The organism is Streptomyces sp. NPDC048506, assembly GCF_040651315.1.
Lineage (GTDB): Bacteria > Actinomycetota > Actinomycetes > Streptomycetales > Streptomycetaceae > Streptomyces.
The window spans coordinates 1-57,671 of record NZ_JBEZIX010000033.1; the positions used below are offsets into that span (position 1 = coordinate 1).

Consider the following 57,671-nt stretch of genomic DNA (forward strand, 5'->3'; position numbering starts at 1 on the left):
AGGCCGGGCCCTAGGGGTAGGGCGAACACTTCCCGTAGGGGGTGGATGGGCCCCCTCGGGGCCACAACCGGGCGCGGGCGGGAGGTATTCCCGCCCAGGGCTGCCGTTTTCCTGGGTCTGGCAGTACCAGGAACGGACCGGTCCCGGGACGCAGGGTTGTCCCGTGATCCCTGGCGGGACAACCCTTAGGATCGCCGGCATGGACATACCCCTCGGCCGGGAACTCGGCGACTTCCTGCGCTCGCGGCGCGCCCGCATCCAGCCCGAAGAGCTCGGGCTGCCGGATCACGGCAGGCGACGGGTGCCGGGCCTGCGCCGCGAGGAGGTCGCCCACCTCGCGGGCGTCAGCGTCGACTACTACATCCGCCTCGAACAGGGCCGCGGCTCCTCGGTCTCGGATGCCGTACTCGATGCCATCGGACGCGTCCTACGCCTCGACGACACCGAGCAGGAGTACCTGCGGACAGTGGCCAGGCCCGCCTCCCGCCGCACCTCCGCCTCCCGCCGCACGTCCACCGCCGGTCCCGCGTCCCAGAAGGTCCGCCCCGGCCTGCAACTCCTCCTGGACACGATCGACAAGGTCCCGGCGTTCATACTCGGCCGCCGTATGGACGTGCTCGCCTGGAACGACCTGGGCGACGCCGTCGTCGGCTTCTCGCAGATGGCGCCCAAGGACCGCAACATGCCGCGCCAGGTTTTCCTCAACCCACGGGCGCATGAGCTGTACCCGGACTGGCCGGCGGTGGCCGCGGAGACCGTTGCCCATCTGCGCCTGGACGCGGGCAGCCATCCGCAGGACGAACAACTGGCCATGCTGGTGGGCGAGTTGTCGCTGGGAAACGAGGAGTTCCGCCGGCTGTGGGCGGATCACCAGGTCAAGGAGAAGACCTACGGGGCGAAGCGCATGATGCACCCCGTGGTGGGCGAACTCACCATGCCGTACGAGACGTTGACGGTATCCGGGGAGCCCGATCAGATGCTGGTGGTCTACACACCGCATCCCGGCACGCAGACGGAGGAACGCCTGAGGCTCCTGGCCAGCTGGGCAGCGACACCCTCGGACGGCGGCGACCGTCCCGCAGGCCGGGTCACCACCGACCTGTCGGACATGGCCTAGCGGGGGGGGGCTGACCGGCCCATGTTGCTCCCGCCGTCCTCCCCCCACCACGGTCACGCCGGCAGTGGACGTCCCGCACCAGACGCAGGAACGAGCCCGGACGCGGCCCGTGAAGACCTCGACGAGCACGCGACGTCGGGCGGAGACGACCTGCACAACGGCTCAACGCAGCACCGGATGACGAGTTACGAGACGAGCTTGAGCCGTGCGGACTGCACACGCCGCCCTCACCGGAGGCGTCCGCGCCGCGGCCTGCTTCGACCGTGCAACGTCAACCTGGATCAACGGCACGGCGAGATCGGCCCGTCCGCGGCCGGTTCAGTGGGGTGCTTCGGCGCAGCCGCCGCGCTGGACGCGCCGAAGCACGTCGGCGTGCAGTGCGGCCAGGCCGCCGCCTGGCAGCGGGACGGGGCTGCCGGTCAGGGTATACCACTCCTCCGCCCCGGTGTACTGGATCGCGATGTGGGCACGGCCGTCGGGCAGGGTGTGGGTGGCGAGGGTGAGATCGCCGGTGATGACGCCGACCTCGTCGGTCATCGCGCCGCCGGGACCGGCGGTCACGTCGTGCTCCAGCCGCTGGGGAGCGGGTGAGTCGGCGCGGTCGTTCATGAAGTGCAGGTGTTCAGCATGGTGGTGAGCATCTTCTTCTCGGCCTTGGTGATCGACAGCTCGTACGTGGACTTGATCGAGGTCCAGGCCCGACCATAGGTGCACCAGTAGCGCTTGGACGGCGGCTGCCACTCGTCCGGTCCCTGATCGCCCTTGGACCGGTTCGAGGAGGCCGAGACGGCGAGCAGCTGTGGGTGTGTCAGGTCGTTGGCGAACGCCTTCCGCTTGGCCGTGTTCCAGGACCGGGCCCCGGAGCGCCAGGCGTTGGCGAGCGGCACGATGTGGTCGATGTCGAGGCCGGAGGCGGCGGTGAACTTCTTGTCGTCGTAGGCACTGACCCACTTGCCCGATACCGCGCGGCACTGCTTGTCCTGCCTGACCTTGGTACCGGTCCGCTCCAGCACCGTCTCCCGGGTGTCGCAGTTGTCGCCCTGCTCCGCCCAGTGGGGGAAGGAGGCACGGTTGTAGCCGGTCATCGGGCCGTGCGGGGCCACTTTCAGCCGGGCGAGCTCACTGCGCGCCTTGGCCACGCTCGGTACACCCGGCAGCGTTCCGTCCTTCCGGCTCGGCTTGCTGTCGCCGGTCTGCGAGGAGGATGCTCCCGCACCGGGCCCGGACGTCCTGCCGTTCTGCGGATCGGCGGAGGTGCCACCGGGCGTGCAGCCGGCCACCGTGAGCACCGTGACCGCGGCTATGCACCGACCCCACCACACCTGCTGGTGCCTCTTCATCGACTGGCCCCTCCCGTTGATTCGTGCAGCTCAGGGCAGCCTAACGCCCGTCACCGAGGCCAGCCGGGCGGGGCGTCGTCGGACGTCTGGTGGGCTGCGCGTGCCATGGCCCAGATGGCAACGACACCCGGACGAGGCGGAGTTCACCGTCGGCGGGGAGAAGACCGTCGGTACGGAGTACTCCTTCGGCATCTCGCACTCCGTCGAGGCCGGCTTCTTCGACATCGTGAAGGCGTCGACGACGTACTCGTTCAGCGTGACCTGGTCCGAGTCGCCACGAGCTCGTTCGCGAGCATCAGGCCGCGCTCGTGAACGCCACATGAACTCAACTAGGCGGTCTGATCTGCGAGTTACTGCCTGGTTCGGCATCATCCGGAACCGACGGTCAGGTAGGTTTTCGGTGTCGCCGCCACACCGGGAACACGGGGTTCCCAGGGACTAGCGGCACGATCGACACCCCCGCAATCATGGGCGTCCCCTCGTCGCTCAACTGCTATCACCAGGCACTGCCGATGGCCGACCTCCTGTACTCACGCGGGCACGGCCTGCGCGCCACACGCAACCAGGGCCACGCCGTGATAACCCCCGCCGGCACTCTCACCGAAGGAAACGACCAGTGACGACCGCCCCGACCCTGATCGACTTCCCGTTCTCCCCGCGCGGCGACCGCCTGCCCCCGGAAGTCGAGCGGCTTCGTGCCACTCCGGTCACGCGGGTGCGCACCATCGCCGGGGACGAGGCGTGGCTCGTCTCCTCCTACGAGCTGTGCAAGCAGGTGCTCGAAGACCCCCGCTTCAGCCTCAAGGACACGTCCGCCCCTGGCGTTCCCCGGCAGTACGCGCTGACCATCCCGCCCGAGGTGGTCAACAACATGGGCAACATCACCGGCGCCGGTCTGCGCAAGGCCGTACTCAAGGCGATCAATCCCAAGGCCGGTGGCCTGACGGAGTGGATGACCGACCACGCGGCCCACCTGGTCGACGGCATCCTCGACTACGGCCCGCCGGTCGACCTGCGCGGACAGTTCGCCAGCCGCTACGCCGAGCACCTCCACTGCCACATCCTCGGCATCCCCCGCGAGGACGCACCGCTGCTGGCGGCCAGTCTCGACATCGCGTTCATGAACTCGGCATGCCCCATCACCGGGGCGCGCCTGAACTGGGACCGGGACATCGCCCATATGACCGGGCGGCTCAACGACCCCACCACCGACGGGCTCATGGCCGAACTCGCGGCCCTCCGCAGTGACCCCGGCTATGCGCACCTCACTGACGAGATGCTCGCCACCGTCGGCGTCACCATGTTCGGCGCCGGAGTCGTCTCCACGATGGGCGCCTTGACCATGGCCGTGTTCACGCTCCTTCAGAACCGCGATGTGTGGGAGCAGTTGCGCGCGGAGCCCGGCAAGATACCGGCCGCCGTGGATGAGCTGCTGCGGGTGAACCTGTCCATCGCCGACGGGCTGCCCCGCCTGGCCATGGAGGACATGCAGCTCGGCGACACAGGGATCAGGAAGGGTGAACTCGTCCTCGTCCTGGTCGAGGCCGCCAACACCGACGAGAGCGTGTTCCCCGACCCGCACACCATCGACATCGACCGGCCCAACGCGGCCGCTCACCTCTCGTTCGGCTACGGCGGGCACTACTGCCCCGCCGTCCCGCTCGGGAAGAAGCACATCGCGACAGCGATCGAGGCCCTCACCACCCGCATGCCCGGCCTGCACCTGGCCGTCCCCGTCGACCAACTCGTGTGGCGCACCCGCTTCATGAAGCGCATCCCCGAGCGCCTGCCGGTCGCCTGGTAGGAACAGAAGTGCCGGCGTGAACCGGCACCCGGCACCCGGCACCCGGCACCCGGCACAACACGATGGCCCCGACCCGAGAGGGGTCGGGGCCATCACTCCTACAGCCGCGACCATCGCGCGGTGGATCCGGTCTCTCCCGCACGTATGCGTGGGCGCTTCGTGAGGCGCGGATGCTCCTCGAAGCCCGCATTCACCCGTCCACCCGAGCGTGTAAACAACCAGCGCATTTCCTGAATCTGTACAAATCGGTGGATACCCAAGGAAGCATGTCGCGTGGTGAGGGATGTTGTCGGTGGAGGGTTGTCAGAGGGGTACGCAGGACCGGACCGGTAGAGCCGGCAGACCGCCGATGCCGGAGCCGAGGGAACCCACGGAGAAGCGCGCGAGGTTGCGTTCGGCCTTCGAGGACACCTCGTTCCGGGGGATGTGCCGGAACATCCCGTCGCTGCTCACGGATATCGCCAAGATGGCCTGGGCGATCGACCGGCGGGACGTTCTCGTCCTGGTCGGCTGTCAGATCCTCTCGGGAGTGTCGGCGGCCGTGGTGCTGGCGGCCATCGGGCAGGCGATGGCGCCGCTCGTGGGCGGAGGGACGGTGTCCGAGCGGGTCCGCCAGGCGTTGCCTGCCCTGGTGGTGGTGGCGATTGCGGCCGGCGTGGGCCGCATCGCCTACGGGCTGGCGGCATGGGCGGTGGCCCGGATCAAGCCACGGGTGATGTCGGCTGCGGACGCCGCGCTGGTCGAGGCGATGGTCTCGGTGGAGCTGGCGGCCTTCAACCGGGCCGGCTTCGCCGAGGAGCACGAGCGTGCGGAGACCGGTGTGACGCGGTGCGACCGGATGCTGTACGACGCGCAGGCGTTCATCGCCGCGCTGGTGCGGCTGGTCACCGCGTTCGGCGTGGTCACCGCACTGCATCCGTTGATGCTGCCGGTGCTCGTGCTGGCGGTGATGCCGTCTGGGGTGGGGGCGGTGATCGAGGCGAAGATCGAGCATCGTACGAACTACCTCAACTCGGCCAACCGCAACCTGCGCGGGATGATGCGCTGGCACGTCACCGCCTCCAATCTCGCGGACGAGGTCCGGGCGAACAGCATGCGCTCCTACCTGCTGTTCTGGTACCGGACGCTGAGCCGCCGCAACGACGAGCGGATCGTGTCGGCTGCCGACGGACAGCTGCGCGCGAACCTGGCCGCGGCGGCGTTCGGAGGGCTCTGTCTGTGCGGCGCGTGGGCCACTCTCGTGTGGCTGACCGTCTCCGGACAGGTGTCGCTGGCGGTGTCGGCGACAGCCGTGGTGGCGGTGCGTACCGCGCTGGGCAGTCTCGCCAACGCGGTCGGCTACTGTGCCTCCCTGTTCCGTTCGACTCTCTTTCTGGGCGACTGGAAGCGGTTCGTGGACGTCACGACGGCCGAACTGGAGATGTCGCGTGGGTGTGGTCGGGCACCGGCGTGCCCTGAGACGATCCGCGTGGACGAGGTGACGTACTGCTACCCGGGCCGGACCCACCCGGCCGTGGACGGGCTGTCCCTCACCTTCCGCAGGGGCGAAGTGGTGGCGGTGGTCGGTGAGAACGGGTCGGGCAAGTCCACTCTCACTCGGCTGATCGCCGGGCTGCACCTTCCCGACAAGGGCAGCGTGACGTGGGACGGCGTGGACCTGGCGGGCGTCGACCCGGAGACGGTGTGGTCGCAGACCGGACTGGTGCCCCAGTTCTTCGCGTGCTGGCCGCTTCCGTGCCGGGAGAACATCACCCTTGGCCAGCCACGGACATGGGACGACGAGGCCGTGTGGCGCGTGTTGGAGACGGTCGGCATGCGCCAGGTGGTCGAGGAGCTCCCGGAGGGGCTCGACACCCTCCTCGCCCGGGAGATGTGGGGCGGAGTCGCCCTGTCAGGCGGGCAGTGGCAGCGCCTGGCCTGTGCCCGCGCCGTCTACCGCAAACCCGCCGTGCTGGTCCTGGACGAACCGACATCGGAGATGGACGCTCGGGGCGAGCACCAGATCTTCCAGGTGCTCAAGGACATGTCCCAGGACAGGATCACGGTCATCGTCACGCATCAGCTGGAGAACACCAAGATCGCCGACCGGATCGTCGTCATGGAACGCGGCCGGATCGTCGAGCAGGGTACGTTCGACCGACTCGTCGAAGGGGGCGGTCTCTTCCAGGAGCTCTATGAACTCGGGCAGGATCGGTGACCCTCAGCGGTCCGCGGTCGAGCTGCGGAACCCGCAAGTCCGCGAGTCCGCACGGTGGAGTTCCGACGCACGTCGCACGGGGCGCTACGCCTCACCGTGGCCGACCGTGGCCCGATGCTCCTGTGCGGCGAGGAAGTGCAGTTGCTGGAACATGCCGGAGCGCAGGTCCACCGAGGGCTTCCAGCCGAGGAGCCGTTGGGCGTGCCGGGGGTCGGCCAGGGTGGCCGGGACGTCGCCTGGGCAGACGGTGACCCGGTGGATCCGGATCTCCCGTCCGGTCAGGCTCTGGGCTATGTCGACCACGTCGCGGAGCGAGGCGTTGGAACCACCGCCGACATTGACGATCCCGCTGCCGCCCGGTGCCGTGGCCGCCGCCACGGTCGCCGCCACCGTGTCGTCGACGTAGGTGAAGTCCCGACGCTGCTGTCCGTCTCCGTACAGCCGCAGCGGCTGCCCGGTCAGGGCGGCCCGCAGGGTGCGGTGGATGAACATGTCGCTGCGCTGGCCGGGTCCGTAGACGGTGAAGTACCGCAGCGCCACGACGGACGTGGGACAGTCGGCGCGGGCGGCGTGGGCGAAGCACAGCTGCTCCTCGGCGAGCTTGGTGACCGCGTACGGGGAGACGGGCTGCGGAAGGGCGTTCTCGGCGCTCGGCGTGCCCCCGGCCGGACCGTAGACGCTGGAGGACGAGGCGACGACGACACGTCGCACCGCGGTGCGGGCGGCTGCCTCCATGACCCGCTGGGTGGCGAGGATGTTGGTGTGGACATACTCGCTGAACTGCCGCCCCCATGAAGGGCGCACGCCGGGGATGCCCGCGAGGTGGAAGACCACGTCCGCACCCTGCATCACGGGTTCCAGGGCACAGGTCAGCAGGTCGGTGCGGACATGGTGGTGGAGCGGCGATCCGTCGGCGGCGGCATCGGTGAGCGCTGCCGGGGCGGTGGCGGGGTCACGGCGGTCGATACCGACCACCGAGGTGCCGTTCCTCAACAGGGCGGCCGTGAGGTGCGAGCCTATGAAGCCGGCCGCGCCCGTCACCACCGCTCGGCCCGGGAACGCGGTTGCTGGGGTGGTGGTCGGTTCGGCCACTGGTGTCTGCCTCTCTGGACGGAGTCGGGACGGATGACGCACCAGGGCCGTGGATCAGCCCACGGGCCCCGGCCCCGGGCGGTCGGCCCGGAGCGGCAGGCGCCCCGGGCGGTCGGCCCGGAAGGGCAGGCGCCCCAGCCGCTCCGCCAGGAAGGCGGCCGTGTAGGGGGCGAAGAGCCCGTACAGCAGCGGTGAGAACTCCTCGCGGGTCGTGCCGTACACGGGCAGTACGGTGTGCGCGTGCGGGGCCACGACGGTGTCCTCCGCGGGTACCACGGCGATGACGCGTCGACCCAGAGCCGTGGCGCGGGCCGCGACGGCACCGGCGAGGGAGTGCGCTCTGCCCGGGCAGGAGATGAGGAAGAGGGGCGTGTCGGCCGGGTCGGCGAATCGCTCGACGTGGCACCACTCCTCCAGGTCCTGGCCCATGGCGAAGACGGCCGATGCCTCGACGATCTTGGCCGCGCCGAACAGGGCGGTTCCCAGGCCGGGTCCGGCCCCGACCATGAGCACGACCGGAGCGTCGCTGATCAGGTGCGCCACCTGTCGGCACCGCTCCTTGATCGCGCCGGACGTGGCGTTCACCGGGCCGGCGAGCGCAGCCAGTTCGGCCCGAAGTGCGTCGGCCGCGGCGCGGGAGTACGCCCCCCGGGCCTCGCCCAGCCGGATGGCGATCATCAGCAGCCCCAGCAGGCTCGCCTGGTGGGTGCGTATGCCCACCGATCGCTCGGGGCGCGGCAGGCCGACCACCAGCGAGCGGTCGCAGGCCCTGGTCAGAGGGCTGTCGGCGGCACCGGTGAGCGCGACCACCCTCCCCCCGTGGTGGCGGGCGCGCTCGGCGCATTGCCGCACCCGTTCCGTGCCGCCGGAGGCCGAGGTCGCGATCACCAGCGCGTGCTCTCCGACGGCGGACATCCCGTCGGCGCCGTACTTCAGGAACCGCAGGGAGCTCAGCGGCTCGCAGGGCACGCCGGCGAGGGACTCGAAGGCCATCTCCGTCGCGCACGAGGCATGGTGGGAATCCCCGCTGCCCGTAAGGTACACCCGGTCGACCGAGGCCCACTCCTCCTGACTCAGCAGGTCGTTCGCCTGGAGTGCGATCCGCGTCGACAGCTCGTTCACGTCATCGGCCAGCGCTTCGGCCTGACGGAACATCACCTGACGTGGGCACGGCTCCGTGGTGCCACGCCGTCCGGCTCCCCGGCGCGCCGGGCCGGTCACCGCTCCAACCCCCGTACCACGTCGAGGTACCGGCGGACCTTGTCCTTGTCCAGGCCGGCGCCGCCGTCGGCGCTCTTGAGGCAGCTGCCCACGAACGCACCGTCGGCGACCGCGAGCAGCCGCGCGGCGTTGTGGTGGTCGGTGTACCCGGCGAGGATCACCGGCACCCCGGGAGCCGCACGTCGCGTCGCGCGGATCATCTCGATCACCTTGTACTCGTCCCGGTGGCACAGCGCCACGGCGTCGGCGCCGGCCTGTCGGGCGGCGGCGGCGACCTGGTCGGGCGGCTTCTGACCGCCGAGCCAGCTGTAGTGCATGGAGTGAACGTCCGCGATGATCTTGATGTCCAGGGCGTCGATCCTCGTCCGGTACTCGGCGACGCCGAGGGGATCCGCCTCGATCAGCCCGCTGGCGGTGAGCGTGGCGCCCACCAGTGCCCCGGCACGGACGAAGCTGCCCCCGGCCACCCGTGCCACCGCCAGCGACGGGGAGACGGCGTTGCGCATCAGCTGGACCCCGACGGGGAACCGCGCGCCCATCGCGTCCGCGATGGCCCGCACGACCAACCCCATCGCCACGGTCCGTGCCGGGTCCGCCGAGTCCGCCGCCCCGTACACCCGGTCCACCGTCTGCACCAGGCAACCGTCGGCACCGCAGCCGTGCAACAGTCCCGCTGCGGCGACCGCCTCGTCCAGGAGGCGCGGGAAGCTGCCGGGCTCGTGGTACGGCGTGCCGGGCAGTGGCGGCAGGTGGATCATCCCCAGGACGGTCTTGTGTCCGTCCTCCGCCTGGAAGTCGAGCATGCTTAGTCCTCCCTGACGTGGCGCGGGTTCGTGCCCGCGCCGGTGATCGCGGTACCGGATGTCCCAGGGAACCGTGCGTGCAGTCGGGCGAGCCCGGCCGACAGGTCCGCCCACGACCGCGCGGTGGTGACCCGTACGACTCCGCCGGAGAAGCAGAAGGTGAGCACGCCGGGAAAGACCGAGACACCGGTGTCCCGCAGCAGTTCGCGGAAGGCCCGGTACGAGTCGTCCCAGCCCGGGAACTCGACGGCCGCGTTGATCGAACAGTGCGGTGGCACCACCCTGGCGGAAGCCTCCGCCAGGCCCGCGACCGCGGCGTCACGAAGCGTCTTGAGGGCCTGGTCACGGGCCAGCCGATCCGCGCGGTAGCGGCGGTAGGCGGCGGCCAACTGCGGTGGTTGCAGGGCATGGGACGCCGTCAGCTCCGCCAGCTGCGGGGGGCCCGGCGACTCGACACCGGCCAGCATCCACCGCTCCATCCGTGCCAGCACCTCCAGCAGCGTGTCGTAGAAGGGCGGTGGACCGGCGATGTCCGAACGGGCGAGGTAGTCGCGGACGAACCGGGCGTCGGCCAGCAGCCAACCCGCCTTGAGGCCGGGCACCGACCACGCCTTCGACAGGCTGGAGACCCGGATCACGTTGGGCGCCGCGCGGGCCGGCCCGAAGGTCCCCACCGGACCGAGCCATTCGTGGCACTCGTCCAGCACGATCGCGGTCGTCGGCGAGGCCGCCCGGACCAGCCCGGTGAGCTCGTCCTCGGGCACCACCGACCCGGTCGGGTTGGTCACGGTCTGGAGCAGCACCATCGGGGTGTCCCGCCTGAGTTCGCGGATCAGCGGGCCCAGCGAGACCCGGCCCGCCCGGCAGGGCAACGGCACCAGCCGGACCCCGCCGCGCCGGGCGACGGACTCCACCAGCGGCGGGTAGTTGGGGATGCCGCACAGCGCGGGACACGCGGCCCGCGGGGTCCGGTGGAGGAGACAGTCCGCGAGCGAGGCGATGGCCGCGGTCCCGCCGAGGGTGAGGGCGACGTGGTCCGCCGTGTAGCCGGCGCCGGTGATCCGCGCGGACTCGTAGGCGGCGATCGCCTCGCGTGCGGCCCGGCGGCCCCGCCGCTGCGCAGGATCGGACCAGTCCCGGTCGAGGGCGTGGTGCAGACAGCTCTTCAGGGTCTCCGGCAGCCCCCATGCCTCCTCGCTGACCGAGCCGCTGGACAGGATGACCGAGACCCGGGACCGGAACCGCCCGTAGAGATCGTCCCGGAAGTACCAGTTGAACAGCTCCTTCACGAAACGCACGGTGGTACGGGAGGAGAGCACCTCCTCCGGGTGGACGGTCCGGCGCACCGGTGTGCTTCTCCACTGCTCGGCGAGCCAGGGCCGGCCGTCCCCGCCGGTCTCCAGCTCGACGCGGCCCAGCCACAGGTCTCTCAGTTCGAAGGCGTCCCTCGGGTCACGGGCCCGGGAGTAGACGTCGAGCGTGCGCTCGTCGACGGAGGGCAGGAAGACCCCGTCGTCCCGGGCCGCGGCGCTCCCCTGGGCGGCGGCGAGCGCCGCTGACGGCACGGTGGGACGGCGCCCGGCGGACGACGCGTCGAAGAGTTGCATGGATCCAGCTCCGATGCTCGCGGCCTCACACCTCTGCGATGCGAAGACGTTGGAGGTGCCTCCTGGGGGTCGTCGGCGAAGCCGGCCCCGCGGTTCTGCCGTGGAAGAAGTAGGTGTTGTCGATCACGACGAGCAGACCGCGCCGCCATCGCACGCCGACGGCGCCGTCCGGGGCGTACATCGCCGCGAGCAGCGCCCGGACGGTGGCATTGACGGTGTCGGCCCCGGTGCCGTCGGCGGCCTCGTGACGCCAGGCGAGTGGCTGGGCCATGAAGTCGCGGAACGAGAAGACCGGGCGGGCCCCCACCCGACGCAGGATGGCCGGTGGCGCCCCGGCCCGCCGGTAGCGGGTTCGCGCCAGCACGGCCAGCTGTCGGTCCGTCAGCCGAGCCGCGACGGCTCCCATGGACACCAGGACCGTCTGCGCCGCCCCGTCCCCGGGCTCGTGGCACATCAGCACGATGTAGCGGGGCTGGCGGGGTACCGCCTGGCCGCTGCTCTCGCTGTGCAGCGAAAGGTAGTTGCTCGCGAACGGCTGGAGCGAGACGTCCGCCGTCTCGGGATGACGGCTGACCAGATTGAGGATCACCCCGTCCTCGACATGGGGCAGGACGGCGGGGTCCGTCTCCGCGATGGCGCGGCCCAGCCGGGCTCCGAGCGCGGTGAACCGGTGGGCGGGGAGAGGCTCGTCCAGCCGGAGGGCCACCGCGCCCCGGTGCCGCACGTGCGCCAGCGCGCCCCGCGACAGCTCGCCGTCGGCGCCGAGACGGAAGGGACGGTCGAAGTCGGCCGGCGGTGGAAGTGACTGCCGGCCGTCCCGGAGGAGAAGCTGCCGCAACCGCACATGCCTGTCGGTGGCACGCTCGACGAACGACCCGTCGATCACCTGGAACTCCCTGTCGCGATCAGGCCGGCCGGGCCTGGAGGTAGACGCGCCGTACCCCCGCGCCGTCGTCGACCATCGGCCCGGACTGCCGGAACCCGAGGCGGAGCAGCAGCTCCAGGGTGGCCGTCAGGTCCGGATTGGCCTCGCACCGCAGCGCGTCCGCACCGGCCGCGGCCGCCAGCCCCATCGCCCGGCGCACACACCGCGCGCCCAGCAGCGTGCCCCGGGACAGCAGCTCGGGTGCGACGGCCAGGCGCGACAGATAGCGGGGCTCGTGGGCCGCCGGAAAGACGTCGGGGTCCTGGGCGAACGGCGGCTCCCCGGTCAGGGTGAACATCGCCGCGAGCCCGGCGGGTTGCCGCAGGGCGTGCACACAGCCGGTCCGCACCCGGTGTGTCGTGGTCCGCGGGTTGCGTTGCGGGACCGGCGTTCCGTACCGGCGTGCCGTGTGGACGTCACATCGGCGCAGCAACTCGTGGACCTCTGCGTGGTCCACGCAGATCTCCCAGCTCTCGTCGGCCGGGTCGGGTGGCTGACAGACGGCACCGTTCATGGCGAGACGAAGCTCATCCGCCGGGGTGAGTCGAGCGGCATGTGCGGTATGCCGAAGGACAAGAACTCCACGGGGGCTTCGGCTTCGGGGTGGGTGCGCACGCCGTGCGGGTAGTGCGCCGGCACATAGACGGTGTCGCCCTCGGCCATCTCGTAGTCCGTGCCGTCGACGTGGATGAAGCCGCGGGCCCGCAGCACGTAGAGGATGTGAGCACCGGGGTGCGTGTGGAGTTCGAAGGCGGAACCAGGCTGCATCACGATGCGGTCGACGCCGATCTCCGGCGCCGCGGGGAGCTCTTCGGTGACTCCGGGCGTGCCTCTGATGCCCCGGAGCACCTCGCCGTAGGGACTGAGCAAGGCGACCGTCGGCTCTCGGTAGATGTTCCGGATATGCCGGTCTGGATCGAACTTCACTTCCATGGACCCTCTTTGCAGCTGGTTCTTACACGGCGGCGGGCGAATCATCATGCGGAAGGAACGGGTCGCCGTCCCGCGGGCTCCGGGTAGTGTGGCAGGGTCGCCGCCCGAGGGGCAGAGGCCGCGTGCCACACGTCCGAAATTCGTCCAGGAGCCTGTTACGAGGGTGAATTCCGTGGGGCGCGTGGGGCTCAGGAGAGATACCGGGAGCGCGGTTCGCCGTTGCCTGCACGAATATCGCACAGGGATTTGGCCAAAATGCCGGACGACGGTATGCAGGCGGGTCCATGGGGGAGGCATACGGCGGTAATTTCTGCCGACCGAGTTCCTCTTGGGGCCATTCGCGGTCGTGCTTACCTGAGGGCCGAGGGGCGAAAGGCGGAAGGCGTATGGATTATCACCGGTACAAGCCGCCCTACGACCGTGACGGCTATGTCGTCATTCGCCGCTTTCTGACCCGCGAGGAACTCTCCGAACTGCGATTCCACATCCACCGGTTCATCCGGGAAGTAGTGCCTGCACTCCCGGAGACCCAGGTTTTCCACGCGGTCGGGGAGAACGGGCACCGCCAGGTCCGCCTCGTCCTGCGCATGAATTGCGATGCGTTCTTCGAGGGCTACCGGTCCCATCCGAAGTGGCTGTCGCTCGCGCAGACCCTCCTGGGCGAGACGGCCGATGCCCATCCGCCGATCTACTTCGACAAGCCGCCCACCACCGACGTCCCGACGCCGCCGCACCAGGACAACTGCTCGCTCGGGCTCGACCCGCCGAGCGGAGTGGAGATGCTGCTGGCGACGGACGGGCGCATGGACGAGGAGAACGGCTGCCTGCGGTATGTCCCCGGGTCGCACCGCGGCGGCCTGCGCCCGCACACCTACAGCGGGGTCCGCGGATTCGCCCTGGCCGCGGAGTTCGGCCCGGCGGACGAGGCCCGCGAGGTGGCCGTCGCGCTGGATCCCGGAGATCTCGTCTGCCACCACCCGCTCACGGTGCACCGAGCGTTGAGCAACCGCTCACGGCACCGTTCGCGCACCGCGTTCGGTATGTGGTTCCAGGGGAGATCCGCTCGCCAGGACCCGGAAATCTCGGAGTTCTACAACACACATGCGCGTAAAGCGCAGCTGACCGGACGGTGACACGATCCCCGTGAAGGGGCGGAAGGCCATGGAGGCATCCACGATGAGCGTGCTGGATCGGCGGCTCCGGGACCCTCGGTTCCTGTGCATGTACGCCCCCCTTCAGTATTACCCGGACGAGGTGTACCGCCCCGACTGTTCTCTGGCCCTTCCCTATCTCCATGCCGCACTCCGCGCGGCCGGATTCGACGCGGACCTTCTCGACACCAGCATCGGCCGACCCGGACGTGACGATCTGGCGGACACTTTCTACCGCCAGACCATGGTTCCGGAGATCGGCAGCGGAATGTTCCGCATCGGCATGACGCCAGAACGCATTCTGGAAGAGGTCGAGCCGTTCGACGTCATAGCGGTGAGTTCCATCTTCACCCAGCAGACCGCGCGATGCCTGGAGATCTCCCAGCTGATCAAAAGCGCCTTCCCGGAGAAGATCATGGTCGCCGGAGGCGTCAATGCGCGCAGCCTCAAAGACCTGTTCTTCGACAGTGGTTACGACGTCATCTTCCTTTCGGAGGGCGAGAAGCCGCTCGTCGCCTTCGCCGAGTACCTGCGTTCCGGATCCCCCTCGCTCGACGCCGTACCGTCCATCTGCTTCCGACGCGACGGCCGCATCGTGACAACGCGCGCCGGTCGGCCCACGACCGACCTGGACGAGTACTCCATGCCGTCGTGGGACGCGCTGCCCAACGAGCAGTACTGGGACATCAGCGTGCTGTGGGGCGGCCGCACCGACTGGATGGACGAGGGCCAGAAGCCGCACTTCGCCTCGATCCTCACCTCGCGCGGTTGCCCGTACCGCTGCACCTACTGCCACATCTCGAAGGAGCGAGGAGGGGAGGCGGGCGAGATCGGGGACCTCCGTTTCCACTCGGTGGAGCGGGTCGAGCGCGAACTGGACACGCTCAAGGGGCTCGGGGTCGACCTGGTCTACATCAACGACGACTCGCTGCTGGCGTGGAAGCACCGGGTGCACCAGGTGCTCGACCTGATGCAGCAGTACGACTTCGAACTCGCCGACATCAACGGGGTGAACATCCGGCACCTGTTCCGGCGGTCGGAGAAGGGTGACCGCCTGGTCGTGGACGTGGAGCTGTTGGAGCACCTGCACGCCGCCGGATTCCGCCGTATCGGCCTGCCCTTCGAGTCCGGATCCCAGCGGGTGCTGGACAAGTACTCGACGTCCAAGTGGCGGCTGGACAAGTGCGATGTCTTCGACCTCGTCGGGGTGATGCGGGAGATGGGCTTCACGATCAACGGGAACTTCATGGTCGGCTACCCGGACGAAACCCTCGACGAGCTGACCCAGACCTTCTGGCTGGCCCGCCGTGCGATGGACTCGGGCCTCAACGGATGCGGCTTCTTCATGGTCCAGCCCTTCCCCGGGACCACCCTCTACGACGAGGCCATGGCGAACGGTCAGCTGGATCCGTCCACCCGCCCGGACGACATGGGGTTCTCCAAGGCCCAGTCGCCCTCACCGTTCCGGAGCCTGCTGATCGACCCACAGGTGCTCCAGTACTCGCGCAACCTCGCCTATGCGCTGCTGAACAAGGACCAGCGCAGCTGGCTCCAGCTGACCGACGGAACGCTCGGGTAGCGAGGCCCCGGGATCGCAACCCGCGCACCGCAGGAATGGCCCAGGCACCAGGAAGAGCGGCGGGAAGGACGAGGTCCGCGTGATCATTCTCGGCACCAAGCCGGTACAGCACGACGCGTGTTTCGCACTGGTCCGGGACGGAGAACCCCTCTTCATCTATGAGCAGGAGCGGTTCAACCGCATCAAGCACGGCATGTCGAGCCATCTGTCCGTGCTCTTCGAAGCGCTCGACGAGTACTCCATCGCACCGCACCAGATCGACCTCGTGACGAACTGCATCGATCCGTCCCGCCTGGAGGCACGGAAACGCCAGGCGCGGGGCTACCTGTCCGGCCCCGATGCCGAGGACATGGAGCGCTACCTCGACTGGCGCATCCCGACCTGGCACAAGTCGCTGCTGGCCGCCGGCTTCCCGGCCGACCGGGTGGTGAACATCCCGCACCACATCTGCCACTGCGCGGGCGTGTACTACGCCAGCCCCTTCGACGACTCCGCCATCCTCAGCGTGGACGGCAGCGGAGAGACCGAGACCTCCATGCTCGCCCACGGCTCGGGCAATGACATCACGGTGCTGCGCACCACCCCGCTGCCACAGTCCCTGGGCCTCTTCTACCAGGGGGCCACCATGTGGCTCGGCTGGGGTTTCGGGGAGGAGGGCAAGACCATGGCCCTCGCGGCCTACGGGGACCCGGCACGGTGCAGAGCAGCGCTCGACGCGTTCATCCGCGTGGACGACACCGGGGCGTACGCGTTCCTGCCCGCCCGACGCAGGGGCGGGAACCGCTACACCTCGGCCGAGTTGGCGGCCACCGTCTTCACCCGCTCCTTCGGGCCGCCCCGCCGGCCGGAGGAACCTCTCACCTCGCTGCACCAGGACGTGGCCGCCGCGGTACAGGCCATCTGCGAGGAGATCATGCTCAACTCGGCTCGATACCTGAAAGCGGCGACCGGGTCAGCGAACCTCCTCATCACCGGAGGAGTGGCCCTCAACTCGGCCGCCAACGGCCGGATCATGCACAGCGGTACCTTCGACCGGATCGACGTCTACCCGCAGGCCAACGACTCGGGCACGGCCCTCGGCGGCGCGCTGTACGCGTACCACCGGCTCAGCGGATCCGAACGACCACGCCGGTGGCGGATCACCCACCCGTACTGGGGGCGGGAGGTCGACCTGGAGAACCTCCCGGATGTCGCCGCGCGTCACGGCCAGCGCGGGGTACACGTCGGTGACCAGGAGGCGGCAGCCGAACTGCTGGCCGGCGGGCGCATCCTGGGCTGGGTGCAGGGCCGGTCCGAGGTCGGCCCCCGGGCACTGGGCAACCGCTCCATCCTGGGCAATCCGCTCGCCCCGGACATCAAGCGAAGGATCAACGACGGCATCAAACACCGGGAGAACTGGCGCCCGTTCGCGCCGTCCGTTCTCCGCGAGGACCTGGCCGAGTACTTCGAGGCCGACCAGGACCTGCCGTACATGACCGTCGTGGCTCCCGTGCGGGAGGAGTGGCGGGACAAGCTCGCCTCCGTCGGACACGTCGACGGCACGGCGCGGGTGCAGACGGTGACCGAGGAGAGCAACCCGCGGTTCTACGCCCTGCTCAAGGCGTTCAAGCGGCGCACCGGACTGGGGGTGCTGCTCAACACCTCCTTCAACGACCGTGGCGAGCCTCTGGTGCAGACCTGCGAGCAGGCGTTCCGGCTCTATCTGACCTCGACCATGGACGCCCTGTGCATCGGCGACTGGCTCTTCACGGACAAGGAACCGCACTCCCCCGTGCAGCCCTTCGCGCCGTACCTGGACAACTTCGCCCGGATCCCCACCGGACGGCTGGCGCTGGTCGAGCCGGCCGGGCCGATGCCCGAGCCGATGAAGGCGCACCTGATGAGCCGGGCCGAGGTACACCCCGTCACCATGTCGGAAGTCCTGGCAGAGGCGGCGTCCCACCGATGGGACGGTGTGCTCTGTTACCTGGGGGGAACCGCCGACCTCTTCGTCTTCGACCGCGATCTGTACTTCTCGGACTGCGCCGACGCCTCCCGGCGCCTCATGGAGGAGGCGGGACTGCCGGTCCACTGGATCGACGGCTGGGGCGACGTCACGCCCGCCCGCGACGTCCTGTACCTGCACCACCGCTCCTTCCGGTGCCCGGTGCCCGCGACGTACGAGAGGTACTGGGCCTGATGCCCGGCGACCCGGTGTCCTGGACCGAGCACCGCGACGGCGAGGTCCTCACCTACACCTTCGCAGGCGGTCTCGTCACCCGGGCCGAAGTCCCGGGGAAGGACGACGCGTTGCGCATCCTGCCGCTCACCAGGGTGCAGGCCGCGCTGCTGCGCCGCCTGGCTCAGCAGCCGTCCCTGGTGCGGGGCAAGCGGGTCTTCGAACCCTTCGCGGGATCGGGCGCCCTGGGATTCATGGCGTTGCACCTCGGGGCCCGCAGCGTCGACTTCCTGGACATCAATCCACGGGCCGAGGCGTTCCAGCGGTGGACCGCCGCGGCCAACGGCTTCCCGGAGGGCACCGTCCGCTCGCTCACCGCTGACCTGCGGACCCACCCGGTCGCGGAACCCTACGACCTGATCCTCGCCAACCCCCCGTTCCTCCCGACCCCCGACTGCGTTCCGGGCACCCTCACCTCGAACGGCGGCCCGGACGGCAGCCGACTGCTCGCGCTCCTGCTCGACCGGCTGGACGCATTCCTCACGCCCGAGGGGGAAGCCCAGATCCTGCTCTACCAGCCGGCCCGGGACGGCGTGCCGATCGTCGCCGAGGTCTTCGCCGAGTCCCTGGCGGGGCGCGTCGTCGAGTTCACCGCCCTGCAACGCCCGTTGCTGCCGTTCCCGGCCTACCGCGCGGCGTACGAGCGCCGCTACCCCGCCGAGCGGGCCCGCATCCGGCAGTGGGCCGCGGCCCTCGAAGCGGCCCACGGCCCGGACTTGACCGTCTCCTACTACCTCATGCGGCTCGGCCCGAGGACGGCCCTCCCGGGCGTCGCGCCTCCGGGGCCCGCCGCGGTGCGCTTCGTCGACGGCCACCCGGATCACCTGCTCACCGAGGACGACGTCGACTACGTGCCCGTCGACGGCCGCCGGCGCTGACCGCCCTACGGAGAGGCGATGCCATGACCGTGCTCCCCCGTCCCGAGGAGGCGCTCCGCGGTGTCGGTCGAGAACGTGTGCGTGGTGCGCGCACGGTAGACCTCGCCGGGATCGAGCCGGGCGGACGGGAAGTCCGGCCGGTTGGGGGCGTCGGGCCAGGGCCCGGTCTCCAGACACAGACCGGCGCGCGGCCAGGGACTGTGGTCGGCGGAGTACACGCCCATGCCCGACTGATCGGTGACCAGGCTCATCGTGCGACCGCTCCGGGGATCATGGAGCCGGGCAGCCCATGCGGGGGCGTCCAGCGCGTAGAAGGTGTCCAGCCGCTGCGCCCCGAGGCGCCGGGGCCGTCCGAAGTCCAGCTCGGAGCCGGCCACCTCGTGCGGCGGCCCGGCCAGCGGGATCAACTCCGCGTCGAAGGGCACGACCCGGACGGAGTTCAGCGCGAGCCGGTGCCCGTCGACGGTCCCCGAGCCGGCCAGGTTCCAGAACGCGTGGTTGGTCAGCCCCACGACGGTGGGTGCGGTGGTGACCGCCGTGTACCAGATGGTGAGCCGGTTGGCTGTGTCGACGCGGTACCCGCACTGGGCCCGCACCGCACCGGGGTAGCCCTGGTCCCCGTCCGCGCTGTCCAGTGTGAGCCGCACCTCGATCCCCCGGTCGTCCTCAGCGCTCTCGGCCGACCAGATCCGGCGGTCGAACCCCTCGCCCCCGCCGTGGACGTGGTGGGCCCCGTCGTTGCGGTCCAGTGTGTGGACGACGCCGTCGAGCAGCAGACGCCCTTGCGCCACGCAGCGGCAGTAACGGCCCACCGTGGCGCCGACGTACGGGTTGCGGGTCCGGTCCCGGTAGGCGTCCAGATCCGGCAGCCGCAGCACCACGTTGCCGACCCGTCCGTGCCGGTCCGGCGTCAGCACTTCGACCAGGGTCGCTCCCCATGTCCACACGGTCACCGCGAGCCCACGCCCGTTGTCCAGCGTGAAGGACTCGACGGCCCCGGCCACCGTGCCCGGCCCTGACGGCACCGTCCCCACCACCCTCCGCCGCACACTCGTCCCGGGCGCCATGGCTCTCCCTCCCCGATCCGCCGACCGACCTCACCGAAGGACCGTCACACCATGCAGATCCACGGCCCGGCCATCAGGTTCGGCATCCACTCCGGGCAGCAGTACGCAAGCTTCGAGGAGTGCCTCGGACTGTGGCAACGGGGCGAGGCACTGGGGTACGACTGGATGTCGGTCTTCGACCACGCCCGACCACCCCTCGGCGGCCCCGCCGGGCCCTGTCTGGAAGGGACCACGCTGCTGGCCGCGCTCGCGGCGCGCACCAGCAGGATTCGCTGCGCCATGCTGGTGTCGACCATGACGTGGCGGCACCCCGCCCAGGCCGCGGCCATCGCCGCGACCCTCGACCACATCTCCGCAGGAAGGCTCGAATTCGGCATCGGCGCCGGCGGCCCGGACCTCGGCTACCGGCAGTACGGCATCCCCTTTCCGAGCCGCACCGAGCGCCTGGAGATGCTCACGGAGGGCTGCCACATCATGCGGAGCCTGTGGACGCGGGACCGGACGGACTTCACCGGACGGCACTACCGTCTCGAAGGCGCCTGCCTCCAGCCCAAACCGCTGCAACAGCGGCTGCCGCTGGTGATCGGCGGCGCGGACACCCGGCGCACCCTCAGAATCGTCGCCGAACACGCCGACGTCTGGAATGTGCTGGCCGGCACCCCGGAGAGCTATCGGCAGAGGTGCGATGCGCTGGGCGAGCACTGCGCAGCGGTCGGCCGGAACCCGGCGGACATCAGAAAGTCGATCACCTTCCGGGCGCTGCTGGCCGAGGACCACCGTGCGCTGCACGAGCGCCGCCAGGAGTGGGAGAGACGCCATCCGCCCGCTTCCCCGGTCCGGGGGGAGTTCCTCGTCCTCGGCACGCCCGAGCAGTGCGTCGAACGCCTCCTCCCCTACCTCCGGCTCGGTGTCGGGGACTTCCTGCTCGGTGCCCGGCCGCCGGTCGACTGGCACACCGTCGAACTCTTCGCCCGTCAGGTCGTCCCCGCGCTGCGCGGACACGCCGGCCTGTAGGCCCCCTCACCCGGTCGGGAGATGTCATGCAGCTGTTCACCGATGCCCCCGCGCGCCTCCTCCCCCCACTTCCACCGGACGCGCTGGCCGTCGTCGCCCCGCCCACGTACCGGACGGCGGAGGACTCGTTCGCTCCGGCCGTCGACGAGCGCACGCTGGAGGTGTTCCGGCGGGCTCGCAATCCCGAGGATCCCCTGGAACTTCGGGACCTCTGGCTCGGCCGGGTGGAGCACGAGCTGGGGCGGCACGGCAGCCGTCCCTGGCTCGCCGAACGCTGGCGCGGCCGCGCCCCGCGACGCGATGTCACCGCCGAGGAGGTGCTGTCCTCCGGCGCCACCGTGGCCTTCGTCCACGAACTGTTCCGATGGTTCTTCCGCGAGGAGTGCACCGACGACACCCCGTCCGCCCCGGAGCTGTCCCTGCTGCCCGACTCGGTGGCCGCATGCGCGAGTGAACTTCCGCAGACCGTACGGGACTGCATCAGCTACGCGCTGAAGCGCGACTGGTACGGATACTCCGACTCCTGCGGGCGCATCCCGGCGCGCGAGGCGCTGGCCGCCTTCGAGAACCAGCGCGTCGACGGTGCCTGCTACACCGCCGGGAACCTGGCGCTCACCATGGGCGGCGCCTTCGCCGTGAGCGGGCTGGCCGACCTCGTCCTCTCCGGGCGTGCTGCCTCCGCGGCACCCGCGCTGTGTGCCATCCCGAACCATCCGGCCCCGGTGGCCGCGGTCGCCCGGCGAGGCGCCGTCCGGCTCATCCCGCTGACCTGTACCGACGGCACCATGTCCCTCGGACCACTGATCGCCGCACTGACACCGGACACCCCGCTGGTGCTGCTGCCGACCGCGGCCGGCACCACCGGCGCACGGATAGCGGAGGACGAACTGGCCGACCTGGTACGGCAGGCCGCGCCGTCCACGGCGATCCTGCTGGACGAGTCCCATGAGTGGCTGGGCGACACCACCCCGCTCTCCGCGGCACGTGCGGCGTCCAACGTGATCCGCATCTGCGGCAGTGCCCGCGTATGGCAGCCCGAGGTCGTGGAGTCCGGCTGGATCGTCGCCGACCGCGCCTTCGTCGCCGACTACTACGAGTACGCCTCGACCAGCTTCGGCGGCCCGCCCTCGCTGCTCTACACCGCCGTCGAGGTGACGGCACGCATGGAACGCTGGCTGATCGGCGGAACGGACCGGATCGGGCCGGCGGAGGCGGCGGAGTTCGAGACGGGCTACCGACTGCGCCGTGCGCCGCTGCAACGGGCCTATGACCGCTACCGTCGGGAACGGCGGTCCAGGGAGGCCACCCTCACGGCGCTGCGGGAGGCCGCCGCCCACCGCCTCTCCCGGATGGCCACGGTGACCCGCCCCCGCTGCTCCGTCAACCTCCTGCTGACGGCCCGAGGCTGGGACGACTCCTACCGGCTGGCCGGAGAACTGTTGCGGGAGACCGGCGTCGCCACCTACCCCGGGATCCTCGACTTCTGCTTCGCCGGGGGCGCGCTCCGGATCACCACCGCACAACAGTGGCCCCGGCTGGCCGCGGCCATCTCCCGGTTGCGCCCGGTCCTGGAGGGCGGGCCACCCGCCCCGACCCCGCCCGGCCGGCCCGACCGCCGCCACCCGACCCCCGGGAGCGAGGGCTCATGACGGACGCCGAGACGCACCGCGACGACCTGGTACGCACGGTGCAGGACGTGGTCGGGCGGCTGATGCCCCCGGGCCGCGTCAGCGCACCGCCCGATCCCGGAGCCCCCCTGGCCGACCTGGGATTCGACTCGCTGCGCACCGTCTCCCTGCTGACGGAGCTGGAGAAGTCCCTGTCCGTGGAGTTTCCGGCGGACCGGATCACCGCGGCCACCTTCCACAGCGTCCACGCCATCGTCGACGCGGTGGCAGCACTGGTCCCGGACGGGGAGGTCATCGGCGACGATGACTGAGCACACCGGCACCGACGACGGACGCGTGCACCGGTACCACGGGAAGCCGCCGCACTCCCGGTTGACCGCCCGGCCCACCGTCCTGGACAGCCTCGACCACCAGGTATCCGTCCAGGGCGACGCCCCGTTCCTGACCACCGTCGACCGGGAGGGAGCCGCCACCACACTGACCTTCCGGCAGTTCGACCGACTCAGCCGCAGACTCATGGCCTGGCTCGCCCGTGAACAGGGCGCCCGCTCCGGCCAGGTGTTCGGCCTGCTGCCGGTCAACGACTCCACGTCCGCGCTCGCCGTCCTCGCCCTCATGCGGCTGGGCTGCCCGGTCCTGATGCTCAGTCCCAACGACCCACCGGCCCGAGTCGCGCAGCAGGCGGCATACGTGCACGCCGGCGCCGTGCTCCACGCGCCGGGGGGAGGCCTCGCCGACCGGTCCGACAGCGTGCCGTTGCCGGATCCGCGGGCGCTGCCGGATCCGCCCGCCGACATGGGGACGCGGTCCGATCCGCTGGCCGACGCGTTGCTGTTCGGCACCTCGGGCTCCACCGCGACGTCGAAGCTGGTGGCCCAGTCCCACTACAACGCCGCTGTGAACGCTGAGGCCCTCCGGCGCCACCACGGCCTGGGCCCGGGCCACCGCTTCCTGGGCTGCCTGCCCGTCCACCACGTCAACGGCCTGCACTTCACCCTCCTCGGCACGCTCGTGGCGGGCGCCCACGCGGTGCTCGCCGACGGGTTCGACCCCTTTGCCTACCCCCGCCTGCTCGCCCAGCACCGTCCACACGTCGCCAGCGTCGTGCCGAGCGTGCTGGAGGCCCTGCTGGACGCCTGGCGCCGCCCGCGGATCCCCGACGGCTTCCGGTACTTCGTCTCGGCGGCGGCTCCGCTGCCGGCCACGACGGCGCGAGCCGTGCATGCGCGGCTGGGCGTGCGCGTCCTCCAGGGCTACGGGCTGACCGAGACCACCAACTTCTCCACGACCATGCCGCCCGACCTGCCCCCGCAGACCTACGCCAGGCTCGCGCTGCATGCCGACCTCCCCTCGATCGGCACGGCCCTGTACGGCAACGAGATGGCGGTGCTCACGGCCGACGGCAGACGTGCGGCACCGGGTGAGACCGGCGAGCTGTGCATGCGCGGCCACAACGTGATGACGCGGTACGTGGGCAACGAGGACGCCACCCGCCGGGCGTTCCACGGCGGCTGGTTCCACTCCCAGGACCTCGGATTCGCCGTCCCCGACGACGACACCGGCCGGACCTTCTACGTCACCACCGGAAGGATCAAGAACATCGCCAAGGTGCGGGGCGAGAGCGTCTCGTTGGAGGAGATGGAAAGGGTGCTGCGCGCCCACCCCGCAGTCCAGGACGCGGCCTGTGCGACCCGGCCGGACCGGCTGCTCGGTGAGACGATCGTCGCCGCGGTGGCCGCGGCACCGGAGCCGTCCGACGCCGAGCTCTACGCCCACCTCGGGCGCCACTTCGCCACCACGACGTTGCCCGAGCGCATCGTCCGCGTCGAGGCGGTGCCCCGAACGGCGACCGGGAAGATCCTCCGTCCCCAACTGGCAGCGATGTTGCGGATCGGCTGAGTCTCAGGAGGAGGACACCGTGGCGCGGCCCCCGACAGATCCGCCGCAGCACCCCGTCCCACCCGCGGTCGGCGACCGCCGCCCATGGACGGACGTGCCCACCGCCCTCCGGGACGGTCTGGAGCAGGCCCTGGGCGCGGCCGTCACCGGGGCCGTCAGCTGCGCTGGAGGCTTCTCCCCCGGCGTGGCCGCGGGGCTCCAACTCACGGACGGCAGGCGGGTGTTCGTCAAGGCGGTGGGCGCCGAGCCCAACGCCTACGCGCCACAGCTGCACCGCCGCGAGGCGCGCGTCGCTCCCGCACTCCCCTCCTGTGTCCCGTCGCCCCGCCTGCTCACCGCGCTGGACGACCGCGGGTGGGTGGTGCTGGCCTTCGAATGGGTGGACGGCACCATGCCCGCGCAGCCCTGGCGCGCGGCCGAGCTGGACCGTGTCCTGCATGCCGTCGCCCATCTCGCCACGGCCACCACCCCCGCCCCGCCCACCGTCGCCGCGGTCGTCCCGGTCGCCGCCGAGTCCCTGGCCGAAGAGTTCCGGGGGTGGCGCAACCTGACGCACCAGCGGAACGCGGGGCTCCCGCTCGACGGCCTCGACCCCTGGGCCGCCGCACGCCTCGACGCGCTGGCGGAGCTGGAGTCGGGGTGGCCCGATGCCGTCCGGGGCGATGCCCTCGCGCACTGCGACCTCCGCGCCGACAACGTCCTCCTCACCCGGGAGCGGGTGTTCCTCGTGGACTGGGCCCGCGCCTGTCTCGCGGCGCCCTGGCTCGACCTGCTGTTCCTGCTCGCGCCGGCCCCGCTCCACGGCGGGCCGTCGCCGGAGTCGGCGTTCGCCGCCCACCCGGCCGCCGCGGGGGCCGACCCGGCCGAGGTCACCGTCGTCCTCACCGCGCTCACCGGCATGCTCGTCGACCGGTCGCGTCGCCCGCCCCCGCCCGGCATCCCCACCCTCCGCCGGTTCCAGGCGGCCCAGGCACGCGCCGCCCTGGCATGGCTTCGGCACCGGCGCCTGCCACGGCACATGTGATCATCCCACCACCCTTCGAGGAGGCCTAATGACCCTCGGCACGGCGCCCATCGACTGCGGAGCGGCCGCGTCCCCCCTGACCGTCACCTTCGCCTGCACACGCAGCTACTTCTCGCTGGCAGTGGCCGCGATCTGCTCGCTGCGGGCGTACAACCGCGATGTGCCGGTACGGCTCTTCCTCGACCAGGAGCCGGCGGACCTGGCCCGGATCGCCACCGCATTGGGGTTCGCCGCCCGGATCCGCCGGCTTCCCGGACACGGTGAGCACATCCGGTCCCGCCTGCTGAAGATCCGGGCGATGGCGGAGGCGCCGCCCGGGCCGTGCCTGCACATCGACGCGGACACGCTCCTGCTCGACGACGTCGCGGCACTCGCCGGGCAGAGCCCCGTCGGACCGTCGGCGGGCGTGGACGTACGCATGCTGCTGCGACGCCCCAAGGTGCAGACCCTGTGGACCAACGGCCGGTACAACTTCACCGACACCGGCCTCAGCCGGGAACGGATCACCCGGCTGGTCAACGAGACCTTCGGCCTGGCGTACACGACGGACGACCTCGGCGCCATGCCGTGCTGGAACTCCGGTGTGGTCTACGGATCCGGCGCCGTGCTGCGCCGGATCGCCACCCGCTGGCTGGCCCGCTACCGCCGGATGGTCACCGGGCCGACGAGCGAGCACTTCGTCCCCAACGACCAGCTGTGCTTCTGGCTGACCCTGCTGGAGATGGGCGACCTGGTCCGCACCGGCGAACTGCCGCTGCGCTGGAACTTCATGCCGGGCCGGGCCCTGCGCCTGGCTCCTGGGACGGCGGAGCTCGACGACGACGAGCTCGCGGACGTCGCGATCCTCCACCTCTCGGTCAACAAGGACGACGTCTGGGCACTGCGGCGCAGGGACGCGGTGCTCGCCGCGGCCGGCATCGCCCTGCCCGACGCGGTGCCGCACGGGCTCGACGGGGGTCAGCCGAGGCAGGCGCGGTAGACCGCCACGTTCTCCTCGACCTCCCGGGACAGCCCGAACCGCGTCCGCACGGCCAGACCGGCCCGCTCGGCGATTCCCGCCCGGTCGGCGGCGAGCATGCCGAGGATCCCGTCGGCGATCGCCCGCGGCGAGCCGGTGACCGGTACCAGTAGCGCCTCCTTGCCGTCGGTCACCATCTCGGGCACCGCTCCCACGGCGGTGGCCACCACCGGCGTGCCCGCCAGCATGGCCTCCAGCACCGCGTTGGGACAGCCTTCGTGCAGTGACGGCAGCACGAAGACATCCATGCCGCGCAGGTGCCGCAGGGCGTCCTCCCGGGGCACGGAGCCGGTGAAGACGGTGCGCCGGGCGACGCCGGTGGCGGCGGCCAGGTCCGGCAGCGCCGAGGTGTCCGTGAGCTGTCCGACCAACACCAGACGGGCGTCCGGGTACTGCTCCAGGACCGTGGGGAAGGCCCGGATCAGCAGGTGGACGCCCTTCTTGACGGCCGCTCGCCCCAGCGTGCCGATGACCGGTGAACCGGGGACGCGTACGGTGCCGGGACGGTACGCCGCGGGGGCGATGCTGTTGAGCACCACTGTGGTGCGCGGTCCGCAGCCGGTGAGGGTGTCGGCCCGCCGGGCCGCCTCACCACTCACCGCGACGACCCCGGTGGCCTGGGACAGCGCCCACTGAAGCCGGGGCAGCCGGACGGGGTCGAAGACGTTTCCGTAGATGTCGTTGCCCCGGATGCCCACGACCGAGGGCACCGCGCACTCGGCCGCAGCCCATGCCGCGTGGTAGCCCGCGGAACTGGCGTAGAAACCGTGCAGCAGCGCGTAGCCGCGGCGGCGCGCCAGCCCCACCAGGGCCTGCTGGACGGCCAGTTCACAGTCGGGCCCCGGGGGTGTCGCCTCCTCGGGGCACAGCTCGAAGAAGCAGACGCCGCTCTCCGTACCGCACGGCGCGTCGGGCACGGCTCCGCCGTCCGAAGGGGCGGGGCTGTGCGGGCGCAGCCCGACGACGTCCACCGCGAACCGCCCGTCGGCCGCCAGCCCGCGGGCCAACCGCAGCACACTGGTGCCGACGCCGCCGCTCTGGTTCACCTCACCGCGCAACACAAGGGCGATACGGGGCCGGGAGGAGGGCATACCGCTCATTGTCGCCATGCGCCGGCGGACCGTCCACGGGGCCTTTCCCGCCACCCTCGGCGAGCCGGGCGGGTGTCACGAGACCGAGCCGTGGCGCCCCTGACTCAGGAGTGGGTGAAGCGGCCGGCGCAAGTTGAGCTCCCTGTCGGGATGTGTCACGGTCTGGCCCATGCGCTCGCTCACCGTACGCACCATGTGCCCCGAGGACTGGCGGTTGTGCCGTGCGGTCCGGCTGGCCGCTCTCAGGGACGCGCCCGAGGCGTTCGGCTCCACGCTGAGCCGCGAGGAATCCCTCAGCGAGGAGCGGTGGCGGCAGCGTCTGGCGGGCCGCAACCAGTTCCTCGCCGAGGAGGACGGCGAGCCGTGTGGCCTCGCCGGTGTCGTTCCGGTCGGCGCGCGCACCGCCGAGCTGGTCTCCCTGTGGGTACGGCCCGCGACGCGTGGTACCGGCGCGGGCGATCTGCTGGTACGGGCCGCGCTGGGCTGGGCCGACGAACAGGGCTACGCCGAGGTGCGGCTCCAGGTGAACGAGGGCAACGTCGCGGCGGAACACCTCTACGCCCGCCACGGGTTCCGGCGGACGGACACCCCGGGCCCGGCCGAAAGCCCAAGGGCGGGCGGGGAGTTCACCATGGTGCGCGCCCGGCCGGCGGCCGGCCGGGCACGCTGACGTCCGGCAGCGACGGTCAGGCCGGTGCGGACGGCATCGCCCGGTGGTCCGGGCTGTCCGCCGCGAAGGCGAGCGGGTGCCACTCCGGTGCGAGGAGTTGCCGGACGAGTCCGGTCACGTAGCCGGTCTGTTCGTCGGTGAGGTAGTCGCGGAAGCCGCCGACGACTCCCCGGCGGGTCTTGTAGGACTCCTGGTCGCCCGGGACCGCGGGCCGCAGCCGGAACGTGCCCAGCGCATCGGAGTCCTCCATGGCCCGCATGGACGTGAAGTCGGCGAACTCCACCACGGTGCGCAAGGTCTCCTCTCCGACCGGCGGCAGGCCGCAGAACTCCGCTACCCGGGCGAGTTCCCCAACGGTGTCGGCGGCCAGCCGCTCGTACGAGGTGAGCAGGAACGAGGCGGGCACGTGCTGTCGGGCGTGCCAGATGTTCCAGAAGGACAGGCAGGTCTTGACACTGCCCTCCTCCTCGGTCAGGAAGGCGCCGAGCCCGGCGGTATAGGCGTCGTGCTGACGGCGGCTCTGCTGGAAGTAGCGGGACACCGCGGTGTCCCGGATGTCGCGGAGCAGGAGCACCACCTTGCGGTCGCGGTAGAAGTCCTTGTCCCAGGAGAGTCCGGCCGGGCTGCACCGGTGCACGCGGTCGTCGTGCCAGAAGACGATACGGGGCACGGCGGGGTCCGCCCGGCTGAAATCGCAGAGGTTCAGATCCCGGCAGGCCTCCATCGGGATTCCGTACGACGACGAGATGGACTTGGCCATCAGCACCCGCAGCCAGGTCCGGCCGCACTTGGGGAAGGAGATGACGTAGACGTCGCCTTCCGTGATCGGGGGTTTCACTGGGGGTCCCTGAGTCAACGTGTACTCCCGGTGGTTGCCGCTCATAGGGCTGGAGCCTCTCGGCGCTCACCATCGTCCCGCACCGTCGCCGACCGGCGCCAGCGGGCCCGTTCGTAGAACCACCGCTCCACGGCCTGCATCCGCTCGGCCTGCTCCTGCGGTGTCGCCCCGGTGACCACGGCGGTCGCGACATAGCCGGACGGACCGGCGGTGCCCGCGTCGACGCCCGCACCCGGTGCCGGCCGTGTGCGGTAGGAGACCACGCCGGGCAGCGGGCAGGTGGTGGGGATGTCCGTCAACTCGCCGGCGCGCGGCGGCAGGGTGAGCGAGCCGAAGAGCCGGGCGGCCGGGGGGCCTGGTGGGGGGAGGTCGACCGGCAACCCGGCCTGGCCCCGGACCGAGCAGCGGTCGAGGTCCACACCGTAGGCCAGGCGGCCGATGTCGTTGATGCCGCGGCCGCCGGTCCGGGAGGCGATCTCGCACAGTGAGAGGGTTCCGTCGGCGGCCCGGAACGCCTCGGCGTGGAAGCTGGTCGGTTCCTCGACGGGCGGTAGCGCGGCGATGACCGAGGCGGTGAACTCCTTGAGACCGCGGACGAGTTCGGATTCCGGCGGCAGCATCACAACGGTCCGCGCACGACCCTTCTCCAGCGCCTCCAAGGGAGGTCGGACGTACGTTCCCGACCAGGCGTGCAGCATCCGCCCGCCGGCCATGACGCCGTTGACGTGGAAGAGGCGGGCGTCGACGTACTCCTCGGCGAGCAGGCCCCAGGGCTCGTCCGGCGCGACGCACAGCCCCGCCACCCACCGTTCGACCGCCGAACGGTCCGCCAGGACCCGCACCCCCACGGACCCCGAACCCGAACGACGCTTGACCACGAGGGGGCCGCCCACCTCGGCGGCGAAGTCCAGCACCTCCCCGGCGCAGTCCACGGCCCTGAACCGTGGCACGGCCAGGCCCGCCTCGTCGGCCAGCGTCTTCGTCCGGTGCTTGTCGCGGAAGGCCAGCGCCGACTCGACGCTCTGGCCGGGCAGACCGAGCCACTGCCGGATCCGGGCCGCACGGACGACGTCGCACTCGCTCAGCGACACCACCCGTCGCACCTGGTACTCCCGTCCCAGGCGCGCGGCCCGGATCTCGACCGCACCGTTCCTGTTGTAGTCCGCGAACTCCTCGTACCAGGCCCATCCGGACGGCGCGTCCGGCCCGGTGCCCGCCGCGGACAGCAGGATCAGCGGGCCGGCCCCGGCGAGCCACTCCTGGTAGGGGTGGGAGGCCGGCTTCTTCTTGGTCAGGTTCTTCTTGTTCAGGATCAGCACGCTCATACCGGGAGCGACCTCCCGGGCTGCGCGTCCAGCGCGAGGGGAACGCCGCATTGGCCGCGGAGGCTCTCCGCCAACAGATGGACACCGAAGGCTCGTTGGTAGGCGGCGGTGATCCCGGATCCGCCCGCGCGACACGCGATCTCACAGAGCGTCATCGAGCCGTCCGGCCCCACGAAGATCTCGGCGCAGAATCCGGTGGGTTCACTCGGTGACGGGAGCGCGCGAACCGTCTCGGCGGCGAAGGCGCGCAGGGCGGCGGTGCGCGGGTCCGACGCGTCGAGCAGGACGCTGCGGGTACGGTCACGGCGGGAGTACGGGTCGGCGCCGCCCCGCGCGTAGGCCGAGGGCCAGGCGTGCACGAGCCGGTCGCCGGCCATCATCCCGTCCACCCGGCAGAGCTCTCCGGTGACGTACGACTCCACCAGCCACCCGCCGGGCACGCCGTCGGGGCGACGAACGGTTCCCGTGCGGACGAAGTCGAGCAGAGCGGCCTCGTCGTCGATCCGCCGCGCCCGTGCCGAAGGGCTGCTCATCCGTGGCTTCACCACGACCGGGTAGCCCTGTGCGTCGGCGAAGGCCGCGATGTCCAGCGCGGCCGTCACCGGGGCCATGGGGGCGACCGGGATGCCCGCACGCGCCGCCCGTCTCTTCATCACGTACTTGTCCCGGAAGGCCGTGGCGGACTCCTCGCTCTGCCCTGTCACCCCGAGGCGACCGCGTAGGCGTGCCGCCCGCAGGACGTCGGTCTCCGCGACGGTGGCGATGCGTTCGAAGCCGAATCGCGCGTGCAGACGTTCGGCGCCGAGCTCCACCGCGGGGGCGTCGTACCGTTCGGCCACCTCGACATGGCGGAATCGCCGACTGCGGCCCGCCGGGTCGAGGGTGCCGGCCACGGCCCTCGTCGTGAGGACCACCACACGCTCGGCGCTGTCCGGCAGCCAGGTGTGGAGCAGAGGAAGGGCCTTCGCCGTGAGAGTGAGGATCACGGCACCAGCCTGGCGGACGACGCATCACTTATGCCTCGCCCACGCCGGCAACGCGGTTTCCGGACGGTGGCGCAATGCCTTCCTTGACGTACCCGGCACTTCGGTAAATCGTGTGACCGCTGCGCCACGCAGGGGAAGCGGCGCAGGTCAGCGGGGGTTTCTCGCTGCTCCACACGGTCCTTCTCGTCGAGGAGAGTCTTGCCCTTGTCCGGCGAACAGCATCTGCTCAAGGTCTACAGCGATCGCACCTACGTGCACACCACCTCCGTGCGCCATCAGGGCACGACGGTGGCCCTGGCCATGGACGACCGGCGGCGCCTGGTCTACACGGTTCTCGATCTTGCGCGCCATGACGAGGCCAAGGGTGAACTGGACGCCGGCTACTGGTCGGAGAACCCGCTGCCGCTGCGCTTCCCCTCCGAGATCACGGACACCGGCTTCGCGGCCGCCGGGGCCACCGCGTTACCCGTGGTGAAGAACGGCGGGCGCATCGAGGCGGCGGCCGGCGAGCGGCTGAACGAGGAAGAGGTGGACCCCTTTCTGTCCACCACGGCCAGGCTCACGGCGGAGGCGCCCTTCCACGCCCTGTCGGACGGTACGCACATCGTCGTGCTGCGGCAGTCCATCGGCGTGGACCATCCCGACGCCGTCCACAAGCTGGCCGGTGGCGGATCCTCCGGCGATCCGGAGCGCGGCGACTACGTCACGGACGGGGCGGGCGCCAAGGTGCCGCTGGTCGCGGACACCCTCCTGTGCGACCGGTTCCTCCTCGTCGGCGGGGAGCTCAAGCCCGTTCTGGAGGCCCGCTACCGTCGCAGTCGGCACCGGACCCGGCCGGATTCGGCCAAGGACAGCCTGGGCACGACCGACATGGAGGGCCGCCCCTTCCACGAGCCCACGCAGGAGCTGTCGTTCGTCCGCCACCTGACCGGCGGGCGTTTCACCGCCCTGCTGGTGCCCACCGCCGTCCACGGGCGGCAGCGCTGGCAGGTCTTCGCGCACAACGACGCCACCGGACGCATCGACTCCTTCAACATCGAGCAGGGCCACGACGGCCTGTTCCATCTCCCCGGCACCCAGGCATGGACCAGCCCGGACCCGGCCCACCGCGACGCGGTCTACGAACCGGCCCCCGGCACCTGCCCGTTCACCGGTATGCCTCTGGTACCCGTCGTCAGCACCGAGGGTCACGCCGAGACCGCGCTGGCATTCGGCGACGGCGACGCCCATGTGCGGGTCGCCGCGGGACCCGAGCTCGCCGGCCGTGACTTCACGGTCGAGTTCTGGGCGCGGCGTACCGAGACCGGCCGCGAGGAGTACCTTCTGGGCCACGGCGACGCAGCCGGCAGCCCCCGCAACTCCCTGCACATCGGCTTCCGGGCCGACGATCGCTTCACCTTCTCCTTCTTCGCCGACGACTTCGACACCGAGGTACGCGGCGACGACACCGCCTGGCACCACTGGGCCTGCGTCTTCGAACACGCCACGCGCCGCCAGACCGTCTACCGCGACGGCATCGAGGCGGGCACCCGTACCGCGGACGGCGCCTACGCCGGCACCGGCCCGCTGCTGCTGGGCAAGGCCCTGTGGTTCGGCGGCGCCCGCGCGGAGCTGGACGAGGTACGGATCTGGGACCGCGTCCGCACCCAGGAGGAGCTCGATCACGACAAGGGCGTCCGCCTCATCGGCAACGACCCCGGCCTCGTCGCGTACTACCGCTGCGACGAGGGCTCGGGCTCCCGGCTGTACGACCAGACCGACCACGCCCACCACGGCGAACTCCTCGGCAGCCCCCGGTGGGTGACCTCCCGGGCCCCCGTCGGCGACCACCCCGGCGTGCGCCGCGACAGCTTCGTGGTCGCCGGCCGGAAGACCGTCTCGGGGCTCTCCGCCGTCCTCTACCACCAGCAGGAGGAGACCACCACGGGCTACGGCCGGGAGCCCAGGCCCGCCAAGCGCCAGGCCCGGGTGCTGCTCTCGTACGCCACCTCCGGCCCCGACCCGAGGACCGGCACGGCGACCGAGGAGGCGTATCTGGCCACGGTCGACTTCGGCGTCGGGCGCGACGGGCGGCTCGCCCAGATCCCCGACGAGTTCGAGCTGCCGGTGCTCACCGCGCCGGACGGCAGCGCCGACGTCGAGACCATCAGCGAACTGGACGGCCGAGTCCGGCAGTTGGTCCAGGACATCGCGGCCAAGGAGGGCGAGGTCGCCGACCTCGCCCGGCAGACCGCCGACGTGCCGGAGCTGGAGCGCCTGCGCGAGGCGTTCCACCAGCGGTCGCAGGACCTCGCCGGCTGGGCGTTCCGGCTGCGGTTCAAGAACACCCGGGACGGCAGGCCGCAGTACCTCGCGGTGCGGGGCGACGGGCAGGGGCAGGGCAGCTATCCGCCGCTGATCCGGACCGCCGATCAGGACGCGAGGTCGGCGTTGTGGACCGTCCAGATGCCGCCCGGCTCCAGCTGGAACGGCTCCATGCTCTACAACCTGCTCAACCTCCACACCGGCAAGGACATGAACGTCTCCGGCGCCAGCGTGGCCAACGACGGTGAACTCATCGTCTACCAGCGCGAGTCCGGCGCCTGGAACAGCCTCTTCGGCATCTACGACCGCAGCGACGGCTACAGCACCCTGGTCAACCGGCAGAGCGGGAAGACCGTCTGCGCGCCCGACCGGCTCGGCGACCGCGTCGTCCAGTACGACACCGCCACGGTCACCGAGTCCGGCGAGGGCCTGGTCGCCTTCGAACGGGTCCGCCGGCACGACCTCGGGCACCCCGACATCCGCGACGCGGGCAAGCGGGTGGAGGCGCTCGACGCCCAGCTCGCCGAACTCCGCCCGCAGCGCGAACTGCTGGAGCGGCGCCGCCGCGAGATCGAGGCCCACCAGGTCGAACTGACCGCCGCACGCGACGAACTCGCCCGCCTCACCGGCGGCCTCAAGGGCGCCGACGACATCGCGCTGCCCGTCCCCCAACTCTCCCTCGACCGCACCGGCCTGAGCTCCTCCGGCGCCCTGCTGGCCTTCGCCCGCTCGGCCGACCGGCCGTATCTGCTGGACAGTGCCGCCGGGAACGTCGTGCTGTACTTCCGCGGCACCAACGGACAGTTCTTCGCCACCTACTACGACACCACGGTCGTACGCTCGTCCCGCCGACTGACAGCGGACGACGGCCAGGGGGTCACCTTCACCGCCCGCGACAGCGGCACCGGCCTGGAATCGGTGACGATCCGGATCACCGCGGGCGACGGCCCCGGCCTGTGCGACGTCACCATCGAGCGGGGCGAGGAGCGCGAGACCTGGCAGCGGTTGCCGCGCCGGGCCGCCGACTTCGCCGCGATCGTCAACGGGACACCGGACACGCCCGTCACGGTCGGCACGGTGAAGAAGTTCGACGCGACCACGAGACTGCTGTCCGGTGGCCGGGCCGGCGACGTCGCCGGCGGTGTCCTCCGGCTCGCCGAACCTCTCTCCGTCGCCCTGCCCGCCCGTACGCCCGTCACGGTCGGCGGCCACCTCTACCTCACGGAGACCGATCACGCGCCCGGAGCCACGTCGCTCCGGCTGGACGCCGGTGAGGGCGGCCCCGAGCCGCAGCCGGGCGAGGCGGTCCAGCGGCTGCGCCACGACCACCGTGGCGCCTCGTCCAACCGTGCCGGCGCCCCGCTCTCCGCGGGCTCCCGGCTGGTGCTCGCCGACCCCGGAACGGCAGCGGAGATCCCCCTCGGCGAGGTGTCGGGCCTCGTCACGGGGCACGGCTGCCGCTGGCGCGCGGACAAGCCCGGCCGGGCGTACTCCTTCGACGGGCGGGAGAACGTCCTCACCCTGCCGCAGGAGCAGGTGGAGCGGGCCACGGTGACCGGCGACCTGACCGTGGAGGCGTGGGTCAATCCCGAGCAGGTGTCCGGCGCGGCCCGGGTCGTCCACGCCGGGACCGGCGAAGTCCCGTACACCCTGGGCCTGTTCGCCCCCGCTGCCGCGGTCGTGCCCGCCCTGGCCTTCGACGGCAAGAGCGGCGTGGCCATGACCGAGAACGGCTTCAGCCTCGCCGACCGGTCCTTCACGGTGGAGTTCTGGGCGCGCCGCACCAAGGAGTGGGACGGCAGGGCGCAGTACGTCGTCGGACACGGCACCTCGCACGGCAGCACTCAAGGCGCCCTGCACATCGGCTGGCGCGCGGACAGCACCTTCACCTTCGCCTTCTACGGTGACGACGTCACCACCAACCACGGTCAGGACTCCACCGACTGGCACCACTGGGCCTGCGTCTTCGACGCCACGACCCGGGACCAGGTGATCTACAAGGACGGTGTCGAGGAGGCCCGGCGCACGGCTTCCGGCGCGTACCAGGGCAACGGCCTCTTCAGCTTCGGCAGCCACTTCGGCGGCTGGGTGCCCGACTACGCCGCCGTGGAGATGGACGAGGTACGGCTGTGGGAGACCGCCCGCACGGCGGCCGAGGTCCGGCAGTTCAAGAACAGGCGGCTGACCGGCGGCGACACCGGACTGGCGGGCTACTGGCCCTGCGCCGACCCGCTCGACCAGGTGGCGGGCAAGCCGGGCGTCCTGGACCGCTCCGGGCACGACCGGCATGTCTACCTGCGCGGCGGTGTCACCACCACGACCGCGCCCGCCGCCATCGACCGGACCGCGGACACGGCGTACCGGATCGTCGCGGGGGCCGGTGACCAACTGATGGCCAGCCGCGCCACCTTCCCCCCGCACGAATGGGCCCACCTCGCCGCCGCCCACGAGCAGTCCTGGGCCGTCGAGCTGACCGACGGCGGGTACGTGGAGGCGCCCGACAACGACGCGCTCGACATCGCCGACGACCTCACCCTGGAGGTCTTCTGCCGCATCGACTCCCTCGGTGCGACGCAGGGCCTGCTGTCCAAGGGCCGCGCGGCCGACGGCGCCGGCGGCAGCGTTCCGTACCGGCTGCTGGTGCTGCCCGACGGCAAGCTGGAGTTCGGCTTCGAGGAGCCGGACGGCCGGCTCGTGCGGTTCGCCTCCTCCGAGGCCGTCCGGCCCGGAACGTTCCACCGGCTCGCCGTCGTCCGCAAGAGCGGGCGGTCGATGCAGGAACGCAAGGGCAGCAAGGAGATCACCGCGACGGGCCCCGACGGCAAACCCGTCAAGCAGAACATCGAGCTGGTGGAGTCGGTCGACCTCCAGGAGTGGCAGGACATCCGCTTCTTCATCGACGGCCGCGAGGCCGGCGCCACCCGGTACGAGGGCCCCGGCGCCAGGGGCAACTCCGGCACCCTCGACATCGGCCGGGCCCGCGAGGGCCTCCAGACGCACCTCCTGACCGGCATCGTCTCCGAGGTCCGGCTGTGGGGCACCGCGCGGGACGCGGCCCGGCTCGGCACACCGGTTTCGGCGCGCGACCGCGGTCTGACCGCGCACTGGCGCTTCGAGGAGAACGCCGGCAACACCGCCGCCGACGCCACCGGCTCGCACCCGGCCCGGCTGCGCGGCGCCCGCTGGACCCGCAACCCCGACCCGCGCGGCAGCCTCTTCCGCCTGTACCGCAACGGCGTCTCGGTGGCCTGCGACCCGCTGGAGAACGCGGACTTCGCCGACTACGGAGACCGCTACGGAGACCGCACATTCGCGCTGGGCGCACGGCTCGCGGACGGCCGGGTGACCCAGCCGTTCCACGGCGTTCTGGAGGAGGTCCGCGTCTGGCGCACGGCCCGCACCCAGGAGCAGGTCCTCGACAACCTCTTCACCCGGCTCAGGGGCGAGAAGGAGGACCTGATCGCCTACTGGTCCTTCGACCGCGCCTCCACCGACGACGGCGCCGGGCTCGTCCAGGACGAGGGGCTGCGCGGCAACCACCTGACGCTGCACGACGCCCCGCGCCGTCCGGCGGCCGTGCTCTCCACCGCGCCCGTCTCCAGCGACACGGCACAGGTCCGTTCGGCCCTCGCCGCGATGCGGACGCCCTTCCACGAGACGATCTCCGGCGCTCCGGCCGTCGGTGAGTACGCCGATATGCAGTACTCGGCCAGGGGCGAGGCATTCGGCGTGCTCAAGCGCGCGTACGGCTACCTGCGCGACGGCCGCTGGCATCTGGTCACCGGTTACAAGGTGGGCGACCTGGTCAGCGAGTGGGTCAGCCAGGTGCAGTTCGACCCGCAGCTGATCGGCTACGTCGAGGGCGCGCCACCCGTGCCGTCGGAGAACCTCACCCCCAACACGATCGATCCCGAGCGCGCGACGTACGACGGCGTCTCCTCGGTGAAGTTCACCGAGGCCGAGGAGGTCGTCCACTCGCTGTCGTCGGCCAAGGAGCGCAGCGTCGACGCCGCCTTCTCCTTCGCCCTGTCCAACGAGGTCGACGTCGACATGTGGATGATCACCGCCCCACTCGGTTTCGGTGTCGCCAAGTCCATGGCGAAGGCCAAGGTGTCGGCGGGTGTGCGCGGCAGTCTGGAGTTCTCCAACACCTGGGCCGACGAGACCTCCGTCTCACAGGGGCAGAACACCGCCCGCGCCATGCAGGTCGAGCTCGCGGGCAGCTGGGAGGATCCGCTGAAGCCGCTCAACGCGGCGCTGGGCCGGCGCTACGTCCCCGTCAACACCGGCTTCGCCGTCGTCCAGTCCCAGACGGCCGACGTCTTCGCGCTGCGCCTCGCGCACAGCGGCACCCTGGTCGCCTACCGCATGCAGCCCAACCCCGACATCCCCAAGGACTGGAACATCGTCCCGTTCCCCCTCAACCCGCGCTACACCAAGCAGGGCACGCTCGACGGCACGGTCGGCCACGACGAGCGCGGCAAGGTGCTCGACCCGGACTACGCGAACGCCCGGGAGCACGGCGAGTACAGCTACTACAAGCCGCGCGAGGCATACGCGGTCAAGCGCCGCATCCAGCGCGAGCAGCAGCGGTTGCGGAGCTACTACGAGACCGTCTCCACCGAGCCCCACACCCCCGACCCCACCGCCGAACGGGCGGGCCGGGTGCTCGGCGGGGCGATCGGCGGCGACGCCTCACCCGCCACGGCGCAGGACGCGGCCGGCAGCCGCACCGGCGAGGGCTTCTCCCGCCGTGACCTGATCAACACCTATGTGTGGACGGCCGACGGCGGCTTCTTCGCCGAGACCACGGAGACCACCGACGCCGTCAGCGAGACGACCTCCGGCTCCTACTCGCTGTCCGGCTCGGTGGGCGCCTCCGTCGGCACGTCCTTCGACATCATGGGCGTCGGGATCAGCGCCCAGCTCGACGCGTCGATCGGCGGCGGCATGACCGCCACCCGGGCCCGCGGCAGGCAGGCCACCCGCTCCTTCGGACTGGACGTGACCTGCGCGCCGTCGGGCAACCTCCAGAAGTACGACGCCGGGCGCAAGCCCGTCTTCGACGCCGACGGCAACCCGGTCAACGCCCCCGGCAAGGTCGACGCGTACCGGTTCCTCAGCTTCTACCTCGGCGAGGACACCGAGCACTTCGACACCTTCTTCCACAAGGTCGTCGACCCGAAGTGGCTGGAGAACGCCGCCGACCCCAACGCCGCGGCCCTGCGCCAGGCCCGTCAGTCGGACCGCAAGCCGCCGTGCTGGCGGGTGATGCACCGCGTGACCTTCGTCAGCCGGCTCCTGCCGCCCGTACCGCCCACCGGCGCCCCGCCGCTGGAGCGCACCATGCGGGAGCTCGATCTTGAGAGCAACTACGAGCTCGTCCGCCGTCTCGACCCCTACGTCAAGGCCGCGGCCACCGGTCGCGACGAGCTCGCCGAGGCCGTGCGCACCGCCCTGTCCGCACACCTGCCGGAGCTGCTGCCGCACGCCGGGGAGGTGACCGGGTTCCTCGCGCAGTACTACGGCGTGGAGGGCTGACGCCTGGGGAACCGTACGGTGCCGAACGAGGGCCCCGACCGGATCGTGGTCGGGGCCCTCGTCGACATCAACCTCTCAGGGCAATACACCTAGGCACCCGCCTCCTTCCACGCCTGCGCGAGCCGGTCGGCCATCGCGACCTGATCCCACAGGTCGGCGGGGTCGTCGGGCATCGACCTGTCGTAGAGCTCCAGTCTGGCGACCTCCCGTATCCTCAGCAGCCGGTCGCGACCGGTCTGGGCCTCCGTCACCTTCAGGTCCAGAGCCTTGCGGACCACCGTCGGGAGGAAGTCGCGTCCTTCGCTCTCGATGTGCGGCAGACCGGCCAGCAGGAGGGCCGCCGCGCCGCGGTCAAGACCGGTGGCGTCGGCGAGCCGGTCGGCCGCGTCGGGCTCGAAGGGAACCGGGCCGCTGCGCTCCGCTTCGTCCACCAGCCGCTGGAGCCGCTCGGGCGTGGCCCAGCCGTCGGGCACCGGACGGATGTCGACGAGGCCGTCGGGGTGCGGCACGGTCCCCCGTTGCAGGAACACGCAGAGCTCGGCGTCGGCAACGGCGAGGGAACGGGCCCAGGAGCCGTTGCGGATGGCGCTGTGCAGCGGCAGCAGTCCGCCGTTCTCCCCGGACACCGCGCCCGGCTCCTCGCCCGTCAACAGCCCACGCTGTAGGCCGGGTTGGGCAAGGGGCGAGTCGGCCCAGAACCCGAACAGCTTCAGGAGCGCCCGGCTGTGCGCGGGGCTGGTGACGGCGCTGACCGCGCGCACCGCGAGACCACCGATCCGGCCCGGAAGCTCGGTCCAGTCGACCGCGCTCGGGTGTTCCCGCCACTGCTCCCGCGCGCTCTCGCCGCCGATCGTGCCGGCGAGGAACGCCGACGAGAGCTCGATCTGCGCCACCCCGCCCTCGTCCCCCGTGGTGTATCTGCTGAGCAGCCCCGCCAGCGCCCCGCCCAGATCCCGCTCCCGTACCTTGAGCCGCGGGTACTCGACCCGCTTCAGGCGTCGCAGGAGCGCGTTACGGGAACGGGCCGTCGCGACGGCCTCCTGGACGCACCCGACGATGCCCCGTTTGAGCAGCGGATGACCGACCTCGGGCAGCAGCTTTCCGACGGCGGTCCGCAGCGCCTCTTCGGAGGTGGCCGCGGCCTTCACCAGACGCCGCACCGTGGCCTCGGCGATCTCCCGCAGCGCCGCCGACCCGGCGGGATCGCGGGGCTTGAGGAAGTGCCAGAAGGCGGACGGCGGTATGAGCCGCGTCCCGGCGGCCACCGGCGACGGATCGTGGCGGGTGTAGCCGTGGTTCGTCCGTTCCGCCGCCCAGTACTGCTCGCCGGTGTCGGCGTCGCGGGCCACGACCGGGTCGTACAGGCGGATACCCCCGCTGAGCACCAGCGGCCGCTCGGCACCCGGGATGTCGAGCAGGCCCCACACCGCGGTGTTGCCGGACCCGTCGAACGCCCCCTGGACGCCGTCGATGCGGTGATAGCGGACCCGTCCGGTGGACCGGTCCTCGGCGACCCGCAGCCCCACGTGCGTGCCGTCGCTGCCCAGCGGCGACCCCGTGACGCCGTACGGCAGCGGCGCCAGCCACGAGGAGTCGAAGCGCCAGCGCTCGTCCTTGCCGAGCAGCGACGGATCGAAGAAGTCCGGCAGATCGGCGTCGGTCAGCTCACCGCTCTCCAGGTCGACGCGGTGCACCTGCGAGTCCAGCCCGTCGGTGGCGTGCCACCAGAAGTCCCGGCCGTCGTGGAACATCTGGCCGTTCGGACCGACCCGCTTCTCGCGGGGGCCGAGGACCTGGTGGCCCATGAACCGTCGTCCGCTCGGCGCCATGAAGGTGTAGCCGAGCTGCTCCCGCTCGTAGTACAGCGACCCCCACATCCCGGGCCGTACGGAGAAGAGCTCGTCCGGCGCGTCCGACCAGTAGTGCGTCTGACGGCCGTTGACGAGGTGGCAGACCAGGAACTGGCCGTCGGAGAAGAAGACCTTGACGTCGTAGCTGAACTTGTTGGCTCCGCGCGGCACCCGCAGCCGGTGTTCGGCGATGCGGCCGCCGGGCCCTATCGCCATGGCCTTTGTCCGGTCGTGCACCACCAGGACGGGCCAGCTCGGCCGGCACCAGGTGTCGCCCTTGAGCTCGGCGGCGGCCTCGTCGAGGGCGGCCCAGCCCAGCTCGTCGAGGATTCCCGCGCGCAGCGTACGGGTCAGCGGTGTCACCATGTCGAGATCCGCGATGCGGGCGGGCAGGTCCGGCATCTCCTTCAGCATGTCCGCGCGGATGTTCTCGCCCAGCCAGCGCAGCGCCGTCTTCGCCTCCTCCAGGCCGCCCGACCGCGCTTCCTCCAGCCGCACGCCGATGGTCCCGACCAGAAGGGGCCGCAGGGCTTTCTTCCCCCACAGGGAGCGGAGCTGCTCGCCACGGGTGGGCACGGACCGCGCCAGCACCGGCCCGAAGCGCGGGTCGTCGATCAGGGCCCGCAGATCGACACGGGCGGGCCCCTGCCAGTTGCTCAGCGAGGTCTTCGGGCCGGGGTCGGCCACGGGAACGCCCGCATCCAGGCAACGGGACAGGGCGACGGCGTCGATGCTGTGGTACTCATCCGGCTCGCCGGCATCGAACCGTACGGGCGTCCCCGCTGCCCGGATACGGTCCGCAAGCGCCGGAATCAGCCGAAGCAGCTCTTCGGGAACGGCGGCGTCGTGGCGGCCGTACCGGCCGAGCATCGCGGACAGCCACTCCCCCGCATCACCGGCCAACTCGTCCAGCGCGCCGGTCTCCTCCAGCAGAGCGCACCACCAGGCGTCCATCTCCGAGCGCGGCACACCGGTCAGCCGCCACAGCAACCGCCGCTTCAGCGCGACGGAGCCGGCGACCACGGGCACCAGCAGCTTGCGTTGCGCCGTCCAGAACCCGTCCGCCACCCGCCACAACGCCGGCGTGTCCACCAGGCCCTCCAGCAGCAGCTGGTGCTCGGTGACGACATCGCGCCCCGCGGCCTTGGCGAGCGTGGCGATCTGCTTGAGCATCTCGGGCCAGGGCGCGAGCCCGCCCGTCGTCCGCCGTACGGCCAGCTCCCCCAGCTCGCGGTACGCCTCGACGGGGTCGGGCCGTCGGCTCAGCTCGGCGACATATGCCTTGATGTCCTTGGCCGACAGCGCCCCGGCCAGCGCGAACTCCAAGAACACCGAGCGCCGCCGGGCCGGGTCGGCAACGGCCCCCGTGGCGTGCCGATCCGCCGTCCGCGCACGGCCGAACATCATCGCGGCCTGTTTGTCCCGCCCCGCGGCGAGGAAGACCCTGGCGACCTCTTCCCAGTACACGGGCAGGTGGTCATCGGGAAGCGTCGCAGCGATCTCCTGGAACCTCTCCAACGCCGGCCCCGGTCTGGGGGCGGCCAGCCGCCCGGCCCGCGCCATCTCCACCCCGGCTGCCAGCGCGACCTCGGCGTTCGCGACGTCGTGGACCAGCGCCCATGCCGGGTAGTGCGGCTCCGGGCGCTTCCCCGACGCCACCGGGTCCCCCGCCTCCGGGGCGGAGAATCCGAGGTCGGCCAGCAGCCCGTCCTCGACGGGCGCCACCGCATGCCCCGTCAGCCGGACCACGGGCCGCGTGCCGAGATGGGGATGGGCATAGCGACGGGCAGTGATCGGCTCCCCGCCCGGCGCACCCACGGGCGCCAGCCCCACCGCAAGCGCCGCATCCAGCACCACAGCCGGATCGGCCGCGACTGGATCGATCACAGCCGGATCGATCACAGCCGGATCGGCCGCGGCCGCCGCGGAGCCCCCGTTGCTCTTCGCAGGCGTCTCACTCGTCATCGTTCTTCGCCCCCCCGTAGATCAGTTCTGCCATCCGCAACCCCTCCGACCAGGCAACCGGCCCCAACCTGCCGACGGCTACCGGACGTTCGGCCTCATCGACCCATACGAGCCGCCCTGCCTCCCCGGACTCTTCGGAGCCGGCCTCCCCCACCCAGCAGCGCGCCTCCACCTGGACGGACCCTTCGACGATCTCGGCAACGGCGAAGCCGCCCCGCACAACGAAGCCGTTCTCAAGGGCGTTCGCCCTGGAACGCGACTGCGTCGCCGCAAAGGGCTCACCCTCGTGGGCTTCGACACCGGTCGCCTGCGGATCCGTGCCCGCCGGCCGCCGATACACCCATCGGTCCAGCTGCGCCCATCCCTGCGCGACACCATGCACCCCCAGGAGCCGGCGCCACGGCACGAGATCACCGAGCAAGACGGGATGCAGCAGCGTAACGGGCGTCCCGATCTGCGGCTCGTACAGGGCACCGTCCTCCTCCCGCACGGACACCCGCCCGTCCTCGGCCACTTCCACCAGCAGCCCTGTGCGCCCGTCGGCGCACACCACCAGATGCTCCAGGCAGGACCGCCAGCCCGGATCCGGCCATATCCGCGCAAGGAGCCCGCCCGGCACCGGCACCCCGCTCAGCAACCACGACTCCACGGTGTCCCGGCACTCCTTCTCATGCCGCACCAGCCGATCCCGTAGCGCAGCGAACTGCTCACCGACCGGGTTGACCAGAACGCCCTTCGGTATGGATCTCACGTCCCGTCCATCGGTCCTGCGGCACCTCAGGGTCGTTCCGTCCAGCGCCAGTTCATAGCCGCGCGCGGCGGACACCCACACAAGCGGAGTCGTCATGCCATCGACTATGACAGGGCCCACTGACAATCGATCGCAGTGCCTGATGCCAGATCAATTCCCGCCGGTGCACGCCCCGGCGGCACCATCGGCCGTACGACCGTGCGACCGTTCCGGCAGCAACGGCGGAGCAGCGCCTCAGGCTTGTCCCGTAACTGATCCTTGAGGCTGCTGGTGCTGGGCGCCCCTGCGTCTCGGTCACAAGGACGTCGCGAGCTAGCTCCTGCGGTGGAGGTTGATCATCCCTGCGGATGACATCTCGTCGTCGTGGTCCGGCCACGCTGGAGTCATGGCGATCAAGCTTTCCATGGACGGTGCAGCGCGTCCGGCCCTGCGCCCGGCCCCCCGCTTTCGGTCGAGCAGGTGGCCGGGTCTCGCTGCTGCGGCATGGGGGCTGCTGTTTGCGGTACCCAGTTTCGCCTGGGCGATGGGATTCACCTTCGGCGCGCGGACGACGGTGTCGCCGTCCTTGGTGAGGTTCGCTGACGATCGGGTGGCGTGGTTCATGGCCGTCTTGTGGGTGACCGGTCTCCTGAAGGTCTTCGGGGCCCTGATCGGTATCGGCCTGACACGCCGGCGCGGCAGACGGCTCGGCCGTCTCATGGTGTTCTGTGGCGGCGGCGCGGCAGTGCTGCTCGTCTGGCACGGGTGTCTCTTCGTTGCCCATGGCGTGCTGGTTGAGGTCGGGACCCGCTCTGTCGCGCCTGACCTGGCCGGGCTGACCCGCTGGTACCTCTGCCTGTGGGGACCGTGGTTCATGGTCGGCGGTCTGGCATTCGCCGCCGCCACCACGCGGTATGTCCGCCGACTGGATGCCCGGGGCGGGGTGCGACTTTACGGAGTTGTGGGGGCGCTGGGTGCGTTGCTCCTGTCGTTGGCGTCGATGATCACCGGGATCGGGTGATGGCCTTCGCCCAGCCGCTGTGAACGAACGTGTTCGTAACGAACGTGTTCGTCACGCTGCTGACGTGACAGCGAAGCCCAAGATGCCCGTCAGCCGTCGCGAGCGGCCCGCCAAGCCGGCCCTGACCCGGGACGGCAGTCCACCCGCGATGCCACCGCGAACGCCCAGGCCGAAATGGATGCCCTGGTGACCGCGGTGCACGACGCCTCCCCTCGCACGCACCGCATCCACGCCCTACCCGTCGGCCACCGCTGAGACCGCACCCCCAAGGTGACGCTGTTCGGCGACAACGCCCTGCAACGCCTGCGCGATCAGTTCACCTCCCACCAGGCCGAGGGCTGAGCCCCCTCCCGACCACTCGAACCACCGGCCCCGGCCCCAGGCGGCGCGACCACATCCCGATCAAGCGCCGCTCAGGCACCGAGCAGGCACCGAGCAATGGTGAGACGTGAGAAGCCTTGCGCATACCGATCAGCGGAGTTGGTGAGTCACACAGGAATCCTGATCGGGTCGTCGAGCGGGAGCCGGCGCAGAGAGCGCCAAGGCAACGAGACACCGCCCGGTGCACACGTCACAGGCTGGGATGCCCCCGCCTACGCCTCGGGGCTCGCGCAGGCGGGGACAACGCACCGGAGAAGGATGCGCCTACGAACCATCCTTACCGCCGGCAACGCCGAGCGCTTCCCGGGTGAGCCGTTTGGGCGCGGGGCTTGTGTGGACTACGGGCGGAAAAGAGCTCTGGCATATGTCCCACGAAGACGATCAGTTGGCCTCCGCCGGCCATCACGTGGCATGACGTCGGCCAGCAAAAGGTTGTCCCGTAACCGGGACCCGGGCCCAGGCTGAGCAGGCACCTTGTAGCGATCTTGTGGGGGCTGGGACTGCACCCATGGCCATAGCACTGCGCGGACTACAGGACAGCGATCTGCCGGTCTTCTGGGAGCAGTTGACGGATCCCGAGTTGCCGCAGATGGCGGCCGCGACCAGGAAGTACCACTACGACCGCGGCCACTTCGACCGACACTGGGCGAAGGTGCGCTCGGACCCGTCCGTGGTCCTGCAAACCGTGCTCGCCGACGTGCCGTAGCCGGACACGCCGCTTGACGCTGAGCTGAGCACGACACCGCGCCCGCGACCAGGCACACACCCCCTCGCCCGAGCCCGGCCGTAGGGCCCCGCGGCGGGCGCGGCGGACCCGCGCTACGCCACCACCCCCGCAACCCCCGGCCATCGGCATCGGCATCGGCATCGATGACGACCTACACCTCCGGCCCGACCAGCGCGTCACCCACACGGCGGCAGACCTCGACAGCTCGGCCCCGGCCACGGCGTTGCTCAGCGCACTGCGGTCGTCACTTCACAGCTCCAGGTAGCGCGCGGTCATCTCGTCCACAGGCTGCATCCGCGACCGGCATCGGCGACTCATGCGGACGGGGAGCCGAAGGCGAGGAGGCGTTCCGTCTCCTGCCTCCATTGCCGCTCGGCTCCCCGTGCATGATCGAGGTGCTCGTCAGGCGTTACCCGGCGCGGATCTGGAACGGCAACGTCCGGTAGAAGAACGACGTGTCGCCGGTGCCCACCGACACCCCCGCTTCGACGTCGGCCAAGGGGGCGTCGCCCGCGACCGCCAGGCGCATCCGGTAGACGGCGGTGGCGCCGGGCGCCAGCGGCGTCCTGGCGGTCGGGGTGAGCTTCGCGCTCATGCCGGGGTCGCAGCCGCTGGGCACCAGCGCGACGCGCTGCCACCCGTGGCCGGGCACGTACTGCCGCAGCACCAGGTCCTTGGGGGCCACGGCACGGCCGCCGCTCTGACCGTAGGCGAAGTACCCGGCGTTCAGCGCCGGGTAGGCCCGCTTGGTGGTGTTCTTGACCGTGAGGGCGAACTCCTTCTCCGCGCCGCCGCGGACCAGGGTGGCGCCGCGCGGCCAGCCCGTGACCGTGGTCGTGGGACGGTCGACGACGGCGTTGCGCGCTGGTGCGCGGTAGGTGTGGCCGTGGCCGTCGTTGACCGAAGCGGCCACCGTCAGGCGACCGGGACGGTCGATGGCCTGGACCCGCAGAGCCACCGTGGCGGGGCGGCCGGGGCTCGCCGCCATCGAGACGGGGAAGGAGAACGTCCCCTTGTCCGGCCGTTCGGTGCCTACCTGCCGCGCATCCACGTCGACCCAGCGGTGGCTGCTCTCGACGTAGCGCTGCATCAGGAGAGAAGCGGCAATGAAGCCGTGCGTGGTGACGTCCAGGCGGACGGTGCCCTTGGAGACCGGCGTGCGCAGGGTGACGTTCGAGGACGACCAGAGGCCGATCGGTGCCTCTGGAGCGAGGCCGTAGGAGAGCTTCTGCGCCGCGCTACCGGTGGTGCCCGTGGCCGGGGCTGCTTCCGTCCCCGTCGCGGCGGACGTCCGCGTCGCCGCAGTCATGGGTGCCGGTGCGGTCGTTGCGCCACCGCAGCCCGGCGCGGACCGTGCTCCGGCTGTCGCCGCTGCGGGCACCGCCTGCCCGGGGGTCGCCGCCCCGATCACCAGGGCCAGTCCGGCGGCCATCGCCGCCGCGGAGCCCACTGCCGCCTTCCGCGCTCGCACGGGCTGTTGCGCCATACGTGTCATACCGCCCCCACTTCGTACCGGGCGCACCGGCGTGCGCCTCCGAGGAAGAAGAGTCGACTCCGCAGTCAGTGGTTCCCACAGTCTCCTGAAATGGCGCATGTTGACGGGAAAAGTCACGACCCTGTTCGGGCCACCGTGCACTCCGTGGCAGCGACCTTCGACGAGCTCGCCGACCGCATTGCTCCTTCCCGTGCGGCTCTTGGAGTCGCCATCCCGAGATCTTCGAGGGGGAGCCGACGAGAGCGCGCTCCTCGTCCGAGGTCGGTTCTCCTTCGATCTGCGCACTTCCCTCCTTCGCGTTGCTCAATCCTGCGGAAGGGGGTCCGGGCCGAGCACCGCATGGCAGGCCGACCAGGCAGGTTGGCTCAGCAGGGGGCGGAAGTGGGTGAACAGGGCGAGGAGTTCAGCCCCCCACTTCTCGCGGAAGGACGGGTCGATGCGGGCGAGGTCGAGTTCGTTGGCGGCGGACAACTCGGCGAAGTCCCGGCACAGCTGCGGCTCCGGAGTACGGGCACGGCCGGTGAACCGGTCGTGGAAGGAGGCGCCGACATCCGCGAGCGTCGGATAGGTGGCCCTACGGTCACACGAGGCGTAGAGGTACACGATGGCCTCGGCCTCGTCGCCGATCGCCGCTGCGAGTTCTGCGCGACGGTCCAGGGACAGCAATGCGGCGGGGAAGCCGTCGGTGCCGTAGAACGCATGGCACAGGCCCGCCAGTTGGAGGGCGCGGCGGGCGCCCCATACGGCGAGTTGCTCTTGGACGCGCTGGAGGTGCGCAAGGAGAGTGCCTCCGGGATGGGCGATCTCTGCGGCGCCGAGCTCGCGCAGGAGCGCGATGGCCTGGCCGGAAGCGGCAGGGGAAAGCGGCATGAGGCGGGATCCTTCCGTCGCTCGGGTCGGCACCCGTCCGTGCCTTCGCCTGGGGTCCGGACCGCGCGAAGGCGCCGGACGGGTTGCCGCCTGGGCCCAGCACCGATCATCGCGGTCCCGCCAACCCCAGTCAATCCTATGGTTTTCTAGCTACATCCAAGCTGTAGCTTGGGTCTATGACTCTGGATGACCTACGCGTCTTCGTGGCCGTGTGCCGGGCGGGCAGCCTCAGCGCCGTTGCCCGGGACCTGGACTGCACACAGTCGGCGGTGAGCCAGCATGTGAAGCGGTTGGAGCGGGAGACCGGCGTGAGTCTCCTGGAGCGCCAGCCGCGAGGCGTCGTGCCCACCCATGCGGGGCGCGTCCTGTGGGACGCCGCCGCCGACGGCATCTCCGGTCTGGATCTGGCCCTACGGCGCCTCGGAGACCTCGTCAACGGCGACAGCGGCGCGGTGCGCGTCACCACGGGCGGAACGACCGTACGGCACTTCATGTCCGAGGCCATCATCGCCTTCCGGCGGCGCTATCCGAAGGTGAACCTGGAGTTCCAAACCGAGACCTCCAGCCGTAGTTGCTTCGACGCCCTCGCCGCCGACAACCTGGACCTCGCCTGGGTCACCATCGGCAGCCCGGTGCGCGGTATCGAGCAGCGGCCCGTCGTCGAACTGCCCTGGGTGCTGGCTCTCCGCACCGACGATCCGCTCGCGAGCCGGACCCGTATCGGTGTGGCCGACCTCGCCGGCATCCGCCTCATCCGGCTGCCTCAGAACTCCACCTCAGGTGCCCGCCTCGACGCCGCATTCGCCGAGCTGGGCATCCGCAGCAGCTCCGACACCAGCGTCGCCGACTGGGACACCGCCCTCCTGCTGGCAGAACTCGGCCTGGGCCACGCCGTCGTGCCCGCCCTGCCCGGCTGGCAGATACCCGGCGACGACGGCTCCCTCCGCCTCGTCCCCATCCCCAACCTGCCGCCGCTCCCCGTAGGTTGGGCCGTTCGCCGGTGGGACGCCCTCACTCCGCTCGCCCGGGTCTTCGCCGACACCGTCGCCGACAGTTGTACGGAGAGGGCCGCCAACGCATAGCAGCCCGAGCGGGTAGCGGCCCCGGGCAGTTCTGATCAGTAGGCTCGGCCATGAGCTGCGGGCCATTGCGACACCGGGACGCCTTGGTTGACACCAACTCGATTGCCATAGCACCGAGTTGAATTCTTCCAGGCCGCCTTCCCCGAGCGGGAGCGGCCATCCCCGAGCGGGAGGAGAAGAAAGCATCATGGTCGCCTCAGCGCGGCGACCACGGGATCGATCAAGCCCTACCGCCAGGCTCGCACCCAAGTAAAGAAGGCCCACGCGACGCGGTAGTAAACCGAGCGCCGCCCGAACCCCTCGGGGCACGGCGACATCGATGGGGGCCGTGCGGCTGCTTCTTCGGGTCCGGCTCGCCTGCCCGGGCTTGGCCCGGGCAGGCGATCTCGCCCGTACATTCACCGGCCTGATCCGTCACCAGAGCGGACAGCCGCTACTGGAGTGGATTCGCCAGGCCGAGCGGAAAGCGGACGGAGGCCGGACCGGTCAGCCGATGTGGTTGATGGGCCAGCTGGTCAGCGTCTCCCGCTCGCCGCAGTCCTTGGTGTCCTTGTCACCGCGGCATATGAAGACATCGCCAGTGGTGGTGAGGGAGTAGTTGTCCAGGCTCAGGTCGACCGGCTGAGTGCCCTTGCCGCACAGGGTCGCCCGCTTGACCGCCGGCCCGGGCATCATGTCGTGGGTCCACTGGGTCCACACCGAATAGCAGTCGTTACCGGTGTTCTTGAAGTTGCCCTTGATGACGAGCTTGGAGGACATCGAGCCGCTCTTGGCCTCCAGCGACCTGGTGCCCGACGCCGTGGCCGTGCCGTGCGTGGCCTTCCACGGGACGTCCGAGCCCGCCGCCTTGACACCGGCTGCCATCGCGGAGGACTGCCCGAGGGCCAGGAGCATCGTGGCGGAAGCCAGAACGGCGGCCCCCGAAGTCAGCATGCGAGTGGATTGCACTGCATTTCCTTTCCAGAGTTGTGATCAGCGGATCCGGATTGATCAGCGGCACGTGGCCCCTGGTCCGAACCAGCGGCATTTCCTCGCCCGTGGCGCCGGCGGCGGTGCGCGTCGCAGGCCGAACTCTCGGCGCAGTGTGGAGAGGCCGGCCAGATGGCCCGACATCCCGTCCCGTGGACACCTTGCCGTGATGGTGTGGAGGCGGAGCAGTTGTAGCTGGTGACCCTTGTGCTCAGCCGGGAAGGTGTCGCCATCCTCGTACCAGAAGTGGCCGTGCTGCCCGCAAGCAGCCATGGGGGAAGGCAAACCGTCCCGCCGACGACACCGAATTCGGCCACCCTTCGAAATGAAGTGAAGGGTGCTCAATTCGCTTACATTTGAAGCCTGCCACCCGCCTTCAATTGAACGGCCGGTCGCACCGATCATCGAAGCGGCGACGGTGGCCGCCCGTGCCCCTTGCTGAGCCATCCATCGTGAAATTCCCCCTGCCGTGACGCTGAACGCCGCCCCGTCGAACGGGCGAGATCGTTTCTAGCATGGGAAGCGGCTGTTAAAGAAAGGCGTTACTTGGGTGGTTGGGCTTTCGTCGACCGGCTGCGGGCCCATCCGGGCGTCGAGATCGTCTGCCGGGAGACAGGACAACCGCGTACGCCCGCGCGGCCGAAGAAGCCACTGCCGCACGCCCTGGAATCGCTGATCGTCGGCTGCGATGCCGCAGCGCTCGGTGGGGACGCCGACGTCGGGAGAGGCATGGACGCGGGGTGGGGTGCGGGGCACCCCCTCCTGAGCAAGCACCCGCGTGCGCTGCGCCGGTTGCGGGACGCCGCCCGGTGCACACGTCACAGGCTGGGATGCCCCCGCCTACGCCTCGGGGCTCGCGCAGGCGGGGACAACGCACCGGAGAAGGATGCGCCTACGAACCATCCTTGCTGCCGGCAACGCCGAGCGCTTCCCAGGTGAGCCGTTCGGGCGCGGGGCCCGTGTGCGCGGGGCCCGAGAGCGTGGGTGACGCCCTCTGAGCCGCACGTGACCTCGCTTGTGTCGGTGACGCGCCGTCCGGGGGCATTCGGGGAGGTCCGAGGGCGTCCGGGGGCGCGGCGTGGGTGCGACGGGGGCGATGCACGAGCCGTGGAACGGATGGCGCAACGGTGCTGGTGATACTGCTGTGGCCAATGTGATGCACACTGCTACCCTCGCGACCGACCTATATGACTTTTCTGCGCGTACGCCTCGGTCAGCGACAGGGTCAAGTGACCCCGGCAGCCAGCTGCTGAGACCGGACGACACAAGACCGAAGGTGCGAGGACGCGCGGCGCCCTCGCACCTTCTGCTCCCCGGACCACGCTCGGCACCATGGGCGCCAACCACCGTGCGAACGCGGCCGAAGAGCTCCATGGCCGGCACCGGGCCCGAGCGGCCGCCGCAGGGCATGCGGGACGCCAGGGCCGGTCTGAATGGATCGCCGATGTGACGGCAACGGTGAGGCGTCGGCGGTCGGTTCGACACCGGATGGAGCAGATCTCCGACGTCGTCCTGGTCGGGCCGGGGCTGCGCCTGGCGATCGAGCCGTGGACAGTCACAGCCCGTTCGTGTCCCCTCTGGCACGCGTCCCCTCTGGCAAAGGAAGAGACAACAGTTATGCACGCCGTCATCGTCTGGTGGGACCTGTCCGCTTCCGGCCAGACCATCGAGTCCCTGCGCACCTACCTGCGTGCGGAGTCCGTTTCCGCGTTCTCCGAAGTGCCCGGGCTCCGCTTCAAGATGTGGCTCTCCGACCCCGACGCCAACAGGTGGGGCGCCGTCCTGCTGTGGGAATCCAAGGAGGTAGCGCAGCAGCCGCTCCCCAGCCGGGCGCTTGAGCTGATCGGCTACCCGGCGACAGTGGCTCATGCATGTGGCGTGGAGGCCACCGCCGAGGGCCGTTACGCAACAGAGCAGCTCGCGCTGCGCGGCCTCGCCTTCGACGGGGCCGTCGAAGCAGTGGAGCAGTGAGGGCTGGGACGCGAACGCGGAAGAAGCCGCCTGGCGGGATCGCCATCGAGCACGAGCCCGGCGACCCGCGCGGCGAGGGTCGGTGCAGCGGCAGCCCGGCTGCCCCTCGCCGGCCGGCGGGGCAGCTGCCGTAGCACACCTTGCCAGCACCCGGGCAAAGCAGGATAAATGTGAATCATGAGCGGACATTCGGGTCGTTTCCGGCGTTGGCTGAGCCGCGCGCCCGGCCGTTCCGCCGTTCCGGGCATGGGCCCCACCGGGAGCGGCACCGGCGACCAGCAGGGCGAACGCTCCGCGGGCACCGGCGGTCCGCGGCACATGCGGTCCTCGTCGACCACCCGCAGCGTCGCCCGGGAAGTCTTCCTCCTCCAGCTGGTGCTCGTGGTGCTGCTCGTCGCGGCGGCGATGGTGGCCATCGTCGTCCAGGCCCGGCGGGACACCATGACCGACGCCCGGCACCGGACGCTCGCCGCCGCTGAGTCCTTTGCGCACTCCTGGAGGCTCCAGGAGGCTCTGAACAGCGACAATCCGACCGCGAAGCTCCAGCCGCTCGCCGAGGAGGCCCGCAAGGCATCCGGTGTCGACGCCCTCATCGTGTACAAGCTCGACGGGATCACCCTCACCCACAGCGACCCGCGGCAGATCGGCAAGCACGTCATCGGCCCGTACGCCGACGCCGCCCGGGGCAAGCCCTTCACCAGGACCTTCCAGGGCGCCCTGGGCCTCTCCGTGATCTCCGCGGTCCCCGTCAAGGACTCATCGGGCAAGGTCGTCGCCATCGTCTCCGCACCGGTCACGGTGGAGAAGGTGCAGAAGTCGGTCAACCAGCAGCTGCCCATCTTCCTGGGCACCGCGGTCGGGGCGCTGGCGCTCGCCGGAGGCGGCGCGGGGCTGGTGAGCCGTCGGCTGCGCCGGCAGACCCACGGTCTGGGGCCGGCCGAGATGACCCGGATGTACGAGCATCACGATGCGGTCCTGCACGCGGTGCGGGAGGGCGTCCTCATCGTCGGCCACGACGGGCGGCTGCTGCTGGCCAACGACGAGGCACGGCGGCTGCTGGACCTGCCCGCGGACGCGGAGGGACGCCACGTCGGCGACCTGGGGCTGGACCAGCGCACCGCCGAACTCATGGCGTCGGACCGGAACGCCACCGACGAGGTGCACCTGGCCCAGGACCGGCTGCTGGCCCTCAACAAGCGGTCCACCGCCCGCCACGGAGCCCACCAGGGAAGCGTGGTGACCCTGCGCGACACCACCGAACTGAGGTGGCTGTCGGGGCGCGCCGAGGTGGCGCGCGAGCGGTTGAGACTCCTCTACGACGCCGGAGTACGGATCGGCTCCACGCTGAACGTCGTACGCACTGCCGAGGAGCTGGCGCAGGTGGCGGTCCCCCGGTTCGCCGACATCGTCACCGTCGAGCTGCTCGACCCGGTCCTGAAGGGCGAGGAGCCGGCCGGGACGGGGGCCGAGCTGCGCCGGGCTGCCATCGCCGGCCTGCCGGCGGACCATCCGCTGTACCCCGTCGGCGAGCTGTTCCGATTCGCCCCGGGCACCCCGATGGCGGCGAGCGTGGACCAGGGTCGCTCCGTGGTGGAGCCGGACCTGGCCGGCGCCGCCGACTGGCGATCCCAGGACCCGGAACGCACCCGACGCATCCTGGACCACGGCGTGCACTCCTTGGCGGTCGTACCGCTACGGGCCCGGGGAGGGGTGCTGGGGCTGGTGGACTTCTGGCGGTCGGGCAGCTCGCCTCCGTTCGACGACGAGGACCTGTCCTTCGCCGAGGAACTCGCGGGGCGGGCCGCGGTCGGCATCGACAACGCCCGGCGCTACACCCGCGAACGCACGATGGCGATGACGCTCCAGCGCAGCCTGATGCCCCGCGGCCTGCCCGACCAGGACGCCCTTGAGGTGGCGCACCGCTATCTCCCCGCCCAGGCGGGAGTGGGCGGGGACTGGTTCGACGTCATCCCGCTGCCCGGCGCCCGGGTGGCACTGGTCATCGGCGACGTGGTCGGACACGGGCTGCACGCCGCGGCCACCATGGGTCGGCTGCGCATCGCCGTGCACAACTTCTCGGCCCTGGACCTCTCGCCCGACGAACTGCTCGGCCACCTGGACGAGCTGGTGACCCGCATCGACGTCCAGGACGAGGGCACCGAGGAGGGACCGGCGATCACCGGCGCCACCTGTCTGTACGTGGTGTACGACTCCGTCTCCGGGCGGGTCACCGCGGCCACGGCCGGCCATCTGCCGCCGGCCGTGGTCCACCCCGACGGCAGGGTGGAGTTCCTGCACTCACCGGTCTCCCCGCCACTGGGGCTGGGCACCAGCCTGCCCTTCGAGACGGCTGAGCTGTCGCTGCCGGAGGGCTCCCGGCTGGTGCTCTACACCGACGGTCTGGTCGAGAACCGCAACCGCGACCTGGATGCGGGGCTGGAGGCACTGCGGGCAGCCCTCGCCGGTCCGGCCCGTACGTCGGAGGACACCTGCGCCGCCGTCATGCAGTCGCTGCTGCCGGCCCGGTCCGCCGACGACATCGCGCTGCTGGTGGCCCGGACCCGGCGGCTGGATCCGGCACACGTCGCCGAGTGGGACGTGCCCCGCGATCCGGCGGCGGTGAGCCCGGTCCGCAACGCCTGCGTCCGCCAGCTGACCGACTGGGGTCTGGAGCACATCGCCTTCGGCACCGAGCTCATCCTCAGCGAACTGATCACCAACGCCATTCGCTACGGCGCCGAACCCATCCATGTGCGGCTCCTGCACACCCGCACCCTGATCTGTGAGGTCTCCGACGGCAGCAGCACCTCCCCGCACATCCGCCAGGCGAAGGACACCGACGAAGAAGGCCGCGGTCTCTTCCTCGTCGCGCAGTTCGCCGAACAATGGGGCACCCGCTACTCCCCCAGGGGCAAGACGATCTGGGCCGCTCAGTCGGTCGGCCCCGACGCCCTGCCCTCGGAACAGGTACTGCGGGAGCACCTCCTCGACCAGGGGGAGCACGACGGGGAGTGGTGAAGCGTGCCTCCGTACATGCGGGACGCCTTGGTACGTGCAGGACGCCTCCGTACGTACGTGGCGCCTACTCGCCGCCGTCACCCGGCGCGATCACCGTCCTGGCGGAGGCCCGCGAAGGCCAGCGCAGAGTACGCTGGTTTGGACCATTGCTGTGGAGAGAGCTTCGGGCGGTGACACGTCGCGGCGGGGTGGCGCCAGGGCGCCCGCGTGCCAAGAGCGCCGTCCTGGGTGGTGGGACCGCCGTCAGGGCCGTGTGACGGCACCGCGTCATGGCTTGCTCTGGTCCGCGTCCGCCCCCCGCTCGGCGGACCGCTCCCCCGCCTGGCTCTGCTGGAGGCGTTGTGGCTACACATCATCGGGTCCGCGCAGGCGCTCTCCTCTGCTGTCTCGGCCTCGCGGTGCTCGGTCTCGGTGCCTGCCAGGAAGGGAGCACCACCCGGCCGGTCGATCCCTCCCGGGCCGGTTCCGCCGAGGAGGCGGGCGGGACGACGGCGCTGATCAAGGCGGCGAAGCGGGAGGGCAGGCTCAACACGATCGCGCTGCCGCGCCCGTGGGCCAACTACGGCACCCTGATCGACGGCTTCGAGAAGAAGTACGGCATCAGGGTCGTCGTCGACGATCCGTACGGCCACAGCCAGCAGGAGATCGATGCGGTCAAGCGCTACCGTGGCCAGGAGCGCGCCCCCGACGTGCTCGACGTCGGGGATTCCTTCGCCCAGTCCGCGGCGCGGCAGAACCTGCTGGCCCCCTACCGGGTCGCGCCGTTCGACCAGATCCCGGCGGAGCAGAAGGATCCCGAGGCCCGTTGGTACAACAACTACGGCGGTTACGTCTCCATCGGCTGCGACGCCGCCCGCGTCAGGACCTGCCCCGAGTCCTTCGCGGATCTGCTCCAGCCGGAGTACAAGGGCCTGGTCGCGATACACGGCGAACCCACGGTCGCGGGATCGGCCTTCGCCGCCGTGTACGCGGCGGCGCTCGCCAACGGGGGGTCGTTCGACGACATCCAGCCGGGCATCGACTTCTTCGCCCGGCTGGACAAGGTCGGCAACTACAACCGGGCCGACCCCAACCCGGCCGCGATCGCCAGGGGCAAGACGCCGATCAGCATCGAGTGGGACTACCTCAACCTGGAGCACATCGACCAGCTCCGCGGAACGGGCGTGAAGTGGAAGGTCTCCATTCCCTTCGACGGCAGCTTCTCCCAGTACTACGCGCAGGCGATCAACAAGGACGCCCCTCACCCGGCCGCGGCACGACTGTGGCAGGAGTACCTCTTCAGTCCCGAAGGCCAGAACCTCCGCCTCGTGGACTACGCCCGCCCGGTGCTGATGGACGCCATGGCGAAGGACGGCACCCTCAACAAGGCCCTGGCCGCACGGCTGCCGACGGTGGAGGGCACACCGCAGTTCCCGACCGAGGCCCAGCTGAACAAGGCGCTGCGCACCGTCCGTGAGAACTGGGCCAAGGACGTCGGCAGCTGAGCCGTCATCGCCTTCGCGGTGAAGAACGAACCGGTGGTGAAGACCGAACTGGTGAGGTGTCAGGGTTGGGCGCGGGCGATGAGCAGGGCGACGTCGTCCGGGTCGTCGGGGCGGCGGAGTTCGCGCAGGAGTCGGTCGCAGGTCTCTTCCAGGGTGCGGTCGGGCGCGTCGAGCAACTGGCAGAGGGTTTCCAGGCGTTCGTCGATGGCGTGGTCGCGGGTTTCGACCAGGCCGTCGGTGTACAGGACCAGTTGGTCGCCGGGGGCGAGGCCGAGGGTGGTGGTCTCGAAGGGGACGCCGCCGACTCCCAGCGGGGTTCCGGTGGGCAGGTCGAGGAGTTCGGGGCGCCGGCCGCTGCGCACGAGGACGGGGGGAAGGTGGCCGGCGGTGGCGATATGGCATTCGGCGCGGTGGGGATCGTAGGTGGCGTAGACGCAGGTGGCGATGTAGTGCTCCAGCCCCGAGGTGATCCTGTCGAGGTGTTGGAGGACCTGGGCGGGGTCGAGGTCGAGGTCGGCGAAGGCGCTGGTGGCGGTGCGCAGACGGCCCATGGTCGCGGCGGCGTCGATGCCGCTGCCCATGACGTCGCCGACCACCAGGGCGGTCTTGTCGCCGTCGAGCGGGAGGACGTCGTACCAGTCTCCGCCGATCTCGTAGGTGGCCAGCGCCGGCCGGTAGCGGGAGGCGAGCTGCAACCCGGGGCGGTGGGGCGGGTGGTCGGGGAGCAGGCTGCGTTGGAGGGTCACGGCGGCGGTGCGCATGCTCTGGTGGGAGCGGGCGTTTTCGATGCAGACGGCGGCGCGGGAGGCCAGTTCGGCGGCGAGGGCGAGGTCGTCCT

42 protein-coding genes (1 of these 42 running past the window's edge) are annotated in these 57,671 nt (G+C 71.0%); 22 read left to right on the forward strand and 20 right to left on the reverse strand.

What is annotated here, in order from left to right; translation table 11 throughout:
- The first annotated feature begins 199 nt into the window (after nt 1–199).
- Nucleotides 200–1,117, forward strand: coding sequence for a helix-turn-helix transcriptional regulator (locus AB0C96_RS25650; RefSeq protein ID WP_362920201.1), 918 nt, complete (start codon nt 200–202; stop codon nt 1,115–1,117).
- A gap of 318 nt (nt 1,118–1,435) precedes the next feature.
- On the opposite strand, the gene AB0C96_RS25655 is transcribed toward AB0C96_RS25650, so the two are convergent.
- Together AB0C96_RS25655 and AB0C96_RS25660 are read right to left on the reverse strand one after the other, a co-directional pair.
- Nucleotides 1,436–1,726: a hypothetical protein gene (locus AB0C96_RS25655; protein ID WP_362920203.1), complete on the reverse strand. Its 291-nt coding sequence runs from the start codon at nt 1,724–1,726 to the stop codon at nt 1,436–1,438.
- Nucleotides 1,723–2,457 carry an HNH endonuclease family protein gene (locus AB0C96_RS25660; RefSeq protein ID WP_362920204.1) on the reverse strand — a complete coding sequence of 245 codons (735 nt, stop codon included), beginning with the start codon at nt 2,455–2,457 and terminating at the stop codon, nt 1,723–1,725. Before AB0C96_RS25660 ends, AB0C96_RS25655 begins: the two co-directional genes overlap by 4 nt.
- Before the next feature lie 449 nt (nt 2,458–2,906).
- Between AB0C96_RS25660 and AB0C96_RS25665 the strand changes: the two genes are divergently transcribed.
- The 3 genes from AB0C96_RS25665 to AB0C96_RS25675 all read left to right on the forward strand — a co-directional run bounded on the left by AB0C96_RS25665 (nt 2,907) and on the right by AB0C96_RS25675 (nt 6,458).
- Entirely contained in the window at nt 2,907–3,077 is a 171-nt protein-coding gene (locus tag AB0C96_RS25665) for a tRNA-dependent cyclodipeptide synthase (protein ID WP_362920345.1), read from the forward strand.
- The gene (locus AB0C96_RS25670; RefSeq protein ID WP_362920206.1) at nt 3,074–4,261 is read left to right on the forward strand and encodes a cytochrome P450; all 1,188 of its coding nucleotides are present in this window, start codon (nt 3,074–3,076) and stop codon (nt 4,259–4,261) included. Before AB0C96_RS25665 ends, AB0C96_RS25670 begins: the two co-directional genes overlap by 4 nt.
- Nucleotides 4,262–4,649: 388 nt before the next feature.
- Nucleotides 4,650–6,458 (forward strand): ABC transporter ATP-binding protein, encoded by a 1,809-nt coding sequence (locus AB0C96_RS25675; protein WP_362920208.1) that lies wholly within the window; start codon nt 4,650–4,652, stop codon nt 6,456–6,458.
- A gap of 84 nt (nt 6,459–6,542) precedes the next feature.
- Here the strand turns inward: AB0C96_RS25675 and AB0C96_RS25680 are convergent, their stop codons facing one another.
- The 7 genes from AB0C96_RS25680 to AB0C96_RS25710 form a co-directional block, all read right to left on the reverse strand.
- The gene (locus AB0C96_RS25680) at nt 6,543–7,550 is read right to left on the reverse strand and encodes an NAD-dependent epimerase/dehydratase family protein (protein ID WP_362920210.1); all 1,008 of its coding nucleotides are present in this window, start codon (nt 7,548–7,550) and stop codon (nt 6,543–6,545) included.
- Nucleotides 7,551–7,604: 54 nt separating this feature from the next.
- Nucleotides 7,605–8,705, reverse strand: a complete 1,101-nt coding sequence (locus tag AB0C96_RS25685; protein ID WP_362920212.1) for an SIS domain-containing protein — start codon at nt 8,703–8,705, stop codon at nt 7,605–7,607.
- 62 nt (nt 8,706–8,767) lie between these two features.
- Nucleotides 8,768–9,574 (reverse strand): BtpA/SgcQ family protein, encoded by an 807-nt coding sequence (locus AB0C96_RS25690; protein ID WP_362920215.1) that lies wholly within the window; start codon nt 9,572–9,574, stop codon nt 8,768–8,770.
- Nucleotides 9,575–9,576: 2 nt separating this feature from the next.
- On the reverse strand, nt 9,577–11,181 hold the full coding sequence (locus tag AB0C96_RS25695; protein ID WP_362920216.1) for a pyridoxal phosphate-dependent aminotransferase: 1,605 nt from the start codon (nt 11,179–11,181) through the stop codon (nt 9,577–9,579).
- A 25-nt stretch (nt 11,182–11,206) separates the two neighbouring features.
- Entirely contained in the window at nt 11,207–12,067 is an 861-nt protein-coding gene (locus AB0C96_RS25700) for a TauD/TfdA family dioxygenase (RefSeq protein WP_362920218.1), read from the reverse strand.
- 19 nt (nt 12,068–12,086) lie between these two features.
- Nucleotides 12,087–12,620 carry a hypothetical protein gene (locus tag AB0C96_RS25705; protein WP_362920220.1) on the reverse strand — a complete coding sequence of 178 codons (534 nt, stop codon included), beginning with the start codon at nt 12,618–12,620 and terminating at the stop codon, nt 12,087–12,089.
- A complete protein-coding gene (locus AB0C96_RS25710; RefSeq protein WP_362920221.1) occupies nt 12,617–13,039 on the reverse strand; it encodes a cupin domain-containing protein in 423 nt (140 codons plus the stop codon). Before AB0C96_RS25710 ends, AB0C96_RS25705 begins: the two co-directional genes overlap by 4 nt.
- Nucleotides 13,040–13,425: 386 nt before the next feature.
- On the opposite strand from AB0C96_RS25710, the gene AB0C96_RS25715 reads away from it, so the two are divergent.
- The 4 genes from AB0C96_RS25715 to AB0C96_RS25730 all read left to right on the forward strand — a co-directional run bounded on the left by AB0C96_RS25715 (nt 13,426) and on the right by AB0C96_RS25730 (nt 18,865).
- Complete coding sequence (locus AB0C96_RS25715; protein WP_362920223.1) at nt 13,426–14,172, forward strand: phytanoyl-CoA dioxygenase family protein; 747 nt, start codon at nt 13,426–13,428, stop codon at nt 14,170–14,172.
- A gap of 43 nt (nt 14,173–14,215) precedes the next feature.
- Nucleotides 14,216–15,769 carry a radical SAM protein gene (locus AB0C96_RS25720; protein WP_362920224.1) on the forward strand — a complete coding sequence of 518 codons (1,554 nt, stop codon included), beginning with the start codon at nt 14,216–14,218 and terminating at the stop codon, nt 15,767–15,769.
- Between the two features lie 79 nt (nt 15,770–15,848).
- Nucleotides 15,849–17,948 carry a carbamoyltransferase C-terminal domain-containing protein gene (locus AB0C96_RS25725; protein ID WP_362920226.1) on the forward strand — a complete coding sequence of 700 codons (2,100 nt, stop codon included), beginning with the start codon at nt 15,849–15,851 and terminating at the stop codon, nt 17,946–17,948.
- Nucleotides 17,909–18,865 carry a methyltransferase gene (locus tag AB0C96_RS25730; protein WP_362920228.1) on the forward strand — a complete coding sequence of 319 codons (957 nt, stop codon included), beginning with the start codon at nt 17,909–17,911 and terminating at the stop codon, nt 18,863–18,865. Before AB0C96_RS25725 ends, AB0C96_RS25730 begins: the two co-directional genes overlap by 40 nt.
- Before the next feature lie 5 nt (nt 18,866–18,870).
- On the opposite strand, the gene AB0C96_RS25735 is transcribed toward AB0C96_RS25730, so the two are convergent.
- A complete protein-coding gene (locus AB0C96_RS25735; RefSeq protein WP_362920230.1) occupies nt 18,871–19,932 on the reverse strand; it encodes an aldose epimerase family protein in 1,062 nt (353 codons plus the stop codon).
- Nucleotides 19,933–19,983: 51 nt separating this feature from the next.
- Between AB0C96_RS25735 and AB0C96_RS25740 the strand changes: the two genes are divergently transcribed.
- The 6 genes from AB0C96_RS25740 to AB0C96_RS25765 are packed head-to-tail and all read left to right on the forward strand — an operon-like array spanning nt 19,984 to nt 26,476.
- A complete protein-coding gene (locus AB0C96_RS25740; protein ID WP_362920231.1) occupies nt 19,984–20,946 on the forward strand; it encodes an LLM class flavin-dependent oxidoreductase in 963 nt (320 codons plus the stop codon).
- A gap of 26 nt (nt 20,947–20,972) precedes the next feature.
- Nucleotides 20,973–22,595, forward strand: coding sequence for a pyridoxal phosphate-dependent aminotransferase (locus AB0C96_RS25745; RefSeq protein WP_362920232.1), 1,623 nt, complete (start codon nt 20,973–20,975; stop codon nt 22,593–22,595).
- Entirely contained in the window at nt 22,592–22,885 is a 294-nt protein-coding gene (locus AB0C96_RS25750) for a phosphopantetheine-binding protein (protein ID WP_362920234.1), read from the forward strand. The genes AB0C96_RS25745 and AB0C96_RS25750 overlap by 4 nt, the downstream gene beginning before the upstream one ends.
- Nucleotides 22,878–24,473 (forward strand): class I adenylate-forming enzyme family protein, encoded by a 1,596-nt coding sequence (locus AB0C96_RS25755; RefSeq protein WP_362920236.1) that lies wholly within the window; start codon nt 22,878–22,880, stop codon nt 24,471–24,473. Before AB0C96_RS25750 ends, AB0C96_RS25755 begins: the two co-directional genes overlap by 8 nt.
- 19 nt (nt 24,474–24,492) lie before the next feature.
- Entirely contained in the window at nt 24,493–25,497 is a 1,005-nt protein-coding gene (locus AB0C96_RS25760; protein WP_362920238.1) for an aminoglycoside phosphotransferase family protein, read from the forward strand.
- 28 nt (nt 25,498–25,525) lie between these two features.
- Complete coding sequence (locus tag AB0C96_RS25765; RefSeq protein ID WP_362920239.1) at nt 25,526–26,476, forward strand: hypothetical protein; 951 nt, start codon at nt 25,526–25,528, stop codon at nt 26,474–26,476.
- On the opposite strand, the gene AB0C96_RS25770 is transcribed toward AB0C96_RS25765, so the two are convergent.
- Complete coding sequence (locus tag AB0C96_RS25770) at nt 26,455–27,606, reverse strand: glycosyltransferase (protein ID WP_362920241.1); 1,152 nt, start codon at nt 27,604–27,606, stop codon at nt 26,455–26,457. The genes AB0C96_RS25765 and AB0C96_RS25770 overlap by 22 nt on opposite strands.
- A 169-nt stretch (nt 27,607–27,775) precedes the next feature.
- Between AB0C96_RS25770 and AB0C96_RS25775 the strand changes: the two genes are divergently transcribed.
- On the forward strand, nt 27,776–28,276 hold the full coding sequence (locus tag AB0C96_RS25775) for a GNAT family N-acetyltransferase (RefSeq protein ID WP_362920243.1): 501 nt from the start codon (nt 27,776–27,778) through the stop codon (nt 28,274–28,276).
- A gap of 16 nt (nt 28,277–28,292) precedes the next feature.
- On the opposite strand, the gene AB0C96_RS25780 is transcribed toward AB0C96_RS25775, so the two are convergent.
- From AB0C96_RS25780 to AB0C96_RS25790, 3 genes are read right to left on the reverse strand one after another with little or no spacing between them, the layout of a single operon-like run.
- Nucleotides 28,293–29,114, reverse strand: coding sequence for a sulfotransferase domain-containing protein (locus AB0C96_RS25780; protein WP_362920245.1), 822 nt, complete (start codon nt 29,112–29,114; stop codon nt 28,293–28,295).
- Nucleotides 29,115–29,155: 41 nt separating this feature from the next.
- Nucleotides 29,156–30,439 (reverse strand): hypothetical protein, encoded by a 1,284-nt coding sequence (locus AB0C96_RS25785; RefSeq protein ID WP_362920247.1) that lies wholly within the window; start codon nt 30,437–30,439, stop codon nt 29,156–29,158.
- The gene (locus tag AB0C96_RS25790; RefSeq protein ID WP_362920249.1) at nt 30,436–31,425 is read right to left on the reverse strand and encodes a hypothetical protein; all 990 of its coding nucleotides are present in this window, start codon (nt 31,423–31,425) and stop codon (nt 30,436–30,438) included. The genes AB0C96_RS25785 and AB0C96_RS25790 overlap by 4 nt, the downstream gene beginning before the upstream one ends.
- A 204-nt stretch (nt 31,426–31,629) precedes the next feature.
- On the opposite strand from AB0C96_RS25790, the gene AB0C96_RS25795 reads away from it, so the two are divergent.
- Nucleotides 31,630–39,270, forward strand: a complete 7,641-nt coding sequence (locus tag AB0C96_RS25795; protein WP_362920251.1) for a LamG-like jellyroll fold domain-containing protein — start codon at nt 31,630–31,632, stop codon at nt 39,268–39,270.
- 89 nt (nt 39,271–39,359) lie between these two features.
- Here AB0C96_RS25795 and AB0C96_RS25800 read toward each other — a convergent pair whose 3' ends face one another.
- Together AB0C96_RS25800 and AB0C96_RS25805 are read right to left on the reverse strand one after the other, a co-directional pair.
- On the reverse strand, nt 39,360–43,007 hold the full coding sequence (locus tag AB0C96_RS25800) for a hypothetical protein (protein WP_362920253.1): 3,648 nt from the start codon (nt 43,005–43,007) through the stop codon (nt 39,360–39,362).
- Nucleotides 43,008–43,074: 67 nt separating this feature from the next.
- Nucleotides 43,075–43,911, reverse strand: coding sequence for a DUF4132 domain-containing protein (locus AB0C96_RS25805; protein WP_362920255.1), 837 nt, complete (start codon nt 43,909–43,911; stop codon nt 43,075–43,077).
- 310 nt (nt 43,912–44,221) lie between these two features.
- On the opposite strand from AB0C96_RS25805, the gene AB0C96_RS25810 reads away from it, so the two are divergent.
- Both AB0C96_RS25810 and AB0C96_RS25815 read left to right on the forward strand, forming a co-directional pair.
- Nucleotides 44,222–44,836, forward strand: coding sequence for a DUF3995 domain-containing protein (locus tag AB0C96_RS25810; RefSeq protein WP_362920257.1), 615 nt, complete (start codon nt 44,222–44,224; stop codon nt 44,834–44,836).
- Between the two features lie 889 nt (nt 44,837–45,725).
- Nucleotides 45,726–45,923: a hypothetical protein gene (locus tag AB0C96_RS25815; protein ID WP_362920259.1), complete on the forward strand. Its 198-nt coding sequence runs from the start codon at nt 45,726–45,728 to the stop codon at nt 45,921–45,923.
- 430 nt (nt 45,924–46,353) lie between these two features.
- On the opposite strand, the gene AB0C96_RS25820 is transcribed toward AB0C96_RS25815, so the two are convergent.
- On the reverse strand, nt 46,354–47,415 hold the full coding sequence (locus AB0C96_RS25820; RefSeq protein ID WP_362920262.1) for a hypothetical protein: 1,062 nt from the start codon (nt 47,413–47,415) through the stop codon (nt 46,354–46,356).
- A 327-nt stretch (nt 47,416–47,742) separates the two neighbouring features.
- Nucleotides 47,743–48,309, reverse strand: a complete 567-nt coding sequence (locus AB0C96_RS25825) for a DUF6817 domain-containing protein (RefSeq protein ID WP_362920264.1) — start codon at nt 48,307–48,309, stop codon at nt 47,743–47,745.
- 176 nt (nt 48,310–48,485) lie between these two features.
- On the opposite strand from AB0C96_RS25825, the gene AB0C96_RS25830 reads away from it, so the two are divergent.
- Nucleotides 48,486–49,391 carry a LysR family transcriptional regulator gene (locus tag AB0C96_RS25830; RefSeq protein ID WP_362920266.1) on the forward strand — a complete coding sequence of 302 codons (906 nt, stop codon included), beginning with the start codon at nt 48,486–48,488 and terminating at the stop codon, nt 49,389–49,391.
- Nucleotides 49,392–49,877: 486 nt separating this feature from the next.
- On the opposite strand, the gene AB0C96_RS25835 is transcribed toward AB0C96_RS25830, so the two are convergent.
- A complete protein-coding gene (locus AB0C96_RS25835; RefSeq protein ID WP_362920268.1) occupies nt 49,878–50,324 on the reverse strand; it encodes a hypothetical protein in 447 nt (148 codons plus the stop codon).
- Nucleotides 50,325–51,977: 1,653 nt separating this feature from the next.
- Between AB0C96_RS25835 and AB0C96_RS25840 the strand changes: the two genes are divergently transcribed.
- The 3 genes from AB0C96_RS25840 (at nt 51,978) to AB0C96_RS25850 (ending at nt 56,833) form a co-directional block, all read left to right on the forward strand.
- Complete coding sequence (locus AB0C96_RS25840) at nt 51,978–52,331, forward strand: hypothetical protein (protein WP_362920270.1); 354 nt, start codon at nt 51,978–51,980, stop codon at nt 52,329–52,331.
- Nucleotides 52,332–52,649: 318 nt separating this feature from the next.
- Complete coding sequence (locus tag AB0C96_RS25845; RefSeq protein WP_362920347.1) at nt 52,650–55,349, forward strand: SpoIIE family protein phosphatase; 2,700 nt, start codon at nt 52,650–52,652, stop codon at nt 55,347–55,349.
- A gap of 398 nt (nt 55,350–55,747) precedes the next feature.
- On the forward strand, nt 55,748–56,833 hold the full coding sequence (locus AB0C96_RS25850) for an extracellular solute-binding protein (RefSeq protein WP_362920349.1): 1,086 nt from the start codon (nt 55,748–55,750) through the stop codon (nt 56,831–56,833).
- A gap of 59 nt (nt 56,834–56,892) precedes the next feature.
- Here the strand turns inward: AB0C96_RS25850 and AB0C96_RS25855 are convergent, their stop codons facing one another.
- Nucleotides 56,893–57,671, reverse strand: the 3' portion of a protein-coding gene (locus AB0C96_RS25855; protein WP_362920272.1) for a SpoIIE family protein phosphatase. Its footprint extends 1,297 nt past the window's final position; the window shows 779 of its 2,076 coding nt (coding positions 1,298–2,076); its start codon lies off the right edge, out of view — the gene reads right to left on this strand; its stop codon occupies nt 56,893–56,895.

Coding starts and splice junctions, on each gene's coding strand:
- AB0C96_RS25650 (WP_362920201.1), top strand. CDS start 200: ATGGACATACCCCTCGGCCGGGAACTCGGCGACTTCCTGCGCTCGCGG.
- AB0C96_RS25655 (WP_362920203.1), bottom strand. CDS start 1,726: ATGAACGACCGCGCCGACTCACCCGCTCCCCAGCGGCTGGAGCACGAC.
- AB0C96_RS25660 (WP_362920204.1), bottom strand. CDS start 2,457: ATGAAGAGGCACCAGCAGGTGTGGTGGGGTCGGTGCATAGCCGCGGTC.
- AB0C96_RS25685 (WP_362920212.1), bottom strand. CDS start 8,705: ATGTTCCGTCAGGCCGAAGCGCTGGCCGATGACGTGAACGAGCTGTCG.
- AB0C96_RS25690 (WP_362920215.1), bottom strand. CDS start 9,574: ATGCTCGACTTCCAGGCGGAGGACGGACACAAGACCGTCCTGGGGATG.
- AB0C96_RS25695 (WP_362920216.1), bottom strand. CDS start 11,181: ATGCAACTCTTCGACGCGTCGTCCGCCGGGCGCCGTCCCACCGTGCCG.
- AB0C96_RS25705 (WP_362920220.1), bottom strand. CDS start 12,620: ATGAACGGTGCCGTCTGTCAGCCACCCGACCCGGCCGACGAGAGCTGG.
- AB0C96_RS25710 (WP_362920221.1), bottom strand. CDS start 13,039: ATGGAAGTGAAGTTCGATCCAGACCGGCATATCCGGAACATCTACCGA.
- AB0C96_RS25715 (WP_362920223.1), top strand. CDS start 13,426: ATGGATTATCACCGGTACAAGCCGCCCTACGACCGTGACGGCTATGTC.
- AB0C96_RS25720 (WP_362920224.1), top strand. CDS start 14,216: ATGAGCGTGCTGGATCGGCGGCTCCGGGACCCTCGGTTCCTGTGCATG.
- AB0C96_RS25735 (WP_362920230.1), bottom strand. CDS start 19,932: ATGGCGCCCGGGACGAGTGTGCGGCGGAGGGTGGTGGGGACGGTGCCG.
- AB0C96_RS25740 (WP_362920231.1), top strand. CDS start 19,984: ATGCAGATCCACGGCCCGGCCATCAGGTTCGGCATCCACTCCGGGCAG.
- AB0C96_RS25745 (WP_362920232.1), top strand. CDS start 20,973: ATGCAGCTGTTCACCGATGCCCCCGCGCGCCTCCTCCCCCCACTTCCA.
- AB0C96_RS25750 (WP_362920234.1), top strand. CDS start 22,592: ATGACGGACGCCGAGACGCACCGCGACGACCTGGTACGCACGGTGCAG.
- AB0C96_RS25755 (WP_362920236.1), top strand. CDS start 22,878: ATGACTGAGCACACCGGCACCGACGACGGACGCGTGCACCGGTACCAC.
- AB0C96_RS25765 (WP_362920239.1), top strand. CDS start 25,526: ATGACCCTCGGCACGGCGCCCATCGACTGCGGAGCGGCCGCGTCCCCC.
- AB0C96_RS25770 (WP_362920241.1), bottom strand. CDS start 27,606: ATGCCCTCCTCCCGGCCCCGTATCGCCCTTGTGTTGCGCGGTGAGGTG.
- AB0C96_RS25775 (WP_362920243.1), top strand. CDS start 27,776: ATGCGCTCGCTCACCGTACGCACCATGTGCCCCGAGGACTGGCGGTTG.
- AB0C96_RS25785 (WP_362920247.1), bottom strand. CDS start 30,439: ATGAGCGTGCTGATCCTGAACAAGAAGAACCTGACCAAGAAGAAGCCG.
- AB0C96_RS25810 (WP_362920257.1), top strand. CDS start 44,222: ATGGCGATCAAGCTTTCCATGGACGGTGCAGCGCGTCCGGCCCTGCGC.
- AB0C96_RS25815 (WP_362920259.1), top strand. CDS start 45,726: ATGGCCATAGCACTGCGCGGACTACAGGACAGCGATCTGCCGGTCTTC.
- AB0C96_RS25825 (WP_362920264.1), bottom strand. CDS start 48,309: ATGCCGCTTTCCCCTGCCGCTTCCGGCCAGGCCATCGCGCTCCTGCGC.
- AB0C96_RS25830 (WP_362920266.1), top strand. CDS start 48,486: ATGACTCTGGATGACCTACGCGTCTTCGTGGCCGTGTGCCGGGCGGGC.
- AB0C96_RS25835 (WP_362920268.1), bottom strand. CDS start 50,324: ATGCTGACTTCGGGGGCCGCCGTTCTGGCTTCCGCCACGATGCTCCTG.
- AB0C96_RS25840 (WP_362920270.1), top strand. CDS start 51,978: ATGCACGCCGTCATCGTCTGGTGGGACCTGTCCGCTTCCGGCCAGACC.
- AB0C96_RS25845 (WP_362920347.1), top strand. CDS start 52,650: ATGCGGTCCTCGTCGACCACCCGCAGCGTCGCCCGGGAAGTCTTCCTC.